The organism is Arthrobacter globiformis (genome assembly GCF_030815865.1).
GTDB lineage: Bacteria > Actinomycetota > Actinomycetes > Actinomycetales > Micrococcaceae > Arthrobacter > Arthrobacter globiformis_B.
On the sequence record NZ_JAUSXI010000001.1, the window covers coordinates 2,797,129 to 2,852,732 of the forward strand.

Sequence of the window (55,604 nt, forward strand, 5' to 3'; positions counted from 1 at the left end):
CCCACCGCCTTCACCACCACACCCTCATGGCCGGCGGCAAGCGCATCGCGCAACACTCTCTCGGCAACAGCCGCCTCCGCAGTGATTTTCCCCGGGATGCGGTGCCCGGGGGCGATGCGCTCGAGCACGCCGATGCGTGTGGACAGCGGCTCGTGGAGCAGGTCGCGCCCGTCGATGTGCAGCACGTCGAAAAACCACGGGTGCAGCAGCGTGGTGCGCGCCGCGTTCGCCCCGAACCGGGACATGGTCTCCTGGAACGGCCGGGGGCCGCCGTCCTCGTCGAGGGCTAGGGTCTCGCCGTCGAGGATCACATCGCGCACGGGCAGTCCGCGCACCATCTCCACCACCTCAGGCAGCCGGTGGGTCACTTCGGCCAGGGTGCGGGTGTAGATGCGCACGTCGTCGCCGGCACGGTGCACCTGGATGCGTGCGCCGTCGAGCTTGTATTCCACCGACGCTTCTCCCGTGGCCTCCAGCGCTTCGCCGGCACTGGCCGCGGTTGCGGCGAGCATGGGCTGCACGGGACGCCCGACGACGAGGCCGACCGCGTCAAGCTGGGCCGCGGTGCCTGTGATCGCCAGCAGAGCGGTCCCGCCGAGATCGCCGGAGAGCATCGCTGCGCGGCGTACGGCCTCGACCGGCCGGCCGGCGGCGCGGGCTACCGCATCCGTCAGTACGCCTTCGAGTGCACCGGTACGAAGTTCTCCGAGCAGCACGCCGGCGATGAATGCCTGCTCTCGCTCGGTGGCTTCCGCCATCAGAGTCCGAAGGGTGGCGGCGCGTTCCACGGTCGAGCCAGCGCCTGCGGCTGCCAGCAGCCGGTCCAACGCAGCGTCGAGGTGGGCGATAGTGAGATTCGGCTCGGGAGCGGGCTCGCCCCTGGCCGCCCTCATGCCGCTCCAGCCGATCCCGACTCGGCCCTGGCGTGGCCTGGCGGTGAGCAAGCCGACCGCCGTTGGGATGTCCGCGGGGTCGAGCCGGAGCAGCAGCCCTGCCAGTTCGTTGACCTTGGCGAGCCGGGAGCGGGTGGCCGCGACGGCTTCTGAGGTACTCACGAGCTCGTAGAGCAGCATGGCACCAGTCTGTCACGGCCGCTGGCTATGGACAGCGATTAGACCCTGCTCCAGAATGGGCGCGTGGGAATCATCGTCGCCAACCTGTTTGTCACCCTCGACGGCGTCTATCAGGCGCCGGGCGGCAGCGAAGAAGATACCGCGGGCGGATTCGCCTTCGGTGGCTGGCAGGCGCCGGTGTCCGATGACGAGGCCGGCGCTGCCATCGGCGAGGAGATCGGCCGCATCGACGCCCTGCTCCTCGGTCGGAAGACCTACGACATTTTCGCTGCCTACTGGCCGCACCAGTCCGACGAGATCGGCGGCACGCTCAACCGGGTGCCCAAGTTCGTCGTCTCCAATTCACTGGTTGCTCCGGCCTGGGCGGGCACCAATGTGCTACAAAATGTAAGGGCAGCGGGCCGGCTCCGTGAAGAGTTCGACGAGGTGCACATGTTCGGCAGCGGCGTCCTCATCCGGTCGCTACTGGCGGCGGACGTGCTCGACCGCCTCCACCTCTGGCTCTATCCGATCACCCTCGGGCAGGGCAAGCGCATCTTCGACGCCGGGACTGTCCCCGCCTCCTTCCGCCTCGTCGAGCCGGCGCGCACCTTCCCGAAGGGGGCAGTGTCGCTGGTTTACGAGCGCGCGGGCAGCGTGGCGACGCAGGACATGCGGGGCGCCTGATGGCAAGGTTATCGCGTCCATCACCACGACGGTTGACGGGTTCATTACGGGCTCTGACGAGGGGCCCGGGTGCGGCCTGGGCAAGGGCGGGAAGCGCCTGCACTACTGGGTGCTGGGCGGCCGGTGGACCTACGACGGCGGCACAACTTCGCGATGCACGGCTCCGACAATCTTCTGGGGAGTGGAGATCGGGCCATGTTTTCCGCTGGTCCGTCTGAAGCTCCTCAGCGACAATGGGCCGGCGAAGTACGGCCTTGCCTCTGGCACAACAACAACTGACCCCACTGTTAGCTCACGCGAGAGCGATTATTTTCTGCTGGAAGGCGGATGCCCGTGCTGTAACCCTAAGTCGGTAGGCGGACTGGACTTGAAAGTATTCCTGGTGGGGGGACATACTGTCCACACACTTTGGCGGGCCAGCAGGTGTCCGTCCTAGCTCTTCTGATCGGTTCGAGTGCGGGTGGCGTTCATGAGGGCCAATGCGGCGAGGGTGATGATGGCGCAGGCGGCGAAGATCCCTTGATAGCCGAGGGGTGTCGCCGAGCCGAGGGCAATGAGTGCTCCTGAGACAATGGCGCCGATGCGGCGCGTGTTCGTGTAGAGGCCTGATGCGAGTCCAGGCCTTGGGATGATGTCCTGGAAAATGGTGAGGCCGACGCCCGCGACGATACCGAAGAACCACGCGTTGAGCATTTGGGCGACGAGGAGAGTGATCGGATCCGCTAGGAACGTCATGACCGTGTAGTACATGGCTCCGGCGAGGCAACCGGAGACGATGAGGGTATGGGCGGAGTATCGCTTGCTGAGCTTGCCGATCGCCACCAGAGCGGGGATCTCCAGGAGCGCGGAAAGCCCGAGGGCGATTCCTGACCAGATCAGTGGGAGATTGAGTCGCTCAGTGACGAAGAGACTCATGATCGAAATCGACGCGCTGTTCGTCGCCTGGAGGGCTACGAATCCGGCCACGAGCGTGACAATTACGCTTCGGGTGCCCAGGCGGGAACGAGGATCGCGGCGAGGAATCCACTCGCGTTGTATAGCGCGAGGACCCATCCGACATCGGCGGCGGTGGCGTTGTACAGCGCGACCAGCAACAACGCCAGAGCCGGGTTTAGGAACGCGAACTGCAGTCCCCAGAACAGCGCCGCCGAAGAGCTGAGCACAGAATTCCGAACACGTCCTGCGGTGACTGGCGGCGAGAGGGACATGATCATTCCTTCGGAGTAGACGTGGATTTCCTGCGTCCGGTCCTCGTGGCCGGCCAGCAGGCATGAGTGAACAGGTCGCGCAGGCTCAGTCCGGCGAGTCGCCTTCTGATGGCATATCGTCGTGGATTGGCCGTGAATGGCAGAGCTGTCTGTCTCGTTTTTTCAGTGCTATTTGGTGTTACCCAGTCCGTGTTCATAGCGGTCCGGGTTTGTAGGAGCCGGGATTTTAGCCCCCGTTTTGAGGCTTCCTGTTGTGATTGTGGCGAGGTCGCGACGGAAGGTTTCGGGTTCACTGTCTACAGGTAGGTCGACAATGTCTTGGGCCGCGTCGAGAGACTCATCTGAGTCAGGGGTGAGTGAGGCGAAGGCGGCGGTAAGGTCGTCTTGTTCGGGTCCACGGTCTGCGACGAGTTCGAAGGTTTTGTGGTCGGCGGCTTCGATGTGAAGGCTGTCGATGAGGACCCGGGCGATTTCGTCGCGGGCGATGACGCCGTCGGCGGGTGAGCCGGCCTGTCGTTTGTCGCCCTGGAGCATGACGATCGTGCGCTGGTCTCGTTGGTTGTAGTCGAACCAGCCTGGTCGCACGACCGTGTAGGGGTTTCTGCTCGCCCTGACGAGCCGCTCGCTGCGCAGTTTCCATTGCGCGTAGACGACGCCAGGACGCGTGGTGCCGATAGCGGTCATGAGCGCGATGTGTACCCGCCTGCCACCCACGGCTTTGAGGACGTTGGCGACACCGGCATAGTCGTTGTCCCGGACGTCGCGTTCACTGGTGGTGGACCCGTGGGTGAAGACGATCGCCTCGACGCCGGCGACCGCGGGACCAAGGCTTTTGGGATGGGTCAGGTCACCCACGACGACGTCCACGCCGTCAGGGAGGACGCGGGCAGCCCGGGCCTGATCACGGACCAGCGCCCGGACGGTGTGACCCTGGCGCAGCGCTTCGGCAATGGCATGGCGGCCGATGCTGCCGGTGGCACCAATGATCAGCACGGTGGAGGGACGGGGGTTCACTTATTCTCCACTGCGGCTTCTGTTGTTTCGCGCTGGGTGGCAACCCAGCTGGCCAGGACTTTCAGGGCGTCCTCTGAGGGTGTGGCCGGTTCTGCTGTGTACACGTTGATGCGCAGCCCCGGGTCCGCGGGAAGTTCCAGTGCTTCGTAGCTCAGGTCCATGTCCCCCACGATCGGGTGGTGGAGCCGCTTGCGCCCTGCGCGGTGGTACTTCACGTCGTGCCGGGCCCACCGGGTGCGGAACTCCTCGCTGCGGGTCGAGAGTTCACCGATGAGGTCCGTGAGGTCTTTGTCGTAGGGGTTTTTCCCGGCTGTCGACCTCAGGACAGCCACGACGTCATCCGCAGCCCGCTCCCAATCGACGAAGAACTTCCGCGATTTCGGGTTCAGGAAGGTGAACCGTGCACTGTTCGGGGGAGCGGCCCCCTCTGCCATCATGTCCAGATAAAGGGCCCGGCCCAGTTCGTTGGCGGCCAGGACGTCCCCTCGGTCATTGCGGACCCAGGCCGGCGCCGTCGTGATGGCATCAATGACGCGTTGCACGCTGGGCCGCACAGTTTGCGGGCTGCGCTTGCGCCGGACCCGGGGGGAGGCGGTGGCGGCGCGGGCCAGGTCGAAGAGGTGGGCCGTTTCGGCGTCGTCTAGCTTCAAGGCGCGGGCGAGGGCTTCGAGGACACTGTCGGAGGCGCCGGAGAGGTTTCCGCGCTCCAGACGGATGTAGTAATCGATGCTCATCCCGGCGAGCATGGCAACTTCCTCGCGGCGCAGGCCGGTGACGCGGCGGTTGCCGCCATAGGCCGGAAGCCCGGCTTCCTCGGGCGTGATCCTTGCACGGCGGGAGCTGAGGAACTTCCGCACGTCGTCGCTGTGTGTCATGGCAGCCACGCTACGCCGCCGTCCCGAGGGGAGGGAGGCACTGTCATTACCCGGAACATCAGTGACTCCCGGACCCTAAAAAATCACGGTTGCATGGAAAGCATGAAACCCGCACCAACCACCACTGCCCACCCGGCGGCGATCCTGGCGATCATCCTCGCCAGCTACGTCATGATCCTGCTGGACAACTCGGTCATCTTCACCGCGCTGCCCAGCCTGCAGGCCGACCTGCAGCTGAGCACCATTGAGCTCTCATGGGTCCAGGACGCGTACACGCTGGTCTTCGGCGGGCTGCTGCTCCTCGGCGCGAGGGCCGGTGACCTGCTGGGCCGGCGGCGCGTGTTCGTGTTCGGTTTGGTGGTGTTCTCGCTCGCATCGCTGCTGATCGGACTGGCTCCGGCGGGCTGGTGGGCGATCGCCGGCCGCGCCGTTCAGGGTATCGGGGCTGCGATCGTGGCCCCCGCGTCGCTGTCCTTGCTGACGGCGAGCTTCCCGGAAGGCCGTGAGCGAACCCGGGCGGTGTCCCTCTACGGTGCGACCGCCGGGATCGGTGCCAGCCTCGGCCTGGTCATCGGCGGCGCACTGGCGCACTGGATCTCCTGGCGGGCCGGGTTCTTCGTCAACGTGCCCATCGGCGCGGCGATGATCGCCCTCGCCCCGCGGTTCCTCCCCGAAACCGGCCGCGCCAGCGGACGCTTCGACCTGTTCGGGGCGCTGACCGCGACCCTCGGCGTCGGAGCCCTGGTATTTGGCATCATCAATACCGCTGAGGTGGGCTGGACCTCGCCGGTGACCGTTACGGCCGTGGGCGCCGGCGTCGTTCTTCTGGTCTTGTTCGTGCTGATCGAACGCAAGGTGGCCCAGCCGATCATGCCGTTGCGGCTGTTCGCGAGCCGCCGGCGTGCTGGCGCCTATGTGGCACGTTTCCTCTATCTCGGTGCGATGATCGGGTTCTTTTTCTTTACCACCCAGTTCATGCAGGAAGTCCTTGGCTTCGACCCGCTGCAGGCCGGCATCGGATTCCTGCCCATGACCGCCGTGAACTTCGCCGTCGCCATGAGCATCCCGCCGCTCCTCCGGAGGATGCCGGGCTCGGTTGCCCTGCTGGCCGGGATCCTGATCACCCTCGCAGGGATGTTCTGGCTCAGCTGTGTCGGAACCGACTTCAGCTACTGGACGGGAGTCGCCCTGCCCATGGTCCTCATTGGCGCCGGCCAGGGGTTTGCCTTCGCGCCGCTGACGTCATTCGGCATCATTGGTGCCCCCGCGGCCGACGCCGGCGCCGCCTCGGGCCTTGTGAACACCTTCCACCAGGTTGGTACCTGCCTGGGTCTCGGTATCGCGGTCGCGGCCGCAGCCACCGTCCCCACCGGAGGCCCTGCTGCGGAGCACCTGGCCGCGCAGGTCAGTGCCGCACTCACCACGGGCAGCGTCCTCCTTCTCCTGGCCCTGGTCACCACAGCGGCCTTCATCCTGCCTTCGGATCTCGCGGCCCGGCGAGCCAGGAAAACAAGGTCGACCGTGCCCGCACCAGAGACTGAGCCCGCCCGCTGAACTGTCCCAGACCCGACCCGCTGGGGCGCCACCGACAACAGCACACCCATCTACTTTCTCTGCCTCCTTCATTCCCCCCAATCCACGCGCGTTCAACACCACAAAGGAAAAATGCAATGAAAACACGCAAGCTCGGCGACGCCCTTGAAACATCGGCCATCGGCCTTGGCTGCATGGGCCTGAGCTTCGGCCTTGGCCCCGCTATCGACCGGGCCGAAGCCCTTGCCGTCATCCGGTCCGCCTCCGAACGCGGCGTCACCTTGTTCGACACCGCCGAGGGCTACGGCCCCTACGTCAACGAAGAGCTGGTCGGCGAAGCGCTGCAGCCCATCCGGGACGAGGTTCAAGTGGCCACCAAGTTCGGTTTCGACATTAACGCCAACGGAGAAACGGTCGGACTCAACAGCCGCCCCGGGCACATTCGGGACGTGGTTGAGGCGTCGCTGCGCCGGCTGCGCACCGATCACATCGACGTGCTGTACCAGCACCGGGTCGACCCCAACGTCCCGATGGAGGACGTCGCAGGCAGCGTCAAGGAACTCATCGCCGAAGGCAAAGTGCGTCACTTCGGACTGTCGGAAGCGAGCGAAACAAGCATCCGCCGTGCCCATGCCGTCCAACCGGTCGCCGTCATCCAGGACCATTACTCACTGTGGATGCGGGAACCGGAAGCCACGAAGTTCGGGGTCTGCGAAGAACTCGGGATCGGGCTGGTCGCCTGGGGCCCGCTCGGACAGGGATTTCTCACCGGTGGCATCACCCGGGACATGAAGTTCGACAACCCTAACGACCTGCGGGCGGACTTCCCCCGCTTCACGCCCGAGGCACTTGAGGCGAACTTCGCCCTCGTCGACTTCCTCAAGAATTTCGGAGCCGAAAAGGGCGCCTCCCCGGCGCAACTGGCACTGGCCTGGCTCGTGGCCCAGAAACCGTGGGTCGTTCCGATCCCCGGCGGCACCCGCCTGACCCACCTCGACGACAACCTGCCCGCAGCCGACCTCGAACTCAGCGCGAACGACCTGCAGCGAATCGACGAAGCCCTCGCCGCTCTCGACCTCGTCGGCGCACCGCTTTCGGCAGGGCTGGACGCCGCCATCGACCGCGACCGCTAACCACACGCTCAACCTGCTTGGCCAATCACCGGTGCCACCCAAGGGCGCGCCGGCGATTGGCCAGCCCCACCCCCTTACCGAAACCGAACCGCCGGACGTCCGCCAACGTGTTGGATCGGATCTCGTCAGACGTTGGCCGAGGTTGAGTCATCGCGGTCCTGTCTCGTCTGGTCGAGCAATGCCAGGCAGTTGCTTGAGTGTGGCAAAGGTATCGGAGCGGGCAGGACCACTGTTCCTTATTCGTAGAACTCGATCCGGGGCTCGCCCTGCATGCCGGCCTGCTGCATGGCGTCTTTGAGTTCCGGATTGCCCAGATAGGCGCGGGCTTTCTCGACAGAATCGAAGTAGTGGAGCACCAGGATGTTGTTGGGGTCGTCGGCCATACGGTGGACCGAATGATCGCTCACGCCGCCGGATTGCCGCAGCCCGTCTGCAGCGTCGTAGACCCTGCGGAACGTGTCGTAGTCGGCGAAGCGGTGGAGGAGAGTGACGAGTGCCATGGAGAGGGCTCCTTCAAGTCGTTCCGGGATCTGCTTGGTCAGCAACGTAAAGCTAGACCCGGGACCAAGACTGGTCAAGGCCTGAACAGTTTGGGCCGTTTCGCCCAACGCTTGCAGTGCCGACGGGCCCGGCGCCAGACAGAAAAGCTGCCGCCGGACAGCATTGAAGCCGCAGACCGGCCTGGTCTGCGGCTTCAATGTGGGACGAGTTAGTTACCCGGCGCCGATGATTTCTTCCCGGATCGCGACTTCGTGCATGCCCAGTACCCCGCTGTCGACGCCGTCGCTCTGACGGGCAATGGCCAGCAGGAAGTGTTCCCGTGAGCCCCAGTTGTGCGACAAGAGCGGGGAAGAAGAGTCCGAGCAGGGCATTTGCAATCCAGAGGCAAAATACAGAGACGCCGATCCCGAGTCCGCGCATGTGTATCGGGAAAATCTCGGAGAGGATACCCCGACCCCCTCCTGCTTGCCGATTCGGTGACGGTCCTCTGATACCTTCCGGTTGAATATTGTCAGGCTGAAAGCCAAGACCGTCCCAGAGGGTGTCGGACGGAGCCGAATCGATCCTATTCTGACAACAGGTTCGCACAACTGCCTGACGTCGGGGTGGGTGTACCTTTACCGGGCGCCACTCGCCCGCCGAGAGCTTGTTCCCTTCAACCCACGCATTGGTTTTTGTTCGACGCCCCGGCTGAGTCCCGTTGATGCCTAGACCACGCCCCGACGTTGCCCTATGGTTGGGGCAACGTCGGCCGCTGGGCCGGGTGGAGCTCCACTGCGGAGGTGCATCATGGGTATCATTTCTTCCGGTTTCCGTGGACGGCGGTCGGAGAATCCTGCACTGCCTCCTGGGCAGCATGAAACGCAGGACTTTCCCGTCCTGACGGCCGGACCTGCTCCGCTAATACCCATCGACGAATGGGAATTTTTCATCACCACTGAGAATGGCCTGCGGCTCTCTTGGTCCTGGAATGAATTCTTGGCCTTGCCGCAGGAGGAAATCACTAAGGACATTCACTGTGTGACCAGCTGGTCAAAACTGGGGACAGTGTGGCGTGGAGTTTCGTTGGACGCACTCTTCGAAAACGTGGAAACCACTAGCGACTTCGCCACGGCGCATTCCTTCGGCGGCTACACAACCAATGTTCCGCTTTGGGACCTCCTGGGCGGCAAGGCGTGGGTGGCCTGGGAATTCGATGGCGAACCTCTTGAACGGGCCCACGGCGGTCCGGCTCGGCTTTTGGTCCCGCATTTGTATTTCTGGAAAAGCGCCAAGTGGATTCATGGTTTGGAACTGACAGGGGAAGACGTTCCCGGTTTCTGGGAATCGAATGGCTATCATCTTCACGGCAATCCGTGGCGCGAGGAGCGGTACTCGTGAGGCTCTTGCCGTGAGCTCCGTATGGCATGTCGCTGAAGTAGTGGGCGGGGTAGCGGAACACGCCACAGCCAGGACCATTCGGCTGCGTGTGGATGGCCTAATGGGACATCTGGCCGGCCAGCACATTGACCTCCGCCTCACCGCCGACGACGGGTACACGGCCATCCGCTCTTACTCGGTGGCGTCCACAGGTATGGATGAGCATCTGGAAATCACCGTTGACGAGCTGTCTGACGGCGAAGTGTCGCCTTACCTTGTCCGGGACTTGGCCGTCGGGGACCGGTTGGAAATCCGGGGGCCGGTGGGCGGGTGGTTTGTCTGGCGGCCGAGCAATGTGAATCGGGTGCAGCTGATCGGGGGAGGATCCGGTGTGGTGCCGCTGATGTCGATGATCCGCGCCCATCAGGCCTCCAACAACGAGGCCCCTTTCAAGTTGCTCTATTCCCTCAAGTCCCCCGAGGCTTCGCTTTACCGCGACGAGCTGCGTCGATTGGACCAGGAATCAGCCAAGCTAATGGTCGACTACGTCTATACGCGCTCGACGCCGGAGGGCTGGCCGGTCACGCCGGCGCGCCTTGCTTCGGACACCCTTTTGGCCAAGATCTTCCCAGCTGAGGAGAATCCGGATGTATTTGTTTGCGGGCAAACCGTCTTCGTGGAGACCGTCGCGGACTGGCTTGTGATGGCCGGCTATTCGCGGGAGTCGATAAAGACTGAACGGTTTGGCGGGACGGGAGGTATCCGGTGAACGGCCCAGACAACTTTGCTGTCCCGGACTCCGAAGACCAGGACATTGCAGCAGCACCCCATGACCCGATTCCGTATGTGGACGGGAACGCCACGGCCGGCGCCCTGTCCGAAGTGTTCCGCATCGACATCATCGCGGCGCTCGGACGCTGTAGGCATTGCGGCTCAGTTAGAGCTTTTGGCGAGGCCATGGCCTTCACCGACGCACCCGGCATTGTGGTCCGCTGCCGCGACTGCCACGGAGTGCTGCTGCGGTTGGTGGAAACACCAAGCCAATATTGGTTAGACCTGAGCGGCCTCAGCTACTTGGAGATCGACCGCGAGGAGTAGGCCCAGGGAGCACCGGCATCGATCCGCCTCAGGCGGACTTCTCATCCGCAGCTTCGGAACGCCGATAGTCCACATTTCATCATGCTGCGACGCACTGGGCCTTTTGGCCAGCCGCGGCTCCATGCGGGCGCGGTTGGGACGAGTGATGAAGTGCTGGAACAAATGACTGTGTCCGTTTCATACTCGCGGCAAATGAGGAAAGCCCCTCGGGAGGGGCTTTCAGCGGGTTGGGCAGTTGATCTCTGGTATTGGTCAGCGGTGATGCGCTCCTCCTCCCCGGGCGCTGTTCGCGCCCCTGCCGGTTTCCGTAGTTAGAGACACTAATAAATATCTGGTTGATCGTCCAGCGATATGACGAGGAATTTCTGGTGGCCACACCTCTCGCGATTGGCTTAGTCGTCGTTCCCTGCGAAGGGGGTGAGGCGGCGGAAGTCTCGGGACAGGTAGAGGGCGATGGCGGCGGCGTTAGCGCTGTTTACGGTCACAGCCAGGGTCTTGTGGCCCGTATCGTGCAGGGCCTGGAGGGCGTGGCTGAGGAGTTTTTCGGCGAGGCCCTGCCTGCGGTGATCGGGGTGGGTGAAAAGTTCTGCGATGAAAGCAGTTCTGGTTCCGTCGGTTCCAAGGCCTCGCTCTGTGGTGATGATAGCGGCGGTGATGCGGCCTTCTGCGTCAGCGGTTAATAGGGAAGCTTGAGGGATAGGGGTGCCGTGGACGCCTTCGAAGGCGGCGCTGATCCTATCGGCGGCTTTTTCTGCGTCCGAAGGGGATGTTCCGTCGCCGTAGGCATGCAGATAGAGGTCTGCGAGTTTCGGCAGGTCCGTGGACTTAATGCTCCGGGGAGAAGGGACGGTGGGCTTGAGCTCCTGCGGTCCAGTAAGTGCTGCCATCGAGATCAAAGAAACCACAACCTGACCTGCCTTTCGCCGAACGTACGTCGATGTGAAGAGAGAAAACTCTGTGCACAAGTGTGGGTCACTTCGACGCCAGGAGGAAGGTCAGTTGATCCGGCTCGTATGGCATCCATGCCCGGATCCTCTGCACAGAACAGATCCCGGTGGTCCATTCATTGTTGCTGTTCCTTTGCTGATGGCGTTGCAGGAAGCCCGGACGTGCCCGCGTAGCCAAACCAACCCAGCGCCTCCTGGGCTGAGTCAAACAACCGGGTGGGAATGGGCGGGGATGTCTGCAGAGATAAAAGTTCACGATGACGCGTCCAACCGGGGATGCCCCGATGATGGGCACGCGGGTCAGCGGCCAGGAGCCGGTAAATGCCGTCCTTGTGTGCTTGCCGGTCCAGCGGAGGGTCGGATCTCGACGAGCAGGGGATACCGGCGCCTGCCGCACAATTCCGTGACCCGGGACATCGCTTCCCAGGCACCGTTTTCCTCAGCACCGTGACCCCGTAGTGGCGGGCGAGGTCCAGGGTCTGCTGGTTCCGCACCGGGGACCCCGGCGACGTGGATGGTGGTAACGGTTTTCTCGTTATCGGTCAGCACATATATCGTTGCCCCGCCCAGAATCCGGAAACACCGGTCCAGTGCCGGGAACACGCTCGACGCGGTCCGGTCCCGCAACGGGATCACGATCCGGAACCCGGAGAACGCCAGTCACGCGACGAACGGGATGGTCTTCACGCCGTCGACGCGTGGTCCGTCACCGAAGTCATACTGCAGCCACATCCCCGGCTCGGTGATCCATGGCCGGTGGACCCATACATGCCCCAGCCGCCACGCGGCCTTGACCTGGGCGATGGCCCGGCGGGGTGGGCCGCTCCGACCCCTCGTAGCCCAGGCCCAAGAGCTTTTCGTGGGCTTTGTCGGCGCAGATCCGTCCCTTGGACGCCTCGATCCATACCTCGATCTTGGGCAGGAACACGTCCGTGACCCGGGGCCGGGGACGGCTACCAATTGGAGGGCCGCAGCAACTTGGCCCGCATCAGCCGCCCCTTCGAAGAGCCGATCGAGAAGCGGCGCACAGCAGCCACCACCAACATCCCGACGGGGTTCGCCCTGCACCTCGCCATCAAACACCACGAGCCCGAAAGTCGGATCGCAGCAAATAGCAGTTTGCCCGTCCAGGTAGCAGCTGGCGGACGATCTGGCAGTGGCTGACTTCCAATTGACTCCCAGAGGTGACACCCTGAGCGAAGGCTGGCGATCGCGCGACCGGGTATATCCGCTGGGAGCCGATTGCGGGGAGCAGGAGAGCAGCAGAAAGATCGCCGGCGGCAGCTAGACGATACGCCCCGCCTTGTGCCAGCGGGGCGTATCTGCGCAGTCCTACGAACTGACGGGCTGGACTTCTTCCTGCCGAATCCCTTCGGATGGCAGTGTCTGTTCCACCGTGGCTGCCTGGTTGAGGTTGATCAAGGGAACAGGATCGGGCCTCGCTGCGGTGCTCTGGATGGGCACGGCGGCTCCGGTGCGCGCCGATACGAGGATGGATTCCATGACCTCGAGCGCGTGGAAAGCCAGCACCCCTCCGGCGCGTGGTTCGCTTCCCGCCGCAGTGGCGGCGAGGTCGGCGATGCCAAAGCCGCGGCCTGAGTCGACGTAACCGGCGGAAACCGGCAACGTCTCCCAGGACTCGGCGCCGAGGAGGAACAGCTGAACGTCGCCGTCGAAATGGTTTGGATCCGGAACCACAAGTGAGCCTAGCTCCCCGTGGATTTCGATGTTGGGGGACTTGGACTGGACAGCGTCAAAGCTCATCACCAGTGTGGACAGTGCGCCCGAGGCGTGCATCAGGATGCCGGTGACGTGGGAGTCCGTGGTCACAGGGATGGATTCACCTGCCCGGGGGCCCGAGCCGATGGTTCGTTCGTTGCGCGTGTGGCTGGCCGCGCCAATCACGGACACGACCGGGCCGAGCAGAGTGACCAGAGCGCTCACGTAGTAGGGCCCCATGTCGAGCAGGGGTCCGCCGCCTGGCTGGTAGTAGAAGTCGGGGTTGGGGTGCCAGCGCTCGTGTCCGGGGGTGACCATGGTGGCGGTGGCGCTGATCGGGGCGCCGATGAGGCCGTCGTCGATGGCCTTCCGGGCGGTCTGGATTCCGGTGCCCAGGACGGTGTCGGGGGCACACCCGACCTTCACACCTGCCTTGGCAGCCGCCTCGAGCACTTGCCGGGCTTCCATGACGTTGGCTGCGAGGGGCTTCTCCCCGTAGACGCTCTTTCCGGCGGCGATGGCCTTTAGCGCGATGTCTGCATGGGCTGCGGGAATGGTCAGGTTGAGAACGAGGTCGACGTCGTCCGCGGCGATGAGTTCGTCAACTGAGACAGCGCGAACGCCCTCATAGTCGTCCGCGACGGCCTGGGCGCGGGCGGGATCCAGGTCGGCCACCGCTACCAGTTCTACGGCGTGGAGGCGGCGGAAATTGGTGAGGTACTGGGCGATGATGGCCCCGCAGCCAATGATTCCTACGTTTACCGGCTTGCCCATAGCAGGCCCCTTTCGATGATGGTGCGGACGTTGGTGTCCTGAAGGATGTCTGTGCGGTGTCCGGGGGTGGCGACGAAGATGCGGCCCTTGCCCCATTGGCGGGTCCAGATGGCCGGTGAGGTCACTTCGCGGTTCCAGGGGTCCCACGCGCGAACTTTCTGGGTGGTGGTGGCCAGGACGTCGATGTAGTCGTCCGAGAGGACCCAGTACTGTTCGGTGACGAGGTCGAAGTCGGAGATGCCTTTGGTGATGGGGTGCTCGGCGGCGGCGGGGAGCATGTTCACCGTGTAGGGCACGTAGTTGTCGGACTGCTCTCCGATGCACTCGTCGGAGTGCTTGCCGGGGTGGCAGGCGAACTGGCCGCCGATCAGGTGCAGGTAGTCGGAGTTGTTGCGGTAGGAGTCGGCGATCCCGCCGTGCCAGCCGGCCAGGCCCGTGCCGTTTTCGACGGCGGCGCGGAGTCCGGCGAATTCGTCTTTTTCGATGGTGGTCATGGTCATGCACTGCATGATGAGGTCCACTCCGGCCATATAGGCGGCGTCGGCGTAGACCTTTGGGGATTCCTCGACCCTGACGTCGTACCCGTTGTCTTTGAGGAACGGGATGAAGAGTTCCGTGGCCTCGTAAGGCTGATGGCCGTCCCAGCCGCCCCGGACCACCAGGGCTGTCTTGTTTTCTGTCATGAAATGATTCCTTAGTTTTTGAACGTTGCGTCAGCGACTTGCGAAGGCGGCGTCGAACGCGGCGGTGGGCGGGGCAATCCGGGCGAGTTCCTGCACCATGGCCAGCGCCTGGGGGGCGCCGGTGAGCCGGTGCATGCCGGCGTCTTCCCATTCGATGCTTGTTGGACCGGTGTAGCCGATGGCGTTCAGGGTGCGGAAGATTCTGTTCCACTGCACGTCCCCGTGCCCGGCGGTGACGAAGTCCCAGCCCCGGCGGGGATCGGCCCAGGGCAGGTGTGAGCCGAGCCGGCCGTTGCGCCCGTCGAGTTGGCGGACGGATTCCTTCACGTGCACGTGCAGGATGTGTTCGGCGAAGTCCTGCAGGAACATCACGGGGTCCAGGTCCTGCCAGATGAAGTGGGACGGGTCGAAGTTCAGGCCGAAGCTCTTGCGGTGGCCGATGGCTTCCAGGGTGCGTTTGGTGGTCCAGTAGTCGTAGGCGATTTCCGAGGGGTGGACTTCGAGGGCGAAGCGGACCCCCACCTCGTCAAAGACGTCGAGGATGGGGTTCCAGCGGTCTGCGAAGTCCCGGTACCCGGCGTCGATCATGTCCTCCGAAGCGGGCGGGAACATCGCCACGGCCTTCCAGATGGAGGAACCGGTGAATCCGGTTACGGTCTTCACGCCGAGCCGGGCTGCGGCCCGGGCCGTGTCCATCATTGCCTCGGCGGCCCGTCGCCGGATTCCTTCGGGCTCGCCGTCGCCCCAGGTTTCTGCAGAGAGGATGCCTTGGTGGCGTTCGTCGATCGGGTCGTCGCAGACGGCCTGGCCGGTGAGGTGGTTGGCGATGGCGAAGACCTGAAGGTTGTTCTTTTCCAGGATGTCCAGCCGGTCCTGGAGATAGGTGTCGTCCTCGGCGGCGCGGCGCGGGTCCAGATGGTCGCCCCAGCAGGCGATCTCCAGGCCATCGAAGCCCCACTCGCCGGCGAGTCGGGCCACCTCCTCGAACGGCAGGTCGGCCCACTGGCCGGTGAAAAGCGTAATAGGCCGGGTCATCGGGATTCCTTCTTCTGTGCTCACGTTCTCAGACCTTTTGCCATTGGCTGGAGTTGGCTGCGCTGGATTCCACGGCAGCGAGGACACGCTGGACCTGCAGGGCGTCCGCGAAGGACGGCTCCGGCTGGCGGCTGTCGCCGATCGCTGTGACGAGGTCCACCACCTGGTGGGTGAAGCCGTGTTCGTACCCCAGGCCGTGGCCGGTGGGCCACCAGTTGCCGACGTAGGGGTGCTCGGGTTCGGTGACGAAGATCCGGCGGAAGCCGGCGTCGGGCGATTCGGCAGCATCGTAGAAGGAGAGGGCGTTCATGTCTTCGAAGTCGAAGGCAAGGGACGCCTTGGTGCCGTTCAGTTCCAGCCGCATCGCGTTCTTCCGTCCCAGCGCGTAGCGCGTCGCCTCGAAGACGCCGATGGCGCCCGTTGAAGCAGCGCCGCCATCGAACCGGGCGCTGAAGATGGCGGCGTCATCCACGGTGACTGTCCCGAGCGGCGCGTCCTGCCCGATGTCGCCGTGCCCGCCCAGGCCCACCAGGTCCCCGGCCAGGGGACGCTCCGGAACGAACGTTTCCAGCAGTGCGGATACCCCGGTGATCTTCTGCCCGGTGATCCACTGTGCTGCGTCGATGCTGTGCGCTCCGATGTCCCCCAGGGATCCGGACCCGGACTTGGACTTGTCCAACCGCCAGGTCATGGGGGCGTTCTCATCGGACAGCCAGTCCTGCAGGTACTGGGCGCGGACATGCCGGATGGTTCCCAGCCAGCCTTCGTCCACCATGCGCTTGGCCAGGGCAAGCGCCGGTGTGCGGCGGTAACTGAACCCGCACATCGCAAAGACACCCCGCTTCGCAGCTGCCTCAGCCAGAACCGTCATCCGCTCCGCCTCCTCGACGGAGTTGGCGAGCGGCTTTTCGCACAGCACGTGTTTGCCGGCCTCGAGGGCGGCGGTCGCGATCTCGGCATGGGTGTCACCGGGCGTGCAGATGTCGATTAGATCGATGTCGTCGCGTTCGATCAGGCGCCGCCAGTCTGTCTCTACGGATTCCCAGCCGAGCTTTTCTGCTGCGGCCCTGACGCCGTCGGCGTTCCGGCCGGCGACGGCGGTTAGCTGCGGCTGCAGGGGCAGGTCGAAGAATCGGGGCGCTGTCCGCCAGGCGTGGGAGTGCGCCGCGCCCATGAAGGCGTAGCCGACCATGCCGACCCGCAATGGCTTTGCGGTAGTCATTTTCTGTGTCCTTTCGTGGAGTTCCTGGAATTACTTGCTGAAGCCGGCCGTCAGGCCGCTGAGCAGCTGCCGGCGGGCGACGACGTAAATCACCAGGAGGGGGAGGGTGGCCAGGACCACGGAGGCGAGGATGGCGGGGATGTTGACGCTGAACTCGCCTTGGAAGGTCCACAGTGAGAGCGGCAGCACCCTCGTGGCTGGGCTTTGGGTGAGGATCAGGGGGAAGAGGAAGCCGTTCCATACGTGGAGGGCGTTGTAGATGCCCACAGTGATCACCGCCGGCTTGGTCATCGGCAGGGCCAGGCGCCACATCATGGCCCAGTCGGAGCAGCCGTCCAAGCGCATGGACTCGAATAGCTCGTTGGGTACATCGCGCATGAAGTTGGACAGGATGAGGACGCTGACCGGGATGGCAAAAGCCACGGATGGCAGGATCAGCGCCAGCAGTGTGTCGTACAGGTGCGCCCTGGTGATCATCCAATAGATGGGAATGATGGTGGCGTGCAGGGGGATGGCCAGGCCCAGGAGGAACAGGTTGTTCGTCCAGTTCAGGAACCGGCTTTTACCCCGGACGATTGCGTATGCGGCCATGAAAGACACGGCGAGGGCGGGGAGCACTGTACCAAGGGTGACGATGACGCTGTTCGTGAAGTACTTGACGAAGTTGTTGTCCAGCACCAGCTTGTAATTGTCCAGCGTAGGTTCTGGCGCCGGAAGCATCGGATTGGAGGTGAAGAATCCGGCTTGGTTCTTGAAGCTGGTAATCACTACGTAGTAGATCGGGATGATAATGATCGCGAGCCAGAGCCAGCCTCCCACCCCGCCCAGGAGGTTTGGACGCTGCCGGCCCGGGCCTTTGGTACGGGCAACGGGTGCTGCTGCCGGGTCTGCAGTAACCCGCGACGGAGGAACGGGGAGCTGTGTCGTGGAGGCCATCAGGCACCTTCCAGTTGGCTTGCGTTGCGGTTCTTCCCGCCCAGGCGCTGCAGGAGCAGCGCGAGTCCGAGGCCGATGACGATGAGGATGACACCCAGGGCGCTGGCCGCCCCCATGTCGTTGGCCTTGAAGCCGGTCAGGTACATGTGCAGCGGCAGCAGCCGTGTGCTGTAGCCGGGGCCTCCGCCGGTGAGCACGAAGATGAGGTCGAAGTAGGCCAGACTGCCTACCACCATCAGCGTGGAGGACGTGATGATGGTGTATTTCAGCTGGGGCAGGGTGATGTTCCAGAACTGGCGGAACCGTCCCGCCCCATCGATTTCCGCGGCCTCGTAGAGTGAGGTCGGGATCTGGCGCACCCCGCCCTGATAGATCAGGGTGTGGAACGGGACGAACTGCCAGGCGATGACAAAGACCACCACGAAGAGCACCAGATCCGAATTTCCGAGCCAGTCCTGGGTCAGGATGGGGAGCTTAAAGCCGGGTCCTAGGCCAAAGTTAGGGTCCAGCAGGGCCTTGAAGGCAATCGCGACTGCGGCAGACGAGAGCAGCAGCGGCAGGAAGTAGAGGACGGCCAGAGCTGCGCGGTATTTTTGCCCGCCGGCCGTAAACACGCCAAGCAGCAAACTGACGGGCGCTTGGACGATGAACGAGAAGAACATGATCTTGGCTGTTACTACCAAGGCGTTGCCCGTCACCGGATCCGTCAGGACAGTGGTCCAGCTGGACAGGCCTTCCAGCTTGATCTCGCCGAGCCCGTTCCAGCTCGTGAAGCTAAGGAAGACGACGCCGATGAGCGGGACGACCGCGAAGGCGAGGAAGAAGATAAGGGCCGGTGCTGCCAGCCACCCCGAGGGGCCCGCGTCGCGGACCCTTCGGGGTGCAGAAGTGAGGGATGTCACGGTCTCTTACTTCCCGGTCGTCGCGTTCATCGTGGAGACGAACTGCTCGGGGGTGATCTTCTTCAGGAAGATCTGGTCAAGGTTGGACAGCATCGCGTCGCCTTGGGCCGGGCTCAGCGCCTGGTCCCAGGAGAGCGTGAAGTTGGGCGCCTTTTTGGCCATTCCGTAGACAAAGGTCAGGAAGTCCTTGTCCGGAGACGCAGCGAGTTTGTCTTCGATTCCGTTGATCACCGGCACGGCCCCCGAGTCGATCAAAGCCTTCGTGTCCGCGTCGGTGAACATGCCATCCTTGACATAGTCCAGTGCGGCCTTCTTCTGCGCATCCGTGGCCTTGGCGGAGATGGACCAGAAGTTGGAGGGGTTGCCTACGACGTTCGCGGGGTCGCCCTTGCCGCCTTCGACGGCGGGAAAGGTGGTGAAGCCGAGCTTGCCGCTCTTGACGAAGTCGGGCGCGTCTTTCTTCATGCCCTGGTAGATCCAGCCGCCTTGCAGGATCATGGCCGCCTTGCCGGTGTACATCAGAGCCTGGTCGGCGTTGCTGTCGGCGGCAATGGACGAGAATCCGTTGATAAATCCGCCTGCATCAACCAGTTCCTGAATTTTTGTCAGTGCTTCTGTCACCGCAGGGTCAGACCAGGCTCCGGGCTTGTTGGCGGCGATGTTCGCGAAAACCTCTGGCCCGCCGATGCGCTCGACGAGGTACTCCAGCCACATCAGGTCCGGCCACTTGGACTGGCCGCCAAGCGAGAACGGGGCAATGCCGGCATCCTTGAACTTGGGCACGAGTGCCATCAGTTCATCCCAGGTCTTGGGCGGCTGCGCGCCAACCTTCTCGAAGACTTCCTTGTTGTAGTAGAGGACGACAGGCTGGACGTTATTGTTGGGCAGGGCGTAGGTCTTGCCGTCCACCTCGCCGTTCTTCAGCACCGAGGGAAGGTACCGGTCCTTGACTTTCGGGTTTTCCTTGACGAAGTCGGACAGGTCAGCGACCTGGCCGGAATCGACATAGGACTTCAGCACTCCACCGCCCCAGCCATAGATGAACGTTGGGCCTTCACCGGCGCCCACGGCGGTACGGACCTTGGTTTTGTAGGCGTCATTGGCGAAGAAATCCAGTTTGATCGATTTCTCCGGGTTCGTCTGGTTCCACGAGTCCACCGACTTCTGCATGACAGGCTGGTTACCGCCGGTCAGACCCCACATGGTGGCCGAGTCACCGCTCACGTTTGAACCGGCAGGACCGGCAGAACCGCAGGCGGCCAGACTAAGCGCCACTCCCGCGGCGGAAATTGCCAAGGCAGCAGAGCGCATCTTTCGAATCTTCATTTTGTATCCGTTCATCCTCCGGGCTCAACGCTGGGCACCCGGTAACGTGTGAAGTGGACTGTCTCGCCGGCTTCGAGGCCGACCGTCCATGTCGTCTGAGCAGTAGGGTCGCACCTGTGCGCTTTCGAAAGTTTCGAAAAGTTGCGACCAGTGGAAGTAAATCTAACGGTGAGCCCTGTCACAGTCAAGATATTTTTTGCCGCAGTTTCTCTAAACCTCTCCATTTGCGGTTGACCACCTTTCGAAAGAGATGCATGATGGCATTCATCGAAATGTTTCGAAGGAACTCGAGGATGCCTTGTCTATGACCGTTCGGCCGGAAAAAATAACCCTGGCAGCTGTTGCTTTGCGGGCCGGCGTCTCGGCGCCCACGGTCTCCAAGGTCGTGAATGGGCGGGAGGATGTCTCCCCGGATACTCGTGCCAGGGTGATTGCTGCCCTGGAGGCGTCGGGTTATCAGTCCCCGCTGCAGCGCAGGGCCTCTGCGCCAGGGCAAACTGTGGTCGAGGTGGTTTTCGATGCGCTGACGTCCGCGTACTCCGTGGAGATCCTCAACGGAGTGCTTGAGTATGCTGGCGCCACGGATGTCGAAGTGATGCTGAGCGTAACCAGCCACGCGGGCGGCACCCCGATAAGCCCGGAACGACGGGCGCAGAGAATGGTTGATGCCGGCCGCGGCGGCATGATCGTTGTGACATCCGCCTTCAGCGCCGCCCAGCTGCACGCGTTCCGGCGCCGGAAGATACCGGTGGCGGTGATCGACCCGATGAATCCGCCCCCGACCGACGTCGTCAGCGTCGGTGCCACCAATTGGGCAGGCGGTAAGGCTGCAACAGAACACCTGCTGCAACTGGGGCATTCGCGTATCGGGTTCCTGGGCGGACCGGAAACGGCCGAGTGCAACCAGGCCAGATTGCACGGCTACATGGCGGCCCTCATGGCCAAAGGCCTAACAGTGAACCCCGCGTACACCATCTCCGGGAGCTTCCGATCAGATCACGGTGCCCAAGGGCTGAAGGAACTGCTGAGTCTCCCGGAGCCACCTACCGCCATTTTCGCTGCCAGCGACATCATTGCACTCGGAGTCCTCGGAGAAGCGCGCAAAAACGGCCTGCGGGTCCCCGAGGACCTGAGCCTCGTAGGATTCGACGGAACATACCAAGCAGAGGAATCCATTCCGCCCCTCACCTCCGTCGCTCAGCCACTTCAGGAGATGGGCCGCGCTGCGCTCCGTGCTGTGCTCCGGCAGATCCACGGTGAAGCACTCGATTCCCAGCGGGTGGAGCTGGCAACCCACCTGGTAATCCGAGGATCATCCTCGGAACCACGGCCGGTAACCACCCACAGCTGAGCAGACAGACTCGTTCCTGGCGAAGCCGGGCTGTGCTCTGCCGTAGCATCCGGGCTGACTTGATCATCCCGGAGGAACGTGCGCTGGCCGGAGGGTTTGGCGTCGTGCACTGTCCAGCAGAACCAACAGAACACTTGAAACGCCCTGAATCCCCAACGCACACGTTGTCCCCAAAGCACGGCAGTGCCGAACGCGGCTCGTCCTAACCGGCAACGTCCTCCTGAAAGGAACCGCATGTCCACAATCGCCAGTCCCAACGGGGAGCTGATCGTTCTCGAGGCGGGGGAATACCAGGCAAGTGCGGCCACTGTAGGGGCGGGGCTGCATAGCCTCACTTTCCAAGGTCAGGACCTCGTCCTGCCCTTCCCTCCGGACGGGCTGCCGCCGGCATACGCGGGAAAGGTCCTCATGCCCTGGCCGAACCGGGTGCACAGCGGCGCATATGGATTTGCCGGGCAGCGATACGAGCTGCCCGTAAATGAGGCGGCCACTGGCAGTGCCCTGCACGGACTCGTGCTGTGGAGTGAATGGCTGGTGGGCCAGCAGTCACCTGAGGAGGTAACCCTCACACACCGGCTTAACGGTGAGCCCGGGTACCCGTTCCAGCTCGAGCTCTCGACCAACTACAGACTGGAGGCGGATTCCGGACTCATGGTAGAGCTTAGAGCCGAGAACCGTGGCCAGTCGCGCGCACCCTATGGCTGCGGCTCCCACCCCTATATGACCGCCGGGGGAGAGGACATCTCCAACTGTGAGCTCAGCTTCACAGCCGGCAAGGTGCTCATGACCGACGAAAGGCTCCAGCCCACTGATCTGCTTGACTCCAAAGGAACCGAGTTCGACTTCTCTGTGGCCAGAACACTGGATTCGCAGCGGCTGGACCACGCCTTCACCGCGCTTCCCAAGGGAAAGTGGGACGTCACGCTCCGCAACCCCGCGCTGAGGCTTTCCGCAGTCCTCCAATCCACCGGCACCGATGCTCCCTGGGTGCAGCTGTATTCCGGAGAACTGCGCGACCGCAAAGGATTGGCTGTCGAACCTATGAGCTGCCCGCCTGATGCTTTCAATTCAGGCCAGGACCTCATTGTTCTGGAGCCCGGCCAGGCGCACGTCCTGCGCTACCGCATCCAGGCGCTGGAAGGCTAACCGATACGCGGCGTGGACGGGACTCCCAGTCCCACAACCGTGCGCTGTCCATGCTGAGCCGTCGTCCAGACCCTCAAGGACGTCAGCGCGTTCCCGCGGTGTCCTCGAGGTCAGTGAGCGAATCGTGGGATCCCAGCGCCCTTACACGGTCGGCGCACCTGATTGGGTCCTGCCGCTCCTGTGTGCTGGCCGAACGGCTGGGTCGGGGAGCCGCAGTAGGTGTAGTTTGCTGGGCCGTTTACGTTCTGTCACGAGCTGATTCCCCGAGTTGGCGTGCTCTTGTTCGATGTTCGCCCAAACGCAGTTTGGTGCACCGCCTAACATAACGGCCCGACGCGGCGGTATGTCCCAGAAGAGTCGCAGCCGTGCGCCGAGGCGCGACCTCCCGGTGGCCGCCAGGTGCTTGACTTCACAAAAAAGACCGAATATGTTTGCTCTCGAAACATATTCGTTTTGGGAACATTTTTGACTTCCCTAACGCTCAAATAACCTCTAGCCTCGGAGCATTTCAATGGCGATTCAGCCCACGCGTGATGACAAGTTTTCCTTCGGTCTCTGGACGGTTGGCTGGGAGGCGCAGGACCAGTTCGGTTCGGCGACCCGCCCGCCGCTGGACACGGTGGAGGCCGTCAACCGGCTCAGTGACCTGGGTGCGTACGGCATCACTTTCCACGACAACGACCTGTTCCCGTTCGGCTGCTCTGCGGCTGAACGGCAGCGGGAGATCGATCGGCTGACCGGTGCGCTGAAGGCCACCGGTATGGTGGTGCCGATGGTGACCACCAACCTGTTCAGCCACCCGGTCTTCAAGGACGGCGGCTTCACCAGCAACGACCGCGGTGTGCGCCGCTTTGCCCTGCGCAAGGTCCTGGAGAACATCGACCTCGCCGCGGAGCTGGGTGCCGAGACGTTTGTGATGTGGGGCGGCCGCGAAGGCAGCGAGTACGACGCCGCCAAGGACATCCGCGGTGCCCTCGAGCGCTACCGCGAGGCGGTGAACCTGCTGGGCGACTACGTGACGGACAAGGGCTACAACATCCGCTTCGCGATCGAGCCCAAGCCCAACGAACCGCGCGGGGACATCCTGCTGCCCACGCTGGGCCACGCCATGGCGTTCATCGAGACCCTTGAGCGGCCGGAGCTTGTCGGCATCAACCCGGAGACCGGCCACGAGCAGATGGCCGGGCTGAACTTCACCCACGGCATCGCCCAGGCGCTGTACCAGGGCAAGCTCTTCCACATCGACCTCAACGGCCAGCGCAGCATCAAGTTCGACCAGGACCTGGTGTTCGGCCACGGTGACCTGCAGAACGCCTTCTCCCTGGTTGACCTGCTGGAGAACGGCGGTCCGCAGGGCGGGCCGGCCTACGACGGCCCGCGCCACTTCGACTACAAGCCCAGCCGGACCGAGGACATCAAGGGTGTCTGGGATTCCGCGGCGGCCAACATGCAGACCTACCTGCTGCTCAAGGAGCGTGCCCAGGCCTTCCGTGCAGATCCCGAGGTGCAGGCTGCCCTGGAAGCATCGCGGGTTTCCGAGATCAACGTCCCCACGCTGAACCCGGGCGAAGGCTACGAGCAGCTGCTCGCGGACAGGTCCGCGTACGAGGAGTTCGACGCCGACGCCTACTTCGGCGGCAAGGGCTTCGGTTTCGTGAAGCTCCAGCAGCTGTTCATCGAGCACCTGCTCGGCGCGCGCTGATACTGAGGGCTGCTGCTATGTCACTCGTTGCCGGGGTCGATTCCTCGACCCAAAGCTGCAAGGTGGTGGTGCTGGACGCGGACACCGGTGCCCTGGTCCGGGAGGGCCGTGCCGGCCATCCGGACGGCACCGAGGTCCATCCGGACCACTGGTGGCGGGCGCTTTCCGAAGCGTTCGACGACGCCGGCGGGCTCTCCGGGGTCGGCGCGCTTTCCGTGGGGGGCCAGCAGCACGGCATGGTGCTGCTGGACCGGGACGGCAACGTGCTGCGGCCTGCCCTGCTCTGGAACGACACCCGCTCGGCAGAGTCGGCCGCAGCCCTGACCGAAGAAGTGGGCGCGGAGGACTATGCCAAGCGGACCGGCCTGGTACCGGTGGCCTCCTTCACGGTCACCAAGGTCCGCTGGGTCCGCGACCATGAGCCCGAGATCGCGGCCCGGGTGGCCGCCGTCGCCCTGCCGCACGACTGGCTGACCTGGCGGCTGCGGGGCTTCGGCCCGGCAGGATCCAGTCCCTTGGGCCCGGACCTGGGGCAGCTGACCACCGACAGGTCCGACGCCAGCGGCACCGGCTACTGGAACCCTCAATCGGGCGCCTATGACCTGGAATTGTTCAAGCTGGCCTTTGGACGCCCGGCCCGTGAAGCCGCGGACTCCGCGGGGTCGGACGGCGCCGTCGTCGTTCTGCCCCGGGTCCTTGACCCCGGTGCTACGGCAGGGCGGGTTCATCCCGCATGCTTCCTCGCCGACGGCAAGGACGCGTCGGAGCCCGGCCTGGGCGCCGGTCCCGTAAACGGTGGAATCGCCATCGGCGTAGGCGCCGGCGACAACGCCGGAGCTGCGCTGGGCCTGGGCATCAGCCCCGGCGACATTGTGGTGTCCGTGGGGACCAGCGGCACGGTGTTTGCTGTCTCAGCCGACCCCTGCATGGATGTCACCGGTACCGTTGCGGGCTTCGCCGACGCGGGCGGCGGCTACCTTCCCATTGCCGTGACTTTGAACGCGGCCCGCGTCCTCAGTTCCATCGCCGAAGTACTGGACGTCGATTTCGATGGCCTGGCACGTCTGGCGCTGGACGCGGAACCCGGCGCCGGGGGAGTGGTGCTTGTGCCCTATTTTGAGGGTGAACGTACGCCCAACCTGCCGGACGCGAAGGCAAGCGTGCACGGGCTCAGCATCGCGTCGGCGACGCGGAGCAACATCGCCCGGGCAGCTGTCGAAGGCATGCTGTGCGGGCTGTCCGGCGGAATGGATGCGCTGCGTGAACTGGGAGTGCCGGCCCGGCGCCTGCTGCTGATCGGCGGTGCAGTGCAGAATCGGGCCGTGCAGAAGATCGCCGCGCAGGTCTTCGATCTTCCCGTGGTGATCCCCAGCCCGGGCGAGTACGTCGCCCGCGGCGCGGCCGTCCAGGCGGCCTGGGCCCTCACCGGCAAGCGCCCGGAATGGCTCGTGGCCGTGGACAGCCCACCGGAGGCGGACTTCCAGGCGCTCATCAGCCGGAACTACAAGAGCGTGAGTGGCCGCATTGACTCCGGCAACTGAGCCTCTGATTGCCAGAATAGCGCTCCTTACTGGAACGCCGTTGCTGGCCACCAGCCACGCGGACCCGCTCCGGGCTTCCGGCGAACCGGTCCGGTGGGGCGTTGTTTCCACGGGCAGGATCGCGTCCATGGTGGTCAGCGATCTGGCACTGCTGCCCGACGCCGTCCTGCAAGCGGTCAGCTCCCGGACTCAGGGCGGTGCGGACAACTTTGCCACCAGGCACGGCTTCTGCCGGGCGTACGGTGACGCCGGCGGGGTCCCTGGCTACATGCGCCTGCTTCAGGATCAGAAGGTAGACGTGGTCTACGTCGCCACGCCGCACGCCAGCCACTACACAGTGGCCAAGGCCGCGCTCGAGGCGGGCAAGCACGTGCTGTGCGAGAAACCGATGACTATCAACGCGCGGGAAGCGTCGTCGCTGGTCAGTCTGGCACAGGAGAAAGGCCTGTTCCTGATGGAGGCTGTATGGTCCAGGTTCCTCCCCAGCGTCCAGCGGGCGGCGCAGATCACCGCTTCGGGCGAACTTGGCGAGATCAGGTGGATGCAGGCGGACCTCGGTTTCCCGGCGCCTTACCATCCCGACGCCCGGCTATGGAAGCGCGAGGACGGCGGTGGCGCACTCATGGACGTCGGCGTGTACCTGTTGACGTGGGCGCTTGCTGTGCTGGGCCGGCCCCATTCCCTCACGGCCACCTCTCACCGAAACAGGGACGGCGTCGACGCCGAGACCGCCATGACGCTCCTGTACCCCTCGGGGGCCCAGGCGCAACTGATGACGTCCCTGACGACGGTCTCCACACAAACAGCCACAGTGTCAGGCACCAAAGGAATGTTGCGGTGCAACGCGCCCTTGTTCAATCCGACGGAACTGACCATCACCACGGGTTCGGGAGAGTCCCGCGTGGAGAAGTTCACCCCCGCCGGCCGCGGCTACACCTATCAGCTGCGCGAGGTGCTCCGCTGCGTCCAGCAAGGCCTGACGGAGAGCGCCACCATGCCGCTGGCTGAATCGCTGATCACCATGACTCTGCTGGACGAGGCTCGCCGCCAAACAGGAATCCGGTACCCCGCCGATTAGCCGAGGATACCGGCCAGCACCGTGGGCAACTGGCCGGCTCTCCTTCGCACAGTGTTGGCTTCTTCGGCTGATTTCCTGGGCCGAACAGGGCCGAGGTCATGGCGCTGGGGAATCGCGAAGGGCAGGCCGGACATGGGCGGGAAGGGCGGTCCACGGCCTGGACTTGAAGCTTCAGCAGGAGAACGCCGACGCCACCCACACCGGCGAATCGACGAACACGAACAGCAAGAGCAGAACACCACCCGAAGGAAACATAGCCGATGACCTACACTCCCGACCAGGACCGCTACGATTCCATGCCGTACCGCAGGGTCGGGCGGAGCGGGCTGAAACTTCCAGCCGTTTCGCTGGGCCTCTGGCATAACTTCGGCGACGACAAACCGTTCGAAACGCAACGGGCCATCCTTCGCCGGGCATTCGACCTTGGCGTCACCCACTTCGACCTCGCCAACAACTACGGTCCGCCCAGTGGCAGCGCCGAAACGAATTTCGGCCGGCACCTCGCCGAGGACTTCAAGCCTTACCGCGATGAACTCATCATCTCCAGCAAGGCCGGATACCGCATGTGGCCCGGGCCCTATGGGGAATGGGGATCCAGGAAATACCTGCTCGCCAGCCTGGACCAGTCACTGGAACGCATGGGACTGGACTACGTGGACATCTTCTACAGCCACCGCCCCGACCCGGACACGCCCCTGGAGGAAACCATGGGCGCACTCGACACAGCGGTCCGCTCCGGCCGGGCCCTTTACGCGGGTATCTCCTCATACTCTCCGGAAAAGACCCTCGAAGCCGCCAAAATCCTGGCGGACCTCGGCACGCCACTGCTGATTCACCAGCCCTCGTACTCGATGCTCAACCGGTGGACTGAGAACGGTGACCCCAACCTGTTCCAGGCCCTCGAACGCGTGGGCGCAGGCGCGATAGCCTTCTCGCCCCTTGCACAAGGACTGCTGACCACACGCTACCTGGGCGGCGTCCCCGACGACTCCCGAGCGGCCGCGGGCAAGTCGCTGGCAAACAGCCACCTCTCTCCGGAAAACCTGGCCCGAATCCGGGGCCTGAACGATATCGCGGCGCAGCGTGGACAGACGCTCGCCCAAATGGCCATCACCTGGGTGCTCCGCCGCCAGAACAAGGGGATACCGGTCACATCGGCCCTCATTGGCGCCAGCAGCGTCCGGCAACTGGAAGACAATCTGGCGGCAGCTTCAGGCGCGGAGTTCACCGATGCTGAGCTACAGCGGATTGACGAATTCGCGGTCGAGTCCGACATCAACCTCTGGGCTGAAGCTCTTCAAGCCTAAGCCTGCGGTCCTCACGGAGTTTGTGAACACGGTGGAGTGATTCCAAGGCAGATCCTCGGGTCGGCGAACTGGTGGCCAATGAGGACGTCAGCTGTGCTCACAGCAACTTAAGCACAAGGCGATTGTTGTCTTTGCGACCGCTCATGGCATGGCCATCCGAGCGGGTTCCACCTGATTGAAGATTTCCCGAACCGGCGTTCTCTTGCATCGGGTGCGGGGACAAACAGAGGCTGCGGAGGGCGCTCGGAGCACTGCCCGCAACGTAAAACAATCTAGAAAGTAAGGAACAAAATGGAATTCAGATACCTCGGAAACAGCGGCTTCAAGATTTCGGAAATCACGTTCGGCAACTGGCTCACGCATGGCTCCCAGGTGGAGAACGACGTCGCCATCCAGTGCGTGCGGGCGGCGCTTGACGCCGGCATCAGCACGTTCGACACGGCGGACGTCTACGCCAACACCGCCGCGGAAACCGTTCTGGGCGAAGCGCTCAAGGGTGAACGCCGGCAGTCCATTGAGATCTTCACGAAGGTGTTCGGTCCCACCGGCCCCAAGGGAAAGAACGACCTCGGCCTGTCCCGCAAGCACATCATGGAATCCATCGACGGGTCCCTCAGCCGGCTGCAGACGGACTATGTGGACCTCTACCAGGCGCACCGCTATGACTACGAAACTCCTCTGGAAGAAACCATGCACGCGTTCGCGGACATCGTCCGGCAGGGAAAGGCCCTGTACATCGGGGTCAGCGAGTGGACCGCCGAGCAGCTCTGCAACGGCCACGCCCTTGCCAAGGAACTGGGCTTCCAGCTGATCTCCAACCAGCCGCAGTACTCCATGCTGTGGCGGGTCATCGAGGAGGAAGTGGTTCCGGCGTCGGAGGAACTGGGCGTCTCCCAGATCGTCTGGTCACCCATGGCGCAGGGCGTGTTGAGCGGCAAGTACCTGCCCGGCCAGCCGCTGCCGGAGGGCAGCCGCGCCACCGATGACAAGGGCGGTGCCAGGATGATCCAGCGCTGGATGCGGGACAACGTGTTGGCCGCGGTGCAGGAGCTCCGGCCGCTCGCGGAGGATGCCGGGCTGACCATGCCCCAGCTGGCGGTGGCCTGGGTGTTGCAGAACCCGAACGTTGCCTCGGCCATCGTCGGGGCCTCCCGGCCCGAACAGGTCGCCGACAGCGCCGCCGCCGCCGGTGTGCGCCTTGAACCGGACGTCCTGAAGAAGATTGACGCCGCCGTCGGCTCCCTCGCCGAACGGGACCCCGAGCAGACGAAAAATTCATCGCCCGCCACTCGGGAAGCGTAAAACAACGACAGGCCGGGCGGTCCTGAGCGGATGTCTGCCTTCCGCCACGAGTCTATGACACGGTGGCAGGAGAAGGACCGGCGGCTGTTCCGCTCTCGGGGGTCCACGCGGGAAGCCAGGGAACCTCCGAGAGCAGCGCAGCCGGTTTGAACTGGACGGGCTGAAGACTAAGCGGCGGGCCTGAGCAGCTCAATGAAGCGGGCATGTTTCAGATCCTCAGGTTGGATCGGGCCGGAGCCGGGGCGGGGCGACCTTTGCCACGGGGCACGAAAGATATCAGTGATGCTTTTGACGGTGCCGCTTTCCGAGAAAGCGCGTCACTGACGGCGCCCCCAACCGCCCACCCCGTCCATATGCCGGACGGGCAGCAAGCCTGCCCCGCCAGCGGCTCACACACCAAGAGAATTGGATTGGTTCCCCGTGTCCACGCACACCCCTGACACTCCCGTAGCCACGATGTTTCCGTGGATAGGCCTGCTGTCGCTCGCATCTGCGATCTTCGTCTCGGTCACCAGCGAGTTCCTGCCGACCGGGCTCCTCCCCGCCATGGCACACGACATGGGCGTAGGACTCTCCACTGCAGGATCACTTGTAACCATCTTCGCCGGCACGGTAGTTATCGCCACCACCCCACTCGCGGTGCTTACGAAGCGTTACCCGCGCAAGGCCCTAATCGTCGTGGTATTAATCGTCATTGCGCTGGCAAACGTCCTCGCTGCCTTCGCCCCGAGCTACGGGATACTCGTCTGCGCCCGCGTTCTCGGCGGCCTGGCGCACGGCCTGTTCTGGGCGGTTGTCGCCGCCTACTCCGCCCATCTCGTGCCAAAACACCAACTAGGCCGCGCCGTTGCAATTACCGCGGCCGGAGGATCAGCGGCCTTCGTGCTCGGCGTACCCGCGGGCACAACTCTCGGGCACGCGCTCGGGTGGCGGGCTGCGTTCGCAGTTCTCGGGGGCATCGTGCTTATCATCGCGGTCGTTGTTGTCAGATTCCTCCCGCCGGTGAACCACCAGGTAACGCTCCAGACGGGGGAGTCGCCCCTGCCGCTCCACAAAGACCCTAGCCTTCGCGGGGTTATCGTTGTGTGCGGCGTCATCGTCATCATCATCGCAGGGCAGAACACCTTCTACACGTATATCGCTCCGTGGCTCATCCAAGTAGCTCATTTCCCCCCGCCGTCGGTCGCCTTCCTACTCTTCCTGTTCGGCGGCTCCGGAGCTATCGGCCTCGTGCTCGCAGGTTTTGCCGCCGACCGATTCCCGAAGCGTGGTTTCGCTCTGGCTGTGCTCGCGGTGATGGCGTCCGTTCTCGTGCTCGCACTGGTTTCGGCAAACCCCGTCCTCGTCGTCGGGGTATTTGTCCTTTGGGGGGTCGCGTTCGGCGGCCTCCCGGCGATGCTGCAGACGCGCATGCTCCACACCGCGTCATTCCGAATGCGAAACCTTGCAGCAGCGATACAGACGACGGCCTTCAACGTGGGGATTGGCGGTGGGGCGCTCCTGGGTGGGGTCCTGCTGGACGGCGTCGGCATCCGGTCACTTCCAATCGTCGAGGTCATGCTCCTCACCACCGGACTCGCCGTGCGCCTGGGAGCGGATGCCGGACGTTCCGGTCGCTTGAAATTCCTTTCGCCAGCCAACCAGGGAAACAAGTCCGTTCCGGCTGCAGCGTCGCGACGAGCAAAGGAATGAATGGCCCGGCTACGTGAGCGTGACAGGCACCTGTTCCGGGCACCGAGCGGTCAGCAACACTTCGCAGCGGTGGTCAGGGCCGCTCTCACGGCACTGGGTCAGGTTCTGAGTCGAGCCAGCGGTGACGCCGTGTAAGGCAGAGCCGGTCCCTGGATTTCCGCCTGAGGACGTAAAGGTCACGTGAACGCATTCCCGGTTGATTCAAGGGATCGACCAGATCTCATAGCCCTCGGTATTGCTGATCAGCTTCCTGCCGTCGTTCCCGTCAAAGCGCAGCCAAATGATCGAGTCGTCGGCTGTAGCGTCTTCCACCTCGGCCGTGCGAACGTAGCGGCCGTCGAGTCGCAGCTCGACGGTACGCCCCACCAGCATGCGCCAGTCGTTTACCTCGGGCATCAGTTCTTCCTTTTGTCCGGCTCGCGGTCTACCTGCTCAACTTTCCAGCAGCACTGGCCGTGACCTCGGCCAACGACGAATTGCCGTCTGGGTCGGGTGGGATCGCACTCTTGTCAGTGAAGCATTTATCATCCATGTGATTTGGAAATGGCCCTGGCCGGTGTGGTCGGCGGTTGAGCGTGCAGGGCCGGGCTTGGGCCGCGCGATCAGGACTCCGGGACGGTTAAAGTCTCCTCGTGACTCTCCTGCCGCAACGCGGGAGCCGACGGCGGTCCAGCACAGAGCGGCTGAGCGGAGGTGCGGAGTGGGAGGGCACGGTTGACGATCGCCTGCCCAGGCTCGGTACGACGCCATTGCAATGGTGCGGCCGGTGGTTCTGGTTCTTGGGCCGCACCTACGCTTACACCGCCGGAGCTCTTGCTGTCGTGTGCGAGGCAGTTGGACCGGCAGTCGGTTGCGCGGGATCACGCATGGAAGCCCTATGCTGTCCCGGCCGGGTCAGAGAGAAGCCGGGCAAATGCCAGTTCCGCCGCGCCAACCAACAGCAACTCGGATCCGAGGACCGCCCTTTCGATCTTGACGGCCGCTCCCAGTCCCCCAATAGTGTCCTTTGCCACCGCCGAAATAAGGCGCTCGGGGTTTAGGGCGAAGATTGATCCCAGAAAACCGCCGAGCACGATTATCTCGGGGTTGAAAATGTTCACGAAATTCGTCAGAGCCACGGCAAGGAGGTCGATCTGCCTTTCAGCTTCCTCTGCCAGTTCCGGGGACGGATGCTCGGCAATTGCCCTCTCCAGCTCGTCCTGGTCTGCCCGGACAAGGCCGAGCGGAACGAGCAACCGTTCGAGGCGAACTTCGGCGTCCAAGCACCCGTTCCGTCCGCAATGGCATGTCTCCCCGTTGGTTCGCACCAGAGTATGGCCGAGTTCGCCGGCAAAACCTGCGGAACCGCGCAAAGGCTTGGCTCCGGAGATGACTCCGCCGCCGATGCCGCTGGCACTGCCGTTTAGGTACACCACATCCGAGAACCCGACGGCGGCCCCGTAAATGCTTTCTGCGAGGGATGCCAGAGTGGCGTCATTCCCGGCACGCACGGGGCGGCCCAAGGCTTGCTCCAGGGAAGCCGACAGTGGCTCGTCGGTCCATTGGAGGTGGGGGGCCAGGAGTATCTGCCCGTCGGAGGACCTGACCAGTCCTGGAACGGCCACCCCGACTCCGGTAATCCGGTCCATGGACTCCAGGTCGGCTTGCATTCCTTCGATAATTGCCCGGCTGATGTTCACTGTCTCCGCGACGGAAGGCTGGGTGGCGGCCTCATAGCGGATCCTTCGATGAACCCGGCCGCCGAGGCCGATAAGGCCGACGGTCACGGCATCCACGTCCGGGTTGATGGCCAGGGCGGCAATGTTCTCGTTTGGATGAACAAGGGGGCTGGGCCGTCCGACACGCCCTATGGCAGGCGGTTCTGTTTCATAGGCCAGTCCCAGGTCGCCGAGCTCGGCGACAAGAGCGCTGATGGTTGACCGGTTCAACCCTGTCCGCTTTGTCAGGTGGGCACGCGATAGGGGTCCCCCTCTGTGGAGCAGGCTCAAAATCAACGCCAGATTGTTGCCCCGGATGGCGGCGTCCGCGTTCTGGAGCGGTTTCGCGCTGGTTCTTTGCGCACCGTCCAGCTTGGTCAGGTGTGAAGCCGTCACCCTATGCCTCTGCCTCTCGAAATTAGTTGTAGTCGCTGCTCATCTTCCCCCTGATCGGCGCTTGTTGAAAATATCGAACGCGACGGCCAGGAGAAGCACGAGACCCTTGATAGCCATTTGCCAGGCTGCGTCGACGGAGAGAATCGATAGACCCATATTAAGCACACCCATAACGAGGCCTCCGATGACCGCGCCGACGACCGTTCCTATTCCACCCTGGACTGCGGCACCGCCAATAAAGACGGCTGCGATGGCATCCAGCTCATAGTTTTGCCCGGCAGAGGCTACAGCGCCGCCTGCTCTGGCAGTACTGACAACGCCTGCCAATCCCGAGAGGACTCCGATGTTGACGAAGATCAGGAAGTTGACCCATTTTGTCTTGACTCCTGACATCTCTGCCGCGAAGAGGTTGCCGCCCATTGCATAGATGTGGCGACCGAAAACAGTGCGGTTCAAGACAAATGTGTACGCCAGAATGAGGGCGGCCAGGATAACCAGGATGATCGGGGTGCCGTTGTAGCCGGCGAGCAGCCAGGTCAATGCCATGATCCCGACGACGGCTCCAGCCGCCTTAATGCTGAATGATGGGAGAGGCTCTCTCGGCAGGTCAAGGCGTTGGAGGGTCTTCCGGGTACGCAGAAGTTGGAGCACGAGGGCTGCAGACGCGACTATCCCGATCAGAAGGGTGAGAGTGTCCCGCTTTGCGAGCTCCCCAAAGACTGGTGGCAGCCAGCCGGCGCCAATGGCGGTAAACGGTGCGGGCAGTCCGCTGATGGTTCCGCCGGTCAGCAGGACTAGGGTCAGTCCGCGGAACAGCAGCATACCGGCAAGGGTAACAATGAAGGCGGGTATCTCCACGAAGGCGATCCAGAACCCCTGCCAGGCACCGATCACTGCTCCCAGAAGCAGGCCGAGGATTACCGCGGCCCACCAGGGCAGGCCCCAGTTGTTCATGGCAATGGCGGTCACGGCGCCAACCATTGCCACCACTGAGCCTACGGACAGGTCGATGTGCCCGGCGATGATAACGATGACCATTCCGATGGCCAGGATCAGGACGTAGGCATTTTGTTGGATGAGGTTGTTCACGTTGCCCGGCAGGAGGAGCCGACCGTTGGTCAGGAACTGGAACAAGGCGACGATGATGACCAATGCGGCCAGGAGTCCGTACTGGCGAAGATTGACTGCGGCTTTTCGCGGGGGGGCCTTGGGCGTGGGCCTGAGGGTGGTGTCGGTACTCATGGTTAGTCCTTTCCAGCAGTCATGTAGTGCATCAGCACTTCCTGGTCCGCCTCTTCGCGTGGAACTTCGCCGGTGATGCGGCCTTCGGAGATGGCGTAGATCCGGTCCGAAAGGCCCAGTAGTTCCGGAAGTTCCGAGGAGATGACGATGACAGCTTTTCCTTGTGCTGCTAGTTCGTTGATGATGCCGTAGATTTCGTATTTGGCGCCGACGTCGATGCCCCGGGTGGGTTCGTCGAGGATGAGGATGTCCGGCCCGGAAAAGATCCATTTGCTCAGGACAACTTTTTGCTGGTTCCCGCCGGACAGTTTTCCGGTTATGGCGTCGACCCCGGGTGCCTTGATGTTCATTCGTTCCCGGTATGACTCTGCGACCTTGTACTCCCTGTGGCGGTCGATAACCCCCCACCGTGCCAGCTTGGACAAGGCGGCAGCTGAGACATTCACGGTGATGTTTCCGATCAGATTCAGTCCATACCGTTTCCGGTCCTCCGTGGCGTACGCGAGGCCGTTCGATATTGCCGCTTCCACGGTGCGGACGTCGATCGGCTTTCCGTGCTTGAAAACCGTCCCGGAGATGTTTGTTCCGTACAGCCGCCCAAAGATACTCATCGCCAGCTCCGTTCGGCCGGCCCCCATCAGCCCCGCGAAGCCGACGATTTCTCCTGCCCGAACGTGGAAGGTTGCGTCGTCCACGACGCGCCGGGTGTGATCGACGGGATGATGAACCGTCCAGTTTTCGACGCGGAATATCTCTTCGCCGATTTCGGCCTTCCTCGGCGGGAACATGCTGGTCAATTCCCTGCCCACCATTGACCGGATGATGCGGCCTTCGGTGGCATCTGGACCGTGCATGTCAATTGTCTCAATCGACTTTCCGTCCCGGATGATGGTGACCCGGTCAGCAATGCTGCGTATTTCTTTCAATTTGTGGGAAATGATGATGCTGGTCACTCCCTGTTCACGCAGGTGTTCCAGGAGATTGAGCAAGTGCTTGGAATCTTCGTCGTTCAGGGCTGCGGTCGGTTCATCGAGGATGAGCAGCTTCACTCTCTTGGACAGTGCTTTGGCGATCTCCACCAGCTGCTGTTTCCCGACCCCGAGTTCAAGCACCCGCGTGGCAGGGCTTTCCCTAAGGCCTACCCGCGCAAGGAGAGCCGATGCCTCCAGGTTCGTCTTGTTCCAGTCCACGACTCCGTTTCGCGCGCGTTCATTGCCGAGGAAAATGTTCTCTGCGATTGACAGGTAGGGGCTGAGCGCAAGTTCCTGATGAATGATCACGATTCCCTTGGCCTCGCTGTCGTTGATCGATCTGAAGCTGGCCTCTTCCGCTTCAAACTCGATGACGCCGCCGTAGGTTCCGTGTCCGTAGACGCCGGATAGAACCTTCATCAACGTCGATTTGCCTGCGCCGTTTTCTCCACAGATCGCATGGACTTCGCCCCGGGCAACCTCGAGCGAAACCCCGTCCAGCGCCCTTACCCCACTGAAGTCTTTGGTGATGTCCAGCATCCTCAGGATGGGCACATTCACGGTTACTTCCCTTCGTTGTGGTCTCAATTTTCCGGATGTCAGGGTGCCCTGACCGAGAGACGGCCGGGGCACCCTGGAATGGGTTCTAGGTCAGAGACCGACATCGGATGACTTGAGGAAGCCTGAATCAATGAGCTTCGACTTGACTGCGTCCTTGGTGACGACTTCGGGGACCAGCAGATAGGAAGGAACCACCTTCTTACCATTGTCATAGGTCTTCGTGTCATTCACCTCGGGCTTCTGCCCGTCTGCAATTGACTTCACCATCTTGAAGACCTGCTCGCCCAGCGCGCGGGTGTCTTTCCAAACGGTCATCGACTGCTCGCCTGCGAGGATGGCCTTGACATTGGCTTTGTCAGCGTCCTGGCCAGTGATGATCGGGTACGCCGTGCCCGGTTTGTAACCTGCCGATTTAAGGGATGCCTCGATTCCAATGGCAAGGCTGTCGTTCGGAGAGAGGACGACGTCCACTTTCTTTCCTCCGCCATAGAAAGAGGACAGGCGGTTGTCCATTTCCGCCTGAGCCTTGTCGCTGGCCCAGCCCTGAATGCCGATGGACGCCCATTCAGCGGCGGATTTCGGAGCCTTTCCGGACGGAACCGTCAACTGGCCCTTCTGGATATAGGGGGAAAGTACATCCCAGGCGCCCGAAAAGAAGAACTTCGCGTTGTTGTCATCGGGGCTCCCCGCGAACGCTTCAAGATTGAAGGGCCCCTTGCCGTCCTTCAGCTTCAAGGTCTCCTCAACGTACTGGCCCTGGAGCTGTCCCACTTTGTAGTTGTCAAACGTCGCGTAGTAGTCAACATCCTCGGTGCCGTTGATCAGACGGTCATAGGCGATGACAGTCGCATCCTGTTGTTTGGCCTCAGCGAGGACGGGTGCCAGGGCAGCGCCGTCGATGGCGGCGACGACCAGAATCTTTGACCCGCCAGCCACCTGGTTCTGGATCTGGCTGATCTGCTGGTCCGTCTTGTTGTCCGCGTACTGCAGATCAACGGTGCAACCGGCAGACGCCAACTTTGACTTAAGACCCTCACCGTCATTGATCCAGCGCTCCAGACTCCTCGTCGGCATTGAAATGCCGACATTGCAGTCCTTTCCGCCGCCGCTTGCTTGTGGCGCATCGTTGCCGCCGCAGGCAGCGAGCGAGAGACTCAAGGCCGCAACCGTACCGACGGTCGCAAGGGATTTGCGTAGTGACATGTTGTTTCTTTCTTCTCTGAACAGGACAACAGCTGGATGTATCGTCGCCGTACTTCTTGGTCTTCTGCCAAGGAACGGGACGGGCCTGGAAAGGCTTCGCAACGAGACCGGCGTAATTGTTGTAGTACCAAACTTATCCCGCATCGCGCCGTGATGCAAGTCTCAGCCTCGCCATCGCGCGCCTTGCTAGGGCCGGAATGGGAAGCGGTGCGTCGCTCGTCCTGCAAGCACGGGCGCCTCGCCGCGGATAAGTTGAGGCGGACACCTAAAGCACATATAGTCGGGGGATGGAACAGCGCATCTTAGGCAAGACCGGACGGAACGTTTCAGTCGTTGGACTGGGAACCTGGCAGCTCGGCGCGGACTGGGGCAACGTTGACCCGGCACAGGCGCAGGCCATCCTCGCGGCGTCTGCTGAGGCTGGCGTGACCTTCTTCGACACGGCGGACGTCTACGGGGACGGCCGCAGCGAACAGGCCATCGGGGCGTTCCTCGCCGACAACCCGGGCACGGGCATCACGGTGGCCACGAAGATGGGCCGCCGGCTGGAGCAGCGCCCGGAGAACTACAACCTGGCCAACTTCCGCGAGTGGGTGGACCGTTCGCGCCGCAACCTGCGGACCGATGCCCTGGATCTGGTCCAGCTGCACTGCCCGCCCACCGCGGTGTACAGCCGGGCCGAGGTGTACGACGCCCTGGACACCCTCGTGGCCGAGGGTGCCATTCGTAACTACGGCGTCAGCGTGGAGCGGACCGATGAAGCACTCGAAGCCCTGCGCCACGACGGCACCGCCTCCGTGCAGATCATCCTGAACGCCTTCCGGCTCAAGCCGTTGGAGGAGGTGCTCCCCGCTGCGAAGGCCGCCGGCGTGGGCATCATCGCCCGGGTTCCGCTCGCCTCCGGCCTGCTGTCCGGCAAGTACACCAAGGACACCGTCTTCGCCGCGGACGACCACCGCAACTACAACCGCGCAGGCGACGCCTTCGACGTCGGCGAAACCTTCTCCGGAGTGGACTACGAGCTGGGGATCAAGGCGGTGGCCGAGTTCGAACAGCTGGTGCCGGAGGGCTCGGGAACCGCGCAGGCGGCCATCGCATGGGTCGCCGCCCAAGACGGCGTCACGTCGGTCATTCCCGGGGCCCGTTCCGTGGAGCAGGCCCGGGCCAACGCCGCCGCCGCGGCCACGGTGCTCAGCCCGGAGTTCGACGAAGGCGTGCACTCGATCTACGACCACTACTTCCGCGAGGCTGTCCACCCCCGCTGGTGAACGCAAGCCAGGGCTCTGACAGCCCCATGGCTGTGTCGCGGGAGGGGCTCACCGCCCGGGCCGGGGACAACATTGCCACACGGGGAAACGCCGTCGGCTGGTTATGAACCGCGGCAAAGACTTCGTGAAAACAGCGACGTGTGGGATGTCCGCGACGTCCACCCCGACGGCGCTGTCACCGGCCCGGCACCGGTCACACGGCTGCACCATCAGCCCCCGCCCTCCTACGTTCGGGACCATAGGGTGGTCAATTAGGCCGCCACCACCATCCAGCGCACCCAGGGCATCACCTGCTACGTCACCCATACCCTGAGCACTTCCACCTTTCGCAGTCCCTGGCCTACGCGGCTGCCTCCCATGGCCGGGAAGCAAACCACCCCTACGCGTCGTAGGGGAGGGGGAACCCTCGCCGACGTTCCCGCCGCTGTGGCGGCGAACCACGACGGGAACCTCACCGTCCGCGAACAGATCCACGCCGCTGGCGCCGCTGCCCGGCCCCTGCCGGACAATGTCCGCGGAGTACCGGGACATCGACGCCCAGGCTAACGGGCTGCGCATGGACAACATCGCTCGGCGCGAACTTGGCGACGCTACCGCCGAACCATTTGTCAGCTTCCATGCCTGGGGCGCCGTCGCGACCCACGTGGGCAAAGCGAAGAACGACGGGGAGGTTGCGCGTGACCTTCCCAGATCGAGGCAGCCTGTGCAGCGGGCTCGCCGCCGTCGACCAGGTGAACGGCGCTTCGGATCTGGTTGTCGGTGACCCGGCGTGGTCGGCCGTCACCCAGGTTCTTTTCCGGCTTTTCTGCGTTTGCTGATGGAATCGGTGACGCGTTCACTTGATCTCGTGCCCGAGAGCGGTCATCGTGAACAGCGTCGACCCTGGGCGGCATGGTGGGGCTCTCCGTCAGGCCGTGCTGGACGGGGAGAGTGCCTGACGCAGTTGATAGGTGGAGCCGCGGCCGCAGGGGTGAACTTCTCCACCCGGGACTCTCCCGAACCGGTGGTAAATGTGTGGAGACCGTAATCAGTGACGTCATCAGTTGCGCCTGGGCCCCGAAGGCGTACAGGAGCGTCATGGCGGTCTCGGCGTCGACGCCGTCCCTCTTCCGGTGGGAGGTGGCGGTGCGGTCTGGGGCTGGACGGCACGGCAGGCGCCCAGGTCAGCAAGTACACGGCGATGTCCATGAGTGCGCCAGCGCCCTCCTGACGGTTCCACTGTCGAGTCTGTGTGCCGGCATGCAGATATCACTCATGACAGTTGTCTCTTCCTGGTGCTGTTGCTACTCCCGCTGGTTGCCTCTTGCTCTTTGATCGGTGGAATTTTCTGGGTCTTATCAGCGTCTTCCGCGGTTGGGGGACTGCTTTTACTTGTGGGGAAGGGCTTTGCCGTCGACATCGAGGTAGTCCCGCCAAGACCGTTTCGGCGTCCATCCGAGCATGCGCTGGGCTTTGGCGCTGGAGATTCCCGAGGCGTCCGGGCGTGCTGTGGAGCGGAGTTCGATCTTGTCACCGTAGTAGGTGTTGAGGATTTCGCCGAAGTTCCGTCCTCCGACGTTATCCGGGGAGGCAATGTAGAAGACCTCGTGTCCGGGTAGCTCAGATTCTGTTGCCAGCACGATTGAGTCGGCAAGGTCGTAGGCGTCGACGTAGCTCCACAGGTTGGGGCTGAGGACTGAGGCGTCGCGAACCTGGGGGCCGAGATTCTGCTCGTAGTTGCTTTCGTTCTGAACCCAGCTTGGGCGTAGCGAGATGCAGCGGATGTCCGAGCGCCGGACTGCGGCGTCCATTAGCTGCTCGCCAAAGTGCTTCGAGAGTGCGTAGGGATCTTGTGGGCGGATGGGGTGTTCTTCATCGACGGGAGCGTAGTCCGGCAGGAAGTCGCGTTCGGGGAAGAAGAAGCCGGGAACGGTCTCGCTCGAGATGTTAACGAAACGCTTAATGCCGAACCTGATCGAGGCCTCAAGGATGTTGAAGGTCGCCATGAGGTTTGTTTGGAAGACGACCTGGGCGGGGTTCCCGGTGGGCTCCGGAATCGCGGCGGCGTGCACTACGGCGTCTGCGTGACGCACGACGGCGTATGCCTGGCCGGCATCTGTGAGGTCGGCCTGTTGGTAGCTGGCCGTTCCTTCTTCGGGACGGTCGAACCCGGGTCGCGTAAGATCCACCGCGAGAACATTGTGGCCTGCATCCAGAAGCGCCTGGGTTGCAGCGCGGCCGACTTTACCGTGGGCGCCGGTGATTACTACTTTCACGATTGTTGCTCCTTGTTTGATGTGCGCGCCGCAACGGCGCGCTGTTTGTTGTTTGCCGGTCAGTTCGGTTTTCTGTGCCACATGTTCGGAGCGACAGCTCCAAGATGATTACTCTGCTGGCTGCTTGCTGCAGTAGGCAGAAATGCCCAGGAGGATAAGCGCGTTCTGGATCGGGAGGAGCAGGGGGTCCCACTGCCGTTCTTAGTGGCCCGCGCCCGCTCCACCAAAGTGACTTGTTCCACCGATGACGGTTGCCCGGTGGGCAAGAGTTGAGCGTCCAGCGGATCCCGCTGCCTTGGAGAAAAGCGCTGCGGCCAAGAGCTCCCAGTTGCCAGCCCGTTCTGCCAGCGCAGCCTCTGCTCCGGCCGCCTGCACGAAGGATGGGTTTTCCGGTTATCGGGGGGTGCCGGCATCAGAATCGCGCTGAGGGGCTGGACGCTACCGGATGGCTGGTGGTCCCAGGTCAGGTGGCGCTGGCGGCCCCGGAGGCGTCTTCGTTTTCCGGTGATCGCGACGTGTCCGTGACCGCCATTTCTTCTGCTCCCAAGCTGCCGAGCATTGTGAGCGAGTCGGCAGATGGCGAACCTGGTTTCGCTGAATACACGCGAAGCACCTGATCAGGGTCGTCACGCGGTGTGAGGTCTTCAGAGTTCAGTTCCAGGTCTCCGACGACCGGGTGGCGGAGCCGGATACTTCCCGCGGAGCCCGTAGCCACCCGGTGCCCGGCCCACCACTGCCGGAATTGCTCGCTGCATACCGCGAGTTCGCCGACGAGTTGGTTGGCTTGGGCGTCGTTCGGATGCCGACCAATATCCACGCGCAGTGAGCCAGCAGCCTCCGACGCTATGGACGGCCAGTCCCGGAAGAGGTCGCGTGCGAGCGGATCGAGGAAGATCCACCGCGTCAGGTTCCTCTCCGCCGCCGGCATGGCAGGGAAGTCGGCGAGCAAGAGAAAAGCCAGGCGGTTCCCGGCCAGCACATCGCTGCGGCGGCCCAGTACCAGAGCGGGCACGTTACCAACGGCATCCAGGAGCTGGTGCAGCTCGGGCCGCACTGTCTGCCGCGGAATCGGAGGACGCCGGGTGTTCGCGCAATTCTCTATGAGGTCGATCATGTGCGCCTGTTCGCCGGGGTCCAGGCGCAGGGCCCGGGCCACCGACTCCAGCACGGCACGGGAGGGATGGATGTTGCGGCCTTGTTCCAGCCGCGTGTAGTAGTCCGTACTGACGTCAGCCAGCCGTGCAACCTCCTCGCGCCGAAGCCCGGGGACCCGACGGCCGGCGGAACTCGAGGCGAGCCCTGCGTTCTCCGGCCTCAGACGTGACCTCATGGCCTTGAGGAATTTTCCAAACTCGGCGCTCTGACCCATGTGATCCATTCTGCCGTGCCTGGCCCCTGGCTTTCCACGCCGAAGGTAGGACTCCCAGTCCTAGGAATCGCAGGGTGAGGAAAACCTGCTGATATCAGTTCCTCACGTGCGTAGGATCGTGTTCAAACCTCTCGATGGGAACTTTCGCTACCCGTACGCTTGCGGGCTCGAAGGAAACCAAGCCAACCACGCAAACTCCTCGATTCGATCTGGAAATCGTCCCCTATGACCGGTGCTTGGGACGTGTTGACAGTTATTGCCGACTGGTTCGAAGGACCTTGAACGACAAGAAGATGATTATGGATAATTCGCTAGGGATGGCTTTCATGGTCATCCATTCCATGAAACACGACAGCGGCATTGCGTTGCCGAATACACGTTTTGCGTGGGTGCGCCGTACCCGTCTTGTACCGAGACGGCGGGATCGTCTGCGGGGCTGGCTGGCAAGCGTTTTACACCGCGCTGCCTGGGCCATTGAGCCAGCCCCGCCGCCAGAGGCTGCCACACGGCCGTGAGGTCCCCGCCGCCGTCGCCGGCGGCGTCGGATTTCATCGACGGTTCGGCCGTCGGACTGTCTTTGGCTTAGCCGGAGCCAAGCCGTTTCGTGCCGAATTTTCGGCTGCGCTCCGACTGCACCAAACCAACCAACCCAACCCAACCCAACGGAAGAATCGATGATGGCCCAGACACAAGAAACCGCTGTTCCCACCGTCACCCTCAACAATGGCGTCCAGATCCCGCAACTCGGATTCGGCGTGTTCCAGGTCCCGCCGGAAGAAACCCAACGCATTGTCGAGGATGCCCTCGAAGCCGGCTACCGCCACATTGACACGGCCGCCGCGTACCGGAACGAGGCCGGCGTCGGAGCCGCAATTGCCGCGTCGGGGATCCCCCGGGAGGAACTCTTCATCACCACGAAGCTGCGCAACGGCGAGCAGGGCAAAGCAAACGAAGCGTTCCATAACAGCCGCCACGCCCTAGGGGTCGACTACGTGGACCTCTACCTGATCCACTGGCCCGTGCCGTCCCAGGGACTCTTCACCGAGGCATGGAAGCAAATGGAAAAGCTCTACGCCAACAGCCAGATCCGAGCCATCGGCGTCTCCAACTTCCTAACGGACCACCTGGACACGCTCCTCGCGTTGTCGGACGTTGTGCCGGCCGTCAACCAGATCGAAATCCACCCCACATTCCAGCAGCAGGAACTGTCCGCGAAGAGCCGCTCCCTGGGCATCGCCGTGGAAGCGTACAGTCCCCTGGGCCAGGGCGCGGACCTCAAGGCAGCCACACTGAAGTCGCTGGCGGCTAAGTACGGGGCCAGCCCGGCCCAGATAGTGCTGGGATGGCACCTCGCACAAGGCACAATCGTCATCCCGAAGTCTGCAGATTCGACCCGCATGCGGGAAAACCTGGCAGCCGTGAGTCTCACGCTCACCCCGGCCGAGGTGGCCGAAATAACGGCTCTGGAGTCAGACGCCCGTGCCGGTGCGGACCCAGCCGTGGCAGCACACAGCCAAATGTAGGCGGTTGGCAGCTAAACGAGGGCCGAAAACATCACCGCGCCGCCTTCAACACACTCACCCTCGAGGCTAACGGTGTACCGGGCCTGCTGCCTGATTCTGGGAGTGGTCAGGCGCCCAGCGCCAACTCGGCGGATCGTACCGGGACTCGTAGAGACTTGAGCAGCGCAATAAAGTATCCGGCGAGCCTAGGCGCGGGCGGCCTCGTCGAATGTTGAGCACCAGGAACAATTCAAGCCCAATCCATGACATGTCAGCGCCTAAATGTAAATATTGGGCTGATTTGCTACACACATGGGCGCGGGCCGAGCAAGTCGATGCCGGGCAACTGCACTGCCGCTGCGCCCTCGGAGATCGGTGAACCGTGGGCTGCCGCTTTGTCATGCACGTTTCCGTTCTTTCGTTCATGAGATGCCAGAAGGAGGTGAAGCGCCATGTTGATTCTTGCTGGATCCGAGCCCGAGACGTGGCCCCGTGCGTCCGTGGTGGATTCAGGCTGCTGGGCACTCCCGGCCATCCCGCCGGAGCTCGGTGACAGCGGGCGGAAAGAAGGGCGGCGGCAGTCAGGACGTGCACCCGCGTGGACTGGGGCTCTCCACTCGAGAGTGTCACAAACTGGCAAAAAACCGGGTGTGGACATTGTCCACACCCGGGGCTCGGGCAACATGACCTGAGAAAAATCTGACGTGGATTTCTCTTCTGCGTCGTTGGTTGTTCACCGGGCTCCTCCTCGGTTCGTGGTGTCTTCCTGCTACTTCATGGTCGGTCCGGGCGAGTGCGACATGACTCGTGGCCTACCGGTTGGGAGTCGGTTCCGCCGGATATCCAAAAGCGGTCTGACACGGGTTACCGTGCCCAACGGTGAGCCAATATCGCCCTACATGTAGCTCATGAAGCTCACCGCTTTTCCTTCCTGGTTCGAGGATTTTCCGTCGATACCTGTTTATGGGTACCTCCGGCGTCTACTACATAACGCCATGAATTTTTCCCACGATGTCCCGAAGCGAGGTACCTGCTGCCTGGCTGGTCTTTCATGTCTGTTCATCGCTAGCCTGATGGATGACGACGGAATGGTTGGACGCCGGAGCACCCGCTGGCCGAAACGAGCCCTTCGTCAACCGACGGTCGGACGTGGCTAGAAAGAGGCCTGTCCCCGGCGTGGTGGTCCTGGAAAATTGTGCCGTAGCCTTCGCGCTCGTAGATAGCGACTTACGTCCATGCGTTGGCGGTGCCTGGCGCGTCGCGAGAAGCGGTGCAGTGCTGACGGTGTTAGTTGGCCGAGGTCATTTGTGGCGTGGGGCGCAGCCGGGCTGCTCCGGCAGCGCCGCAGCCGCCGCGTCAGGAGTACCCAACGCATTGATGGTCGCAGGCGGTCCCGCCTACTGCCGGACTCGCCCAGCCTCAGCCGGAGTCCATCCGAGCGCGGGACCTAATGTGCCGGCGATGTCGCTAAGGATCTGGACGTAATCCTCCTGGTCGAAGCTGAAGGGCAGTGCGAAGGCCACCTCATCGACTTCCTGGAATCCAGCGTGTGCGTACAGTTGCTCGGCGATTTCATCGCTGGTGCCGATGAGATCCGGGGCGAACAGCATGCCCTTTGGCCCCTGCGGCGCCCGTGTGCGGGGAGTGCGTTCATCGACGTACCGCTGGTACTTCTCCCGGTGGCCCCGCGACGCTGAATCGGTCGGGATCACCACCAGGCCCTGCGAGACCCGGGCCGGTCCACGCGCCCGGGTTGACGTTGCGGCGGCTTCACGGAAGGCACGGATCTGCGATTGCTGAATGCGGGCAAAGTCCGGTTCCTGATTCGTTTCGGGGAAGACCACACTGCTGGAGAGCAGATTGAAGCCGTTTGCCCCGGCCCGGACGGCCGACTTCCTGCTGGCCGCCCCATACCAAAGGCGGTCCCGCAGCCCGGGAGAGTGCGGCTCGACACGGTTGGAGAATTCCTCGACCACACCTTGCCTGCCGGAAAAGTCCCGCACCGGTTCCCCTGCGATCAGACGGGCAAGCCGATCCACGCGGGCGTAGCCGAAGTCCTCCAACTCCGAGGAATCCGGGTACAGCTCGTGCTTCACGGTGTCGTAGTGCATCGGTTCCCCCACGCTCAGCCCCGGATTGATTCGTCCCCCGGCGAGCAGATCCACGGTGGCCAGGTCCTCGGCCAGGCGCAATGGGTTTTCCCAGCCCAGCGGGGTCACGGCCGTTCCAAGCTCAATCCGGGAGGTGCGCTGGCTGGCAGCCGCCATCATCGCAATGGGGGAGGAGATTCCGAACTGCAGATGACGGTGGCGTAGCCAGGCGCTGTCGTATCCAAGCCGCTCGCCAAGTTCAATGATCTGCAACGTGGATTCATGGCCCGCGGCGGGACCCGCCGGATCGAACAGGCCAATAGTGAGGAATCCAAGCCTGCGTAAGGGACGTGAGGGATCGGGCATGAGCTTCCTTCCGGATCGGGTACAGCTGATCCACAGAATATGCGCCCGGACCTGCGCCAGTGTAGCCCTTGAGACACCACCACCGGGCAGTTTCTCGGGCAAGGCATACGCTCACGGGGAGGGCAGTATTCACCCGCGAAACTTGCGCCAGAGGAGTGGCCCAAGGGTGTCGCCTGGAGGACCGGCTAACGGGTTGGCACGAAGAACAACCTCATCGTGCCTCGCGATGCCAAAGTGCTGGCCGGGATGCGGCGAGCCGCGCAAGTACATGTTGGTGTGTGGGCCGATCTGCTCGGCGCGGATCGTGACGCCGTCTTGTTCAGTGTCGCTGGCGTGACCTTGACACCGCGCGCGGTCGAAACCCTTGAGGCGCCGTCGATCACGCCCGGAGGAGCACCCCGCCGCATCGAGTAGCATTGCTCCCAATTGACCAGCAACGGAAGGAAGCCGTGTCATGCAGTATGTCGTCGTGCAGGTGATCCTCAAAGAGAAACTGTGGGGAACCGGTTCGGGCAACCTGACCTCCCTGGAGAAGGCCATCAATGATCAGGCCGCCAAGGGCTACCGACTCCACACCATAACCACCTCCAGCAGCGGGAGCAAGGGAATCGGCGGCGGTGACCGCATCCAGGCAACGATGGTGTTCGAGAGCCTCGGATAATCGCACATCGCGAAACGAGCTCTGGCGTCTGGACAGCCCGGCGCACTCCGACGTGACTGGTTCACTGTCCTAGGCGGCCGGTAGACGATGGTCCAACGGTTACCGGCCGAATCGGCGCCATCGTCTTCCCGTTGCTACGTTTGGTTAGAAAGCCCTGCCATCACCGGGCCAGCCTTCCACCGCCGGATTAGGTATGCCAGCCAGATGGTGGCCGCCATCGGCAGCAGTGGGACCACTGGCTGGCCGATAGCCACGGTAACGGCGAAGAGGACCCAGAGAAAGCCGGCCAGGACCGCATTGGGATTCAGCGCGAAGCTGTCTGGTCTCCATCTCCAGGACAGCTCCGCGGATCAGGGGACCGAAGATGGCGGCCAGCACGCCGGCCACGAGCAGTGAACGCCACGGCTGCCCAATGCCCGCCGCCTCAGCGCCGGATCCCAACATTCCGCTCAGCAGGATGAACCAGAAGAACACCGTCCAGCGAACCAGGCGCCTCCGTTTCGACGGCATGCCCTCGAGCGAGTCCGGCGGCCAGGATTGCCACTCGTACTTGTTGCCGTCCTTGCCCGCCCCTGTGGCCATAGCCATAGAGTAGTGGTGCTTCAACTGATACAGTCTCGGCATCGTCAGGTGGAGCGGCGGGCAGGAGGCGGCCACATGGAATTCGTCGTGATGTATAGCCTCAGCGAAGGCATCGATCTGCCGCGCGTTCTTGAAAGGTACCCGCGCCACAAGGCCTACTATGAAGCGTTCCACGCAGGTGGCGGCGGGCTCCTCGCGCTGGGCCGGTTCCAAACAATGGATCCGGCCGGTGCGTCGATGGCGATCCTCACCTCGCGCGAGGATGCTGAGCGCTTTATCGCCGGTGATCCGTTCATTCTCGAGGGGCTCGCCGCTCCACGAATCCTTGAGTGGAACGCCGTGCGCTTCGACTAGGCGCACCCCGTGCTAACCCGCCGATGCAGCTAGGAAGCTGGCCTGAGCTCTATGACACCGAACCATCAGCAGCTGATCGGACTCCTGGCCCGCGCCGACCCGGGGTTTGCCGCCGGGGACTTCGCCACGAGGTTCAGGAGCGCTTCCGGGCCGGAGGGCGAGACGGGCTCTTTCCGGTACTTCCCGGGCGGTTTCTGGGAGGTCAGCAACGACGGTGCCGGCCGCTTCCTCATGGCTCCGTGGGGCACGCGTGTTGAGCTGGAATCAGGTCTTGTCGAGGAAGGCCCTGGCAGGGGCACGCCACCCCGTACACCTCCGTGGTCCCTCGTGCTGCCGCGGTATTCGACATTCCTGGGCCGGGAGGATGATGACTGGCAGCTGGACGTCAGCCGGTCTCTGGTGGAGGAACCCGGCGTGCTGACTGCTGCGCTGACGAATCTGGAGGACCCCCAGTACAAGGGCAGTCTGACAGTCAGCACGGAAACTTTCACGATCACTTCGGTCGACCTGGGCCACATGGTGCAGACGCTCGCCATCGTCCGTACCGAGCCCAACGATGAGGACCGGGCAGTCTTGGAGAACATCAAGACCAGCATTACGGGCGGCGGTGGCTGATCAGGATTTCGCGGCGCGACCATGATTAGCAACCCGCGGCCGCCTTGGGACTCTCTTTTGCCGCGGGTAGTCCTCAGTGAAGGGTGCTGAAGATCAAGACGGCTCCCATGAGGCCGAACACGGCCCCGGCCAGCATCGCGAACCGAAAACGGGGGGTAGCGGCCTGTGCTTCCCGTGGCGCCAGCTTCTGTTGCCGAAGGGATGTGACAACGCCGGCTGCGGAGAACGAGACCGCGAGCAGTAAACAGGCGATAGCGGTGATCTGGACAGCTGCTCTCATGCGAGCCCCTCCCGTTTCGCCTGCGCCAGCGAACACTACTCGTATGCTGGAGCAAGTCTTACGGCTCGGCATTGAAAGCACCAGAAGGGCGGCTAAAACTCTTCCGGTCTCGGTTGTGTCGACACGGTGCAGCAGTGGTCTGTCGCCCTCCAAGCATTCTCCAGAGCGCCCGATGAGAGCGCACCCGCGCATAGGATGGTCAGGTGTCCGATAAACCCAAGAAAACCCGATTCCTGACTATCGACCAGGCAGCTGAAGAGCTGAACGTGAAGCAAAGCCTCATCCGGTCACTGATCAGGAGCGGTGAGCTTCGCGCCATCCAGGTCGGCGGCCGGGCCATCTGGCGCATCGGGGCCAACGACCTCGAGGACTATATCGCCGAAGCCTACCGGCGCACCGCTGAGTGCGTCGCTGCCGGCGAACTCAAGGACGACGGGGAGGCTGACGCGGAGCAGGCGTGATGCACCTCGACAATCACCGTGCCGATCAGGATGCATCATTTGGAAGACACTCCGCGCTGTACCCGCAATCCTGTGGGTGCCCGGGAGGACGATGGAGCTATGACGGCTCCAACTGTGGATGTTTCACGTGCTGTCGTTCATGGCGCTCTCCGTGTGCGTGTTGCTCGGGCCCTATGGACCGCGCCGGTCGTGCCGATCGGGTTGGCACGAGAGGCGCATCACGGTCACGGCTTAAAGGTAAGAATGCTGAGCGTTGGTGTCCAGCCCGAATAGTGACCTATCCGGGCAATGCGGCACACCACTCTCGGCAGGGCCCGTTCCGGTGGTGGTCACCTGGTGCTGGCAAGGTCCGCCCCATGAAGGAACTGCTGGCAGACCTGACCGCGACTCCCGGCACTAGGGCGACGAACTATGCCGGCCGGGAAGGCCTAGACGAGAACTTCCCGGGCCAGCATCTGCCCTTACCGGCCCTCGCCGCCGGTACGAAGACCGCGCTGCTGCCGTATACGCACTTCTCGATGCTGATGCGCCTGGACAAACGTCTGGCCGCGGTCACCGGTGTGGGGATCGATGGCGAGAAGCTCATGGACCTGGACCGGTCCGGGGATTAGCTGGCGGCTGGATCCCCGGCTTCCCGCGGACCAGCAGACGTGGGAGCGCGTATACGCCGCGAACGACCTCGACCGTGGCCACCTGGTCCGTCGCTCATCGGCCGTCTGGGGCGACACCATCGCAGAGGCCGAGCGGGCCAACGAGGACACCTTCCATTACACCAACGCGGCCCCTCAGGCGGCCCAGTACCGCAGCCGGGTCGTGGTTTTTACCGGTCCGATCTTCAGCGATCTCGATCCGGTGTACCGGGGCGTGGACATCCCGCTGCGCTTCTTCAAGGTCGCCGCCTTCATCCACCAGGGCGGACTGGCGGCCACCGGCTACGAGGTGGACCAGACCCCACAACTAGCCAACATGCCGGACGTGCCGCGGCCGGGAGCTGTTGAGGACGTCCCGCCGCTGAGCCCGTTCCGGACGTTCCAGGCCCCGATCAGGGACATCGCGAAGCTAACCGGCCTGGACCTGGACCAGCTGATCACCGTGGACCGGACGCCCATCGCCGTGACCCTGGGTGCTGCCCGGGGCGGGTCCACCTGGCGGGAACTGGGTGCCTCGAAGACCTCGATCCCGATTTCGACCTGGAGGACTAGACTCTCGGGCCGTCGCCGACACGCAGCCAGGATGACAGCGTGCCACGACCACCCAGGCGCCGACGCGCCCACATCCTTCGTCGGGTTCCAGAAAGGCCTCGCGCGAACAGTCACCGCGGCCCTCCGGTTTGCTCCAGGGGTGCGTCACCGTCGGAGTGGTGGTGGGTCGGGGAGAGTTGTGTTGCGAGGCCTGAAAGAAGGATGGTGAGTCCTTGGTCGAGTTCGGCGGCGCCGTCGTAGTCGGCCAGGACCGAGCCCAGGGCGCGAAGGTGGGGAAAGTCTTTGGCCGGAAGGCGGTGCAGGCCCAGGCGCAGGATGGCTTCGTTTTCCTCCGGGTCCACAATGTATTCCTGGAGTTCGTTCAGGAGGTGTCCGTAGAGAAACCCGTAATACGCGCGGTAAACATGCAGGGCGTCTGCCGGCGTGAAGCCTGCCTCAATTAACAAAGCCAGGATCTGTTCCAATGGACGCAGAGTCCCCAGCGGACGCATACCCAAGGGAGTAGACAGCGGCCGGGTAACCAGCAGCGGGACGACATTGGGGTGCCGCAGCGCCAAGAGCCGGAGGTCGTGGGCAATGCGGCGCAACTGCGCCTGCCAATCCGGGTCATCAGGAAAAATGGCCAGTTCGTTCAGCACCATTTCAGTGACACCGTCCAGCAGGGCTGCACGGTTGGCTGCATAACGGTAAAGGCTCATCGGATCCCGATCGAGCTCCTGCCCCAAACGACGCATAGACAGGGCGTCCAGTCCTTCCGCGTCCACGAGCGCCAGCGCGGTGGAAAGCACGAGATCCCGGCTCAGGCGCACCTTCCGGGCACCTCTTAGGTTGTCGGATTTCTCGGGAGAGGCCATCGGCGGATCCGTTCCTGGTCGACATGTCAGGCCCACCCATGCAAAAGATACGTAAGCTTGCTTATTATTTCGTCTACATCTAAAGTCTACAGTGTAGAGAAGTTGTCGACATGGTTTCAGAAGAGGGATCAAAGTTTGCAAGGCCGCCACGGCTGCTCACACCACCTCAAGGAGAACCACATGACTACACACTCCCAGAACGAACACTCCACCACTGTGCGCAATGCCAACGACATCAAGGTTTCGACCCGGACCCTCGAGTTCGCCGTTTACGTAGCCGCGGTCATCGCCACGATCATCACCGCCGCAGTGGTGGGGGACAATGCAAGCGAAAACGGTGTAGACGTCTTCAACGCCAATGACGCCATGCAGTACATCACTTGGCTCACCGTCGGCCTGATGGTCTCCCGCGGCCTGGCGAAGGCCGGCAACCGCGTTCACCGCAACAACGCCTAATCCGCGCTTTCCGGCCCCGGCCGGAAACTGAGAGATCCTGGCGCGGCACCTAGTGGTGCTGCGCCAGGCTCATCCTGGTCTCACCATTGTTTAGCCTGCCGGTGGAAGAACCCCCGATACTCCCGCAGTTCCGCTCAACGTCCCGTGCACGGCATTGAGCTTGAGGCCGCTGTAGCCGAACGGCGGACACGCGCACCGTAGTGAAAAGAGCCACCATGGCACATTCACAGTTCGACCAGTTCCTCCGGGAAGCAACCTACCGTGACCCGGAGTCGGACTCGACTCTTGACAGGGATGCCTTCTACGGGCTGTACACCAGCTGGTGCTACGTATCCCAAACCCCGCGAGAGTCGGAGCACATCTTCTGGGGAGCGATGAGACACCGCATCCATCCCAGATACAAACTGCGCATGAAGGGCCCTGCGGCTGCGGACTACATCCTGACCAGCTACCACGCCGTAGTCTGACTAAATTGACTGCAACATCGAACAGCTACATCCCCCGGGATGCCCATCAGCCGCGGGGCAAAAACCCCTGGTGCGCGAATTGCGACACCGACCGGCATCTCGTGGCGGAATCCCCGGCCGTCACCGGCCGGCAGGCAGGCACTCTGGTAGTTGCCGTCCACTGCTCCAATTGCCGCCGGTCCCGCGTGCTGGACACGACCGAAGAGCACCTCACGGCCCTTCCTAGATACTCAGCGAGGGAAGAAGGACTGGTGCAGCGGAGTGACAGCTACTTCCACTGCGGAGAACCGATGTTCCTGACCAGACCCCGGGCTGAAACCACGCTGCGGGCTTTTTTCGGCCGGCCCGGCCTCGCCGTAAACTCACTGGCCACCTACTTCTCCACCGAGGTACTGCGATGCCGCGGCGGTTTCCAGATCGAATTGCCCCGCTAACCCACCACCACCCTCTGCCCAAGGGCAGGACCAGAGAGAGCGGCGAACATGACGAACATCCCCGCCAGCGCACCCCCAGCCACCACCGTTGACAGGCAGGTAAACCTCACCAGCATTGAGGACCTTGACCTCACGCCCGACGGCCTCGCCGACGCACCGGCCCACCAACAGGACACCGAAAGCATCGTCCATACCGGAAACAGCTAGGACCGCGCCCCAACTGCGGCCGGCCCCAAACCTCACTGCCACCTGCCCCTACAGGAGTCCGGGTTGCCGGTTTTGGACCGGCCGTGGCTGCTGAGGAAGACAAAAGCCGAACCATGGCGCTGGCGGGACAAGACCCCCATCACGCGGCCCCAGACGCCGGGGAAAACATGTTCGAAGCTGGGACAGCCCGCGCGCGCGAAGACCCGATCAACTTGAGTTCGCAAAACTACGGAGCATGAATGCAGGACGGAAACGAACAGGGGCTTGAATTGGCAGGGAATGCAACCTTCCGGCACAGCAACACCGCGCTGCTTTCGGTGAGCAGTGTCGAGGCTCCGAGGATCGTGAGTTCCATGGATTTCGACCGGAGGCTGGCTTCGACCCTGCAGCGGCTGAAGTTCCCCCCGCGGCTGCTGGAGCGCGTTGCCGGCATCACGCACCGCCGCTGGTGGGCCGCCGGGACATCGTTCGATGATGCGGCGGTCGAAGCGGGAGCGAAGGCCCTGGCCGAGGCCGGCGTCGGGGCATCCGAAATCGGCCTGCTGATCAACACCTCGGTCACCCGGCGCAACCTCGAACCATCTGTCGCGGTGAAGATCCACCACGGACTAAGCCTGCCGTCGTCGGCCATGAACTTCGACCTGGCCAACGCCTGCCTCGGATTCGTCAACGGCATGGCCCTGGCAGCCAACATGATTGACTCCGGCCAGATTAAGTACGCGATGATCGTCAACGGTGAAGATGCCCAGGCCACGCAGGAGGCCACTTTGGCCCGGCTGCAGCGGCCCGAGACGACCCGCGAGGACTTCAACCGCGAGTTCGCCACCCTCACGCTGGGCTCCGGAGCCGCTGCAGCGGTGCTCGGCCCGGCGGACCAGCACCCCGGCGCGCACCGGATCGTCGGCGGCGTGATGCGGGCCGGGACCGAGCACCATGAACTGTGCGTGGGCGGCATCGACGGCATGGCCACCGACACCAAGGGCCTGCTCGACGGCGGCCTCCAGCTCGTGGTCGATGCCTGGCATGAGGCCCAGCCGGAGTGGGACTGGGGCTCGATGGACCGTTACGTCACGCACCAGGTGAGCAATGCCTATACGAAGGCCATCATCGACGCCATCGACCTGGACCCGGACAGGGTGCCCATCACGTTCCCGCACTGGGGAAACGTGGGACCGGCCTCCCTCCCCATGACCCTCGCCGCCGAGGCGCAAACCCTCGAAACCGGGAACCGCGTGCTGTGCATGGGCGTCGGTTCCGGTCTGAACACCGCCATGATGGAAATCGTTTGGTAACCGCCGACTGGCCCGGCGTCCAGCCGGAATGATCCCGGACAATCGGCGTAAGACTACATCGCTATTCCATGTGCCAGGGACGGTGCCCCGCTGGCACCAGTTGGACAACGGTGCCCAGGTCTCCCGCTATGACCTGGCTCCCGCCGGACCCGGTCGTCGTGCCCACCAGAATGTTCGGCTTCTCTGGTTCAATTTTTTTCGGCGGTGGGCCCGCAGCGCGAATCCAGCATGGTCAAAGTGTCCGTGGGTGAGCGCCAGCGCCTTGACGTCTTCGGGGCGCCTGCCGCGGTCATCGAGGAGCCGGAGCAGCATCGTCCACATGGTCGGTAGACCCGCGTTCACAAGGGTCACACCGTCGTCGTCTTCAATGACATAGCAGTAGACGTGAGCATGGCTGATCAGGTGTACGCCGTCGCGTACATCCGCACGGATCATATACCCCCTCGATCATCAGCGCGCTTGCGTCTTGTGCCGTGGTTTCTTGCACACGGCGGGTTCGCTTGCTCTCTGGAGCATGAATGGGACACATTCGCCCCAGACTGAATGGACCGTAGGACCCGTGTCAAGAGCATGCACAAAGCCCAGACACCCAGAGTGAACTAAGAGACCTTCCGTGCTGGTTCACGTGCTCCCTTGCCGAATATTCGGTCGTCTTTTCCTCCAGCTTTAACCGCGCGTTCATTCGCACCGAGCCGGGCAAAGTCCCCCGTGGGCTACCGCCCCCTTAGGATGCTGGCGCCTATTATCGGCGCCATGGTCTCGCAGTGTGCAACGCTAACGACGGCGTTGCCCTCATAGGTGACGGCCTCACCGGTTGTTGCCGTTCAGCCGGGTCACTGAAGTTGGCGCCGGACTGTAAGTCCGGCGCCAACTTTGTTACTCAAGGCACAAATCCCGACACGATATATGAGTCAGAGGATGCGAAGGCTGGCCCATCGTCTCGCCTTCAAGGACCGGCGCTTCACCCAGGCCCAGTGGTACTACTTGTCCGCTCTTCGCCACTAACCGATCGGCGTAGGTGGCTGCTCGCCGCGGAGCACGGCGAGCGTGTTGTCGGCGGCGAGCACTGCCATGGCGGTGCGCGTCTCGACGGTGGCCGAGCCGAGGTGCGGCACGAGTGTCACATTCTCCAGGTCCAGCAACTCAGGATGGACCTGTGGCTCGTGCTCGAAGACGTCCAGCCCGGCGCCGGCGATCACGCCTTCGCGCAGCGCGGCCGCGAGGGCCGCTTCGTCGACGATCGGTCCGCGTGCGGTGTTGACGAGGTATGTCGAGCTCTTCATCGCTGCGAGCTGCTCTGCGCCGATCAGATGGTGCGTGGCGGCTCCATAAGGGCAGTGCAGCGAAATGACATCGGAAACAGTCAGCAACTCGTCGAGGTCGACCCGCCGGGCGCCCAGTTCCGCGGCAATTGCGGGGTCGATCTCGCTGCGTGACTGGTAAACGATGTCCATACCGAATGCCTTGGCCCGGCGTGCCGTCGCCTGGCCGATGCCGCCCATGCCGACGACGCCGAGGGTCTTGCCCTGGAGGCTGCTGCCGAGAAGGAAGAACATGCCCCACTTCCACGGCTGGCCGGCGCGGATGAGCCGTTCGCCCTCACCGAGCCGGCGGGTTGCCATGAGGATGAGCCCGAACGCGATGTCGGCGGTCGCCTCGGTGAGCACGCCGGGCGTGTTGGTGGCGACGATGCCCC

At 63.4% G+C, this 55,604-nt stretch carries 56 protein-coding genes and 2 pseudogenes (2 of these 58 only partly in view); 28 read left to right on the forward strand and 30 right to left on the reverse strand.

The annotated features are described in order from the left end of the window. A protein-coding gene (locus QFZ33_RS12805; protein WP_307027978.1) for an ATP-dependent DNA ligase crosses the window boundary here: on the reverse strand, positions 1–1,073 show its 5' portion. The gene continues 472 nt to the left of window position 1, outside the view; the window shows 1,073 of its 1,545 coding nt (coding positions 1–1,073); the start codon lies at positions 1,071–1,073; its stop codon lies off the left edge, out of view. Between the two features lie 63 nt (positions 1,074–1,136). On the opposite strand from QFZ33_RS12805, the gene QFZ33_RS12810 reads away from it, so the two are divergent. Then, positions 1,137–1,739 (forward strand): dihydrofolate reductase family protein, encoded by a 603-nt coding sequence (locus QFZ33_RS12810; protein ID WP_307027981.1) that lies wholly within the window; start codon positions 1,137–1,139, stop codon positions 1,737–1,739. A gap of 432 nt (positions 1,740–2,171) precedes the next feature. Here the strand turns inward: QFZ33_RS12810 and QFZ33_RS12815 are convergent, their stop codons facing one another. The 4 genes from QFZ33_RS12815 to QFZ33_RS12830 form a co-directional block, all read right to left on the reverse strand. Then, the gene (locus QFZ33_RS12815) at positions 2,172–2,792 is read right to left on the reverse strand and encodes an MFS transporter (RefSeq protein ID WP_307027983.1); all 621 of its coding nucleotides are present in this window, start codon (positions 2,790–2,792) and stop codon (positions 2,172–2,174) included. Continuing rightward, the gene (locus QFZ33_RS12820; protein ID WP_307027985.1) at positions 2,717–2,947 is read right to left on the reverse strand and encodes a hypothetical protein; all 231 of its coding nucleotides are present in this window, start codon (positions 2,945–2,947) and stop codon (positions 2,717–2,719) included. Before QFZ33_RS12820 ends, QFZ33_RS12815 begins: the two co-directional genes overlap by 76 nt. 168 nt (positions 2,948–3,115) lie before the next feature. Further along, positions 3,116–3,961 (reverse strand): SDR family oxidoreductase, encoded by an 846-nt coding sequence (locus QFZ33_RS12825; protein WP_307027988.1) that lies wholly within the window; start codon positions 3,959–3,961, stop codon positions 3,116–3,118. Further along, positions 3,958–4,836: a helix-turn-helix transcriptional regulator gene (locus QFZ33_RS12830; protein ID WP_307027990.1), complete on the reverse strand. Its 879-nt coding sequence runs from the start codon at positions 4,834–4,836 to the stop codon at positions 3,958–3,960. Before QFZ33_RS12830 ends, QFZ33_RS12825 begins: the two co-directional genes overlap by 4 nt. Positions 4,837–4,938: 102 nt before the next feature. On the opposite strand from QFZ33_RS12830, the gene QFZ33_RS12835 reads away from it, so the two are divergent. Together QFZ33_RS12835 and QFZ33_RS12840 are read left to right on the forward strand one after the other, a co-directional pair. Continuing rightward, on the forward strand, positions 4,939–6,390 hold the full coding sequence (locus QFZ33_RS12835) for an MFS transporter (protein WP_307027992.1): 1,452 nt from the start codon (positions 4,939–4,941) through the stop codon (positions 6,388–6,390). Between the two features lie 116 nt (positions 6,391–6,506). Next, positions 6,507–7,502, forward strand: coding sequence for an aldo/keto reductase (locus QFZ33_RS12840; protein WP_307027994.1), 996 nt, complete (start codon positions 6,507–6,509; stop codon positions 7,500–7,502). 236 nt (positions 7,503–7,738) lie between these two features. Here the strand turns inward: QFZ33_RS12840 and QFZ33_RS12845 are convergent, their stop codons facing one another. The 3 genes and pseudogenes from QFZ33_RS12845 to QFZ33_RS12855 all read right to left on the reverse strand — a co-directional run. Continuing rightward, the gene (locus QFZ33_RS12845; RefSeq protein ID WP_307027996.1) at positions 7,739–8,002 is read right to left on the reverse strand and encodes an antibiotic biosynthesis monooxygenase; all 264 of its coding nucleotides are present in this window, start codon (positions 8,000–8,002) and stop codon (positions 7,739–7,741) included. A gap of 213 nt (positions 8,003–8,215) precedes the next feature. Further along, positions 8,216–8,374 (reverse strand): hypothetical protein, encoded by a 159-nt coding sequence (locus QFZ33_RS12850; RefSeq protein WP_307031988.1) that lies wholly within the window; start codon positions 8,372–8,374, stop codon positions 8,216–8,218. Continuing rightward, a pseudogene (locus QFZ33_RS12855) lies at positions 8,316–8,450 on the reverse strand (MFS transporter); the annotation flags it as partial. The gene QFZ33_RS12850 and the pseudogene QFZ33_RS12855, both read right to left, overlap by 59 nt. Positions 8,451–8,792: 342 nt before the next feature. On the opposite strand from QFZ33_RS12855, the gene QFZ33_RS12860 reads away from it, so the two are divergent. The 3 genes from QFZ33_RS12860 (at position 8,793) to QFZ33_RS12870 (ending at position 10,460) form a co-directional block, all read left to right on the forward strand. Beyond that, positions 8,793–9,383, forward strand: coding sequence for a molybdopterin-dependent oxidoreductase (locus tag QFZ33_RS12860; RefSeq protein WP_307027998.1), 591 nt, complete (start codon positions 8,793–8,795; stop codon positions 9,381–9,383). 100 nt (positions 9,384–9,483) lie between these two features. Beyond that, positions 9,484–10,131: an FAD-binding oxidoreductase gene (locus QFZ33_RS12865; RefSeq protein WP_307028000.1), complete on the forward strand. Its 648-nt coding sequence runs from the start codon at positions 9,484–9,486 to the stop codon at positions 10,129–10,131. Beyond that, positions 10,128–10,460, forward strand: a complete 333-nt coding sequence (locus QFZ33_RS12870) for a DUF6510 family protein (RefSeq protein ID WP_307028002.1) — start codon at positions 10,128–10,130, stop codon at positions 10,458–10,460. The genes QFZ33_RS12865 and QFZ33_RS12870 overlap by 4 nt, the downstream gene beginning before the upstream one ends. 392 nt (positions 10,461–10,852) lie before the next feature. Here QFZ33_RS12870 and QFZ33_RS12875 read toward each other — a convergent pair whose 3' ends face one another. From QFZ33_RS12875 to QFZ33_RS12915, 9 genes and pseudogenes are all read right to left on the reverse strand, one after another. Further along, the gene (locus QFZ33_RS12875; RefSeq protein ID WP_307028004.1) at positions 10,853–11,347 is read right to left on the reverse strand and encodes a GNAT family N-acetyltransferase; all 495 of its coding nucleotides are present in this window, start codon (positions 11,345–11,347) and stop codon (positions 10,853–10,855) included. Positions 11,348–11,847: 500 nt separating this feature from the next. Continuing rightward, positions 11,848–12,353, reverse strand: a pseudogene (locus QFZ33_RS12880) (IS21 family transposase); the annotation flags it as partial. Positions 12,354–12,739: 386 nt separating this feature from the next. Next, positions 12,740–13,900, reverse strand: coding sequence for a Gfo/Idh/MocA family protein (locus QFZ33_RS12885; protein ID WP_307028006.1), 1,161 nt, complete (start codon positions 13,898–13,900; stop codon positions 12,740–12,742). Continuing rightward, positions 13,885–14,583, reverse strand: a complete 699-nt coding sequence (locus tag QFZ33_RS12890; protein WP_307028008.1) for a ThuA domain-containing protein — start codon at positions 14,581–14,583, stop codon at positions 13,885–13,887. Before QFZ33_RS12890 ends, QFZ33_RS12885 begins: the two co-directional genes overlap by 16 nt. 30 nt (positions 14,584–14,613) lie before the next feature. Continuing rightward, on the reverse strand, positions 14,614–15,618 hold the full coding sequence (locus QFZ33_RS12895) for a sugar phosphate isomerase/epimerase family protein (protein WP_307028010.1): 1,005 nt from the start codon (positions 15,616–15,618) through the stop codon (positions 14,614–14,616). 28 nt (positions 15,619–15,646) lie between these two features. Then, entirely contained in the window at positions 15,647–16,840 is a 1,194-nt protein-coding gene (locus QFZ33_RS12900; protein ID WP_307028012.1) for a Gfo/Idh/MocA family protein, read from the reverse strand. 30 nt (positions 16,841–16,870) lie between these two features. Beyond that, positions 16,871–17,776, reverse strand: a complete 906-nt coding sequence (locus tag QFZ33_RS12905) for a carbohydrate ABC transporter permease (protein WP_214858323.1) — start codon at positions 17,774–17,776, stop codon at positions 16,871–16,873. Continuing rightward, positions 17,776–18,678, reverse strand: coding sequence for a carbohydrate ABC transporter permease (locus QFZ33_RS12910; RefSeq protein ID WP_307028014.1), 903 nt, complete (start codon positions 18,676–18,678; stop codon positions 17,776–17,778). The genes QFZ33_RS12905 and QFZ33_RS12910 overlap by 1 nt, the downstream gene beginning before the upstream one ends. A gap of 6 nt (positions 18,679–18,684) precedes the next feature. Next, positions 18,685–20,004: an extracellular solute-binding protein gene (locus QFZ33_RS12915; RefSeq protein ID WP_214858335.1), complete on the reverse strand. Its 1,320-nt coding sequence runs from the start codon at positions 20,002–20,004 to the stop codon at positions 18,685–18,687. Positions 20,005–20,308: 304 nt separating this feature from the next. Here QFZ33_RS12915 and QFZ33_RS12920 point away from each other — a divergent pair, with 304 nt between their 5' ends. From QFZ33_RS12920 to QFZ33_RS12955, 8 genes are all read left to right on the forward strand, one after another. Continuing rightward, positions 20,309–21,355, forward strand: coding sequence for a LacI family DNA-binding transcriptional regulator (locus QFZ33_RS12920; RefSeq protein WP_307028016.1), 1,047 nt, complete (start codon positions 20,309–20,311; stop codon positions 21,353–21,355). Positions 21,356–21,589: 234 nt separating this feature from the next. After that, positions 21,590–22,501 carry an aldose-1-epimerase gene (locus tag QFZ33_RS12925; protein ID WP_307028018.1) on the forward strand — a complete coding sequence of 304 codons (912 nt, stop codon included), beginning with the start codon at positions 21,590–21,592 and terminating at the stop codon, positions 22,499–22,501. A gap of 511 nt (positions 22,502–23,012) precedes the next feature. Then, entirely contained in the window at positions 23,013–24,203 is a 1,191-nt protein-coding gene (gene xylA, locus QFZ33_RS12930; protein ID WP_307028021.1) for a xylose isomerase, read from the forward strand. 17 nt (positions 24,204–24,220) lie between these two features. Next, positions 24,221–25,744 (forward strand): xylulokinase, encoded by a 1,524-nt coding sequence (gene xylB / locus QFZ33_RS12935; protein WP_307028023.1) that lies wholly within the window; start codon positions 24,221–24,223, stop codon positions 25,742–25,744. Continuing rightward, positions 25,719–26,822 (forward strand): Gfo/Idh/MocA family protein, encoded by a 1,104-nt coding sequence (locus QFZ33_RS12940; RefSeq protein WP_307028025.1) that lies wholly within the window; start codon positions 25,719–25,721, stop codon positions 26,820–26,822. The genes xylB and QFZ33_RS12940 overlap by 26 nt, the downstream gene beginning before the upstream one ends. Before the next feature lie 260 nt (positions 26,823–27,082). After that, positions 27,083–28,129, forward strand: a complete 1,047-nt coding sequence (mgrA, locus tag QFZ33_RS12945) for an L-glyceraldehyde 3-phosphate reductase (RefSeq protein ID WP_307028027.1) — start codon at positions 27,083–27,085, stop codon at positions 28,127–28,129. Between the two features lie 291 nt (positions 28,130–28,420). Beyond that, positions 28,421–29,431, forward strand: coding sequence for an aldo/keto reductase family protein (locus QFZ33_RS12950; RefSeq protein WP_307028029.1), 1,011 nt, complete (start codon positions 28,421–28,423; stop codon positions 29,429–29,431). A 420-nt stretch (positions 29,432–29,851) separates the two neighbouring features. After that, positions 29,852–31,123: an MFS transporter gene (locus QFZ33_RS12955; protein WP_307028030.1), complete on the forward strand. Its 1,272-nt coding sequence runs from the start codon at positions 29,852–29,854 to the stop codon at positions 31,121–31,123. A 201-nt stretch (positions 31,124–31,324) separates the two neighbouring features. On the opposite strand, the gene QFZ33_RS12960 is transcribed toward QFZ33_RS12955, so the two are convergent. The 5 genes from QFZ33_RS12960 to chvE form a co-directional block, all read right to left on the reverse strand. Beyond that, entirely contained in the window at positions 31,325–31,519 is a 195-nt protein-coding gene (locus tag QFZ33_RS12960; protein WP_307028031.1) for a hypothetical protein, read from the reverse strand. Between the two features lie 479 nt (positions 31,520–31,998). After that, positions 31,999–33,216, reverse strand: a complete 1,218-nt coding sequence (locus QFZ33_RS12965; protein WP_373427273.1) for an ROK family transcriptional regulator — start codon at positions 33,214–33,216, stop codon at positions 31,999–32,001. A gap of 39 nt (positions 33,217–33,255) precedes the next feature. Then, positions 33,256–34,458, reverse strand: a complete 1,203-nt coding sequence (mmsB, locus tag QFZ33_RS12970; RefSeq protein ID WP_307028035.1) for a multiple monosaccharide ABC transporter permease — start codon at positions 34,456–34,458, stop codon at positions 33,256–33,258. Positions 34,459–34,460: 2 nt separating this feature from the next. Next, the gene (gene mmsA / locus QFZ33_RS12975; RefSeq protein ID WP_373427349.1) at positions 34,461–35,969 is read right to left on the reverse strand and encodes a multiple monosaccharide ABC transporter ATP-binding protein; all 1,509 of its coding nucleotides are present in this window, start codon (positions 35,967–35,969) and stop codon (positions 34,461–34,463) included. Between the two features lie 111 nt (positions 35,970–36,080). Next, on the reverse strand, positions 36,081–37,193 hold the full coding sequence (chvE, locus tag QFZ33_RS12980) for a multiple monosaccharide ABC transporter substrate-binding protein (RefSeq protein ID WP_307028039.1): 1,113 nt from the start codon (positions 37,191–37,193) through the stop codon (positions 36,081–36,083). A 287-nt stretch (positions 37,194–37,480) separates the two neighbouring features. Between chvE and QFZ33_RS12985 the strand changes: the two genes are divergently transcribed. Beyond that, complete coding sequence (locus QFZ33_RS12985) at positions 37,481–38,461, forward strand: aldo/keto reductase (protein WP_307028041.1); 981 nt, start codon at positions 37,481–37,483, stop codon at positions 38,459–38,461. 357 nt (positions 38,462–38,818) lie between these two features. Continuing rightward, positions 38,819–39,007 carry a hypothetical protein gene (locus QFZ33_RS12990; protein ID WP_307028043.1) on the forward strand — a complete coding sequence of 63 codons (189 nt, stop codon included), beginning with the start codon at positions 38,819–38,821 and terminating at the stop codon, positions 39,005–39,007. Positions 39,008–39,828: 821 nt separating this feature from the next. Here the strand turns inward: QFZ33_RS12990 and QFZ33_RS12995 are convergent. Both QFZ33_RS12995 and QFZ33_RS13000 read right to left on the reverse strand, forming a co-directional pair. Then, a complete protein-coding gene (locus tag QFZ33_RS12995; protein WP_307028045.1) occupies positions 39,829–40,716 on the reverse strand; it encodes an NAD-dependent epimerase/dehydratase family protein in 888 nt (295 codons plus the stop codon). A gap of 463 nt (positions 40,717–41,179) precedes the next feature. Beyond that, the gene (locus tag QFZ33_RS13000) at positions 41,180–42,085 is read right to left on the reverse strand and encodes a helix-turn-helix transcriptional regulator (protein ID WP_307028047.1); all 906 of its coding nucleotides are present in this window, start codon (positions 42,083–42,085) and stop codon (positions 41,180–41,182) included. 677 nt (positions 42,086–42,762) lie between these two features. On the opposite strand from QFZ33_RS13000, the gene QFZ33_RS13005 reads away from it, so the two are divergent. After that, positions 42,763–43,608 (forward strand): aldo/keto reductase, encoded by an 846-nt coding sequence (locus QFZ33_RS13005; protein ID WP_307031801.1) that lies wholly within the window; start codon positions 42,763–42,765, stop codon positions 43,606–43,608. A gap of 1,376 nt (positions 43,609–44,984) precedes the next feature. Here QFZ33_RS13005 and QFZ33_RS13010 read toward each other — a convergent pair. Beyond that, positions 44,985–46,043, reverse strand: a complete 1,059-nt coding sequence (locus tag QFZ33_RS13010; RefSeq protein WP_307028049.1) for an LLM class flavin-dependent oxidoreductase — start codon at positions 46,041–46,043, stop codon at positions 44,985–44,987. Positions 46,044–46,497: 454 nt separating this feature from the next. Between QFZ33_RS13010 and QFZ33_RS13015 the strand changes: the two genes are divergently transcribed. Further along, positions 46,498–46,704 (forward strand): DUF4177 domain-containing protein, encoded by a 207-nt coding sequence (locus tag QFZ33_RS13015; RefSeq protein ID WP_307028051.1) that lies wholly within the window; start codon positions 46,498–46,500, stop codon positions 46,702–46,704. A gap of 144 nt (positions 46,705–46,848) precedes the next feature. Here QFZ33_RS13015 and QFZ33_RS13020 read toward each other — a convergent pair whose 3' ends face one another. Continuing rightward, positions 46,849–47,286 (reverse strand): hypothetical protein, encoded by a 438-nt coding sequence (locus QFZ33_RS13020; RefSeq protein ID WP_307028052.1) that lies wholly within the window; start codon positions 47,284–47,286, stop codon positions 46,849–46,851. Positions 47,287–47,361: 75 nt separating this feature from the next. On the opposite strand from QFZ33_RS13020, the gene QFZ33_RS13025 reads away from it, so the two are divergent. Continuing rightward, a complete protein-coding gene (locus QFZ33_RS13025; RefSeq protein ID WP_307028054.1) occupies positions 47,362–47,640 on the forward strand; it encodes a hypothetical protein in 279 nt (92 codons plus the stop codon). A 51-nt stretch (positions 47,641–47,691) separates the two neighbouring features. After that, on the forward strand, positions 47,692–48,255 hold the full coding sequence (locus QFZ33_RS13030) for a hypothetical protein (RefSeq protein ID WP_307028056.1): 564 nt from the start codon (positions 47,692–47,694) through the stop codon (positions 48,253–48,255). Positions 48,256–48,328: 73 nt separating this feature from the next. Here QFZ33_RS13030 and QFZ33_RS13035 read toward each other — a convergent pair whose 3' ends face one another. After that, positions 48,329–48,535 (reverse strand): hypothetical protein, encoded by a 207-nt coding sequence (locus QFZ33_RS13035; protein ID WP_307028058.1) that lies wholly within the window; start codon positions 48,533–48,535, stop codon positions 48,329–48,331. Positions 48,536–48,738: 203 nt separating this feature from the next. On the opposite strand from QFZ33_RS13035, the gene QFZ33_RS13040 reads away from it, so the two are divergent. The 3 genes from QFZ33_RS13040 (at position 48,739) to QFZ33_RS13050 (ending at position 50,406) form a co-directional block, all read left to right on the forward strand. Next, positions 48,739–48,996, forward strand: coding sequence for a helix-turn-helix domain-containing protein (locus QFZ33_RS13040; RefSeq protein ID WP_307028060.1), 258 nt, complete (start codon positions 48,739–48,741; stop codon positions 48,994–48,996). A gap of 356 nt (positions 48,997–49,352) precedes the next feature. After that, a complete protein-coding gene (locus QFZ33_RS13045) occupies positions 49,353–49,607 on the forward strand; it encodes a hypothetical protein (RefSeq protein ID WP_307028062.1) in 255 nt (84 codons plus the stop codon). Beyond that, positions 49,567–50,406, forward strand: coding sequence for a DNA/RNA non-specific endonuclease (locus tag QFZ33_RS13050; RefSeq protein ID WP_307028064.1), 840 nt, complete (start codon positions 49,567–49,569; stop codon positions 50,404–50,406). Before QFZ33_RS13045 ends, QFZ33_RS13050 begins: the two co-directional genes overlap by 41 nt. On the opposite strand, the gene QFZ33_RS13055 is transcribed toward QFZ33_RS13050, so the two are convergent. Beyond that, on the reverse strand, positions 50,309–51,052 hold the full coding sequence (locus tag QFZ33_RS13055) for a TetR/AcrR family transcriptional regulator C-terminal domain-containing protein (protein ID WP_307028066.1): 744 nt from the start codon (positions 51,050–51,052) through the stop codon (positions 50,309–50,311). The two genes, QFZ33_RS13050 and QFZ33_RS13055, sit on opposite strands and share 98 nt — an antisense overlap. 180 nt (positions 51,053–51,232) lie before the next feature. On the opposite strand from QFZ33_RS13055, the gene QFZ33_RS13060 reads away from it, so the two are divergent. The 5 genes from QFZ33_RS13060 (at position 51,233) to QFZ33_RS13080 (ending at position 53,908) form a co-directional block, all read left to right on the forward strand. Then, positions 51,233–51,508: a hypothetical protein gene (locus tag QFZ33_RS13060; protein ID WP_307028068.1), complete on the forward strand. Its 276-nt coding sequence runs from the start codon at positions 51,233–51,235 to the stop codon at positions 51,506–51,508. A gap of 215 nt (positions 51,509–51,723) precedes the next feature. Further along, positions 51,724–51,975 (forward strand): hypothetical protein, encoded by a 252-nt coding sequence (locus QFZ33_RS13065; protein ID WP_307028070.1) that lies wholly within the window; start codon positions 51,724–51,726, stop codon positions 51,973–51,975. 5 nt (positions 51,976–51,980) lie between these two features. Continuing rightward, positions 51,981–52,409, forward strand: coding sequence for a hypothetical protein (locus QFZ33_RS13070; protein WP_307028073.1), 429 nt, complete (start codon positions 51,981–51,983; stop codon positions 52,407–52,409). Positions 52,410–52,457: 48 nt separating this feature from the next. Then, the gene (locus QFZ33_RS13075; RefSeq protein WP_307028076.1) at positions 52,458–52,616 is read left to right on the forward strand and encodes a hypothetical protein; all 159 of its coding nucleotides are present in this window, start codon (positions 52,458–52,460) and stop codon (positions 52,614–52,616) included. A 239-nt stretch (positions 52,617–52,855) separates the two neighbouring features. Then, on the forward strand, positions 52,856–53,908 hold the full coding sequence (locus tag QFZ33_RS13080) for a 3-oxoacyl-ACP synthase III (protein ID WP_307028078.1): 1,053 nt from the start codon (positions 52,856–52,858) through the stop codon (positions 53,906–53,908). Positions 53,909–54,034: 126 nt separating this feature from the next. Here QFZ33_RS13080 and QFZ33_RS13085 read toward each other — a convergent pair whose 3' ends face one another. Together QFZ33_RS13085 and QFZ33_RS13090 are read right to left on the reverse strand one after the other, a co-directional pair. Next, positions 54,035–54,343, reverse strand: a complete 309-nt coding sequence (locus tag QFZ33_RS13085) for an MBL fold metallo-hydrolase (protein WP_307028080.1) — start codon at positions 54,341–54,343, stop codon at positions 54,035–54,037. A gap of 566 nt (positions 54,344–54,909) precedes the next feature. Then, positions 54,910–55,604: the 3' portion of a 2-hydroxyacid dehydrogenase gene (locus tag QFZ33_RS13090; RefSeq protein ID WP_307028082.1), read on the reverse strand. The gene runs 265 nt beyond the window's last position; only the last 695 of its 960 coding nucleotides appear in the window; its start codon lies beyond the right edge, outside the window; it ends in the stop codon at positions 54,910–54,912.

Coding starts and splice junctions, on each gene's coding strand:
- QFZ33_RS12815 (WP_307027983.1), bottom strand. CDS start 2,792: ATGGGTCCTCGCGCTATACAACGCGAGTGGATTCCTCGCCGCGATCCT.
- QFZ33_RS12820 (WP_307027985.1), bottom strand. CDS start 2,947: ATGTCCCTCTCGCCGCCAGTCACCGCAGGACGTGTTCGGAATTCTGTG.
- QFZ33_RS12830 (WP_307027990.1), bottom strand. CDS start 4,836: ATGACACACAGCGACGACGTGCGGAAGTTCCTCAGCTCCCGCCGTGCA.
- QFZ33_RS12835 (WP_307027992.1), top strand. CDS start 4,939: ATGAAACCCGCACCAACCACCACTGCCCACCCGGCGGCGATCCTGGCG.
- QFZ33_RS12840 (WP_307027994.1), top strand. CDS start 6,507: ATGAAAACACGCAAGCTCGGCGACGCCCTTGAAACATCGGCCATCGGC.
- QFZ33_RS12845 (WP_307027996.1), bottom strand. CDS start 8,002: ATGGCACTCGTCACTCTCCTCCACCGCTTCGCCGACTACGACACGTTC.
- QFZ33_RS12850 (WP_307031988.1), bottom strand. CDS start 8,374: ATGCCCTGCTCGGACTCTTCTTCCCCGCTCTTGTCGCACAACTGGGGC.
- QFZ33_RS12860 (WP_307027998.1), top strand. CDS start 8,793: ATGGGTATCATTTCTTCCGGTTTCCGTGGACGGCGGTCGGAGAATCCT.
- QFZ33_RS12865 (WP_307028000.1), top strand. CDS start 9,484: ATGGGACATCTGGCCGGCCAGCACATTGACCTCCGCCTCACCGCCGAC.
- QFZ33_RS12875 (WP_307028004.1), bottom strand. CDS start 11,347: ATGGCAGCACTTACTGGACCGCAGGAGCTCAAGCCCACCGTCCCTTCT.
- QFZ33_RS12885 (WP_307028006.1), bottom strand. CDS start 13,900: ATGGGCAAGCCGGTAAACGTAGGAATCATTGGCTGCGGGGCCATCATC.
- QFZ33_RS12890 (WP_307028008.1), bottom strand. CDS start 14,583: ATGACAGAAAACAAGACAGCCCTGGTGGTCCGGGGCGGCTGGGACGGC.
- QFZ33_RS12895 (WP_307028010.1), bottom strand. CDS start 15,618: ATGACCCGGCCTATTACGCTTTTCACCGGCCAGTGGGCCGACCTGCCG.
- QFZ33_RS12900 (WP_307028012.1), bottom strand. CDS start 16,840: ATGACTACCGCAAAGCCATTGCGGGTCGGCATGGTCGGCTACGCCTTC.
- QFZ33_RS12905 (WP_214858323.1), bottom strand. CDS start 17,776: ATGGCCTCCACGACACAGCTCCCCGTTCCTCCGTCGCGGGTTACTGCA.
- QFZ33_RS12915 (WP_214858335.1), bottom strand. CDS start 20,004: ATGAAGATTCGAAAGATGCGCTCTGCTGCCTTGGCAATTTCCGCCGCG.
- QFZ33_RS12920 (WP_307028016.1), top strand. CDS start 20,309: ATGACCGTTCGGCCGGAAAAAATAACCCTGGCAGCTGTTGCTTTGCGG.
- QFZ33_RS12925 (WP_307028018.1), top strand. CDS start 21,590: ATGTCCACAATCGCCAGTCCCAACGGGGAGCTGATCGTTCTCGAGGCG.
- xylA (WP_307028021.1), top strand. CDS start 23,013: ATGGCGATTCAGCCCACGCGTGATGACAAGTTTTCCTTCGGTCTCTGG.
- xylB (WP_307028023.1), top strand. CDS start 24,221: ATGTCACTCGTTGCCGGGGTCGATTCCTCGACCCAAAGCTGCAAGGTG.
- mgrA (WP_307028027.1), top strand. CDS start 27,083: ATGACCTACACTCCCGACCAGGACCGCTACGATTCCATGCCGTACCGC.
- QFZ33_RS12950 (WP_307028029.1), top strand. CDS start 28,421: ATGGAATTCAGATACCTCGGAAACAGCGGCTTCAAGATTTCGGAAATC.
- QFZ33_RS12960 (WP_307028031.1), bottom strand. CDS start 31,519: ATGCCCGAGGTAAACGACTGGCGCATGCTGGTGGGGCGTACCGTCGAG.
- mmsB (WP_307028035.1), bottom strand. CDS start 34,458: ATGAGTACCGACACCACCCTCAGGCCCACGCCCAAGGCCCCCCCGCGA.
- mmsA (WP_373427349.1), bottom strand. CDS start 35,969: ATGCTGGACATCACCAAAGACTTCAGTGGGGTAAGGGCGCTGGACGGG.
- chvE (WP_307028039.1), bottom strand. CDS start 37,193: ATGTCACTACGCAAATCCCTTGCGACCGTCGGTACGGTTGCGGCCTTG.
- QFZ33_RS12985 (WP_307028041.1), top strand. CDS start 37,481: ATGGAACAGCGCATCTTAGGCAAGACCGGACGGAACGTTTCAGTCGTT.
- QFZ33_RS12990 (WP_307028043.1), top strand. CDS start 38,819: ATGGCCGGGAAGCAAACCACCCCTACGCGTCGTAGGGGAGGGGGAACC.
- QFZ33_RS13000 (WP_307028047.1), bottom strand. CDS start 42,085: ATGGGTCAGAGCGCCGAGTTTGGAAAATTCCTCAAGGCCATGAGGTCA.
- QFZ33_RS13005 (WP_307031801.1), top strand. CDS start 42,763: ATGGCCCAGACACAAGAAACCGCTGTTCCCACCGTCACCCTCAACAAT.
- QFZ33_RS13010 (WP_307028049.1), bottom strand. CDS start 46,043: ATGCCCGATCCCTCACGTCCCTTACGCAGGCTTGGATTCCTCACTATT.
- QFZ33_RS13015 (WP_307028051.1), top strand. CDS start 46,498: ATGCAGTATGTCGTCGTGCAGGTGATCCTCAAAGAGAAACTGTGGGGA.
- QFZ33_RS13020 (WP_307028052.1), bottom strand. CDS start 47,286: ATGGCCACAGGGGCGGGCAAGGACGGCAACAAGTACGAGTGGCAATCC.
- QFZ33_RS13025 (WP_307028054.1), top strand. CDS start 47,362: ATGGAATTCGTCGTGATGTATAGCCTCAGCGAAGGCATCGATCTGCCG.
- QFZ33_RS13030 (WP_307028056.1), top strand. CDS start 47,692: ATGACACCGAACCATCAGCAGCTGATCGGACTCCTGGCCCGCGCCGAC.
- QFZ33_RS13035 (WP_307028058.1), bottom strand. CDS start 48,535: ATGAGAGCAGCTGTCCAGATCACCGCTATCGCCTGTTTACTGCTCGCG.
- QFZ33_RS13045 (WP_307028062.1), top strand. CDS start 49,353: ATGAAGGAACTGCTGGCAGACCTGACCGCGACTCCCGGCACTAGGGCG.
- QFZ33_RS13050 (WP_307028064.1), top strand. CDS start 49,567: ATGGCGAGAAGCTCATGGACCTGGACCGGTCCGGGGATTAGCTGGCGG.
- QFZ33_RS13055 (WP_307028066.1), bottom strand. CDS start 51,052: ATGGCCTCTCCCGAGAAATCCGACAACCTAAGAGGTGCCCGGAAGGTG.
- QFZ33_RS13060 (WP_307028068.1), top strand. CDS start 51,233: ATGACTACACACTCCCAGAACGAACACTCCACCACTGTGCGCAATGCC.
- QFZ33_RS13065 (WP_307028070.1), top strand. CDS start 51,724: ATGGCACATTCACAGTTCGACCAGTTCCTCCGGGAAGCAACCTACCGT.
- QFZ33_RS13075 (WP_307028076.1), top strand. CDS start 52,458: ATGACGAACATCCCCGCCAGCGCACCCCCAGCCACCACCGTTGACAGG.
- QFZ33_RS13080 (WP_307028078.1), top strand. CDS start 52,856: ATGCAGGACGGAAACGAACAGGGGCTTGAATTGGCAGGGAATGCAACC.
- QFZ33_RS13085 (WP_307028080.1), bottom strand. CDS start 54,343: ATGATCCGTGCGGATGTACGCGACGGCGTACACCTGATCAGCCATGCT.